Here is a 57,671-nt window from a genome sequence, read left to right as displayed (position 1 = left end):
AGTACACGCAGGATTCTATATTTTGCTCACGGTTTTCAATGATTTATATGTCGACGATTTCCTACTTCCGACGGGAAACCTGCGCGAAAGCAGGCGAGGAGCGAAACGCGCAGACATCATAATCGTCACGAAATGCCCGAGCGATTTATCGGAAGCCCAGCAAAACGTGATCCGTTACAAAATGCGGTTGAAATCGCACCAACAGTTGTTCTTCAGTTTTATCGATTACGACGATTCGGTGTGTTCCGATGTCCGAAATATATCGGTGGACGAACTTAAAAACCAAAAGAAATTGCTGGTCGCCGGAATCGCAAAACCAAAACCGTTCTTCGACTATCTGAATTCGGGAAGCGACGAGATTCTCGAATTTCCCGACCATCATCATTTCTCGGATTCCGACATTTTGGAAATCGCCAAAAAAGCAAATGGAAATCCTATCGTCACGACCGAAAAAGACTACGTTCGCCTGCAAAACAGCGGCCTCGAAAACGTATATTATCTTCCGATAAAATCGACTTTGACTTCCGGGGCCGACCAATTCGATAAAACAATCCTTGACTATGTGGGAAAAAGTACGACAGACCGTTGAATTCATAAAAAGCAAGATCGACATGTCGCCCGAATACGGCGTAATCCTGGGTTCGGGCCTCGGTGGATTTACCGACGACATCGCGATCGAATACACGCTTCCGTACCGCAAAATCCCGAATTTCCCGATATCGACCGTCGAAGGCCACAAAGGCGCACTCGTTTTCGGAACCATCGCGGGCAAGAAAGTCGTCGCAATGCAAGGCCGATTCCATTATTACGAAGGTTATTCGATGGCCGAGGTCACGTTTCCGGTGCGCGTGATGAAATATCTGGGCGTCAACAAACTCATCGTCTCGAACGCGTCGGGAGGCGTAAATCCAAATTACAAAGTTGGCGACATCGTACTTATTAACGACCATATAAACATGATGCCCGAGCATCCGTTGAGAGGAAAAAACGACGATCGCTTCGGGCCGAGATTCGTCAACATGGGCGAACCGTACTCCAAAAATCTGATCGCAAAAGCGAAACGAATCGCGTCGGAGCTCAACATCGAAGTCAAGGACGGAATCTACCTCGGATTGCAAGGCCCGACGTTTGAAACGCTTGCCGAATATCGCATGGTCAAAATCCTCGGAGCCGATTGCGTCGGGATGTCGACCGTTCCAGAGGTAATCGTGGCGCGCCACATGGAATTGGAAACGTTTGGGATTTCGGTGATCACCGACATCGGGCATGAAGATTCGATCGCCGAAGTGAATCACGAAGAAGTGTTGCTGGCGGCGAAAAAGGCGGAACCGATGGTTAGGAAGTTGATTGGGGAATTGATTGGGAGTTAGACGCGTTGCGCTTTTGAATCGCTTTGCTTTGGACACGCTTCGCTTTGGACACGCTTTGCTTTGGACACGCTTTGCTTTGGACTCGCTTCGCTTTGGACACGCTTTGCTTGGGACGCGCTGCGCTTTAGACTCGCTTCGCTTTGGACACGCTTCGCTTAGATTCAAATCTTCTATATTTGACGACCAATTCTTTAGAAAATTAAAATCCGTTTTCAATATGAAAGCGAGATTTTCTTAGGCCTAAACCAAATCCAAAGCGCAGCGTGTCCAAAAGTCCAACGCGTAGCGCTTCCTCAAGAAATCGTCTGCGCGATCACCCTATAAAAAACATTCGGGTCAAAAGGCTTCGTAATCACGTCATTCATCCCATAACTCAACAACATCTCGCGGTTTTCGTTGAGCGAGATCGCCGTTAGCGCTATGATGCGCGTATGCATATCGAACGTCCTGATCGTTTGGGTCGCGATGGTTCCGTTGATGCCGGGCAAGTGCACGTCCATCAAAACCAGATCGTAATAATTGTTCTTGACGGCTTCGATCGCGTCTTCGCCGTTGTCGATGATCTCGACGAGCATCTGTTTGTTTTCGCACATCTTGGCCGTGATCATCTGGTTGATCTTGTTGTCCTCGATGAGCAGCACTTTCTTGTTCACGAACACCGATTCGTCGTAGTCTTCGTCCTTTATGATTTCCTGCCCCGAACTGATCTTGAACGCCAAATCAAACGAAAACGTGGAACCTTGCCCGATTTTGCTCTCGAGTTTGATCTGTCCGCCGAGTATGTCGATGAGTTTCTTGACGATGTTCAATCCGAGTCCGGTTCCGCCGTACTTGCGGTTGATTTCTATCGAACCTTGTGAGAAACTGTCGAAAATCGATTCCTGTTTGTCTTCGGGAATTCCGATTCCCGTGTCGATGATCCTGAAATGGATGTTCGTCGTATCGTCGGTCACCGATTGTTGGCGCACGACGACTTTCACTTCGCCGTTTTTCGTGAACTTGAGCGCATTGTTGATCAGGTTCATGAAGATCTGTGACAATTTCGTCGGATCTCCGATCAAAATATCGGGAATGCGTTCGTCGATCTCGATCGTGTATTTGTTGTTGTTCGTGCCCGCGAGTTCCTTGAGTGAATTCTGGATATTCTCCAAAAGCAACTTGAGGTTGAAATTGATCTTCTCGGCCACGACAGTGCTCGATTCGATACGGTTGATCTCAAGGATTTCGTTGATGAAAGTGAGCAGGTAATTGCCCGAAAATTGAAGCGACGTCAAATAATTCAGCTGTGATTTCTTCGGGTTTTCCTCAAGCAAAAGGTGCGTGATGCCGTTGATCGCGTTCAAAGGCGTGCGCAATTCGTGGCTTACGGTCGACAGGAATTCGGCCCTGGCTTTTGACGCCTTTTCAGCCTTGTCCTTCGCGACCTGGAGTTCCTTGTTTTTTTCCTTGAGCAATACGTTCGATTGGTTTCGGATGATGTTGTTCTTGTAAAGCGATAAACTCAAAAGCGACAGGATCGAGATCAGTGCGATCGCCAAAATCGAGATCAACTTCGCGAATCGGCTCGCTTTTTCCTGCTGCTGGTTTTCCTTGTCGAGCTGTTCGATGGTCTTTAAACGCTCGCCTTCCTTGAATTTCGTGTAGTCGTCGGCGCCCAATTTTTCCTTGTTCAGATTGGCGATGCTGTCGCGCAGTTCGATGTGTTTCTTGAGGAAGCGATACGAATTCCTGATGTCCGAAATGTTCTCGTACGCCTTGCTCAACGCCATGTAGATCTTCGAACGCAACTCGTAATTGTTGTGCTGTTCGTTGAGCAGGATCGCGCGGTTCAAATAATTCAATGCGAGATTGTTGCGTTTTTGGTCGAGTTCGAGTTCGCCCATTTGGTACAGCGCTTCGGCCTTGATCTTATAGACGTCGAGCCTGTCGGGAATCGATATGATAAGCCCGAAAACATAGGCGGCTTCGGCGTTTTTGCGTTTCGCGCGATACACGATGCCGCGCTGAAGGTTCAACAATTGGATCGCGTCGGGAATCTTAAGTGTCTGATAAATGGTTTTCGCCTTCTCGAAATTGATTTCGGCCATGGAATAATTTTCTTTTTCCATGTAACACAAACCCAGATTATAGTAGGCGTACGCTTGTTCGGCCGATGGTTTCAACGTATTGAACAACGCGATCGCACGGCTCAATATCTCAGTCGCGTCGTTGAATTTCTTGATGTCGATGTAGAGATTTGCAAGCGCGAGGGAAGCACTTGCCTCGGCCTTTACGTCTTTGTTGCGACGCGCGTAGTCGATGGCTTTTTGGGTATAGTCGAGCGAATTGCGGTAGTTGTTGATGCGCGAATTGAACTGGGCGAGTTCGATGTAATAATCCGAACTGTCAACCGGTTTTTTTTGGGCATAACCGCTGGCAAAGCAAAAAAGCAATAATAGTAGCAATTTCCTCATTAACCTCTGTGTTTGTTCGGATTCAGGGTGTTAAATGTAGGAATTATTTCTTAATTAGTGCTATTAGGTCGATTAAGCGTGAGCAATATCCGATTTCGTTGTCATACCAACCCACGACTTTGACCATTTTGTCAATCACCGAGGTAAGTTGCGCATCAAAAGTGCACGAATTGCGATTTCCGATGATGTCCACCGACACGATCGGATCTTCAGTATACGCCAAAATTCCATTGAGTTCACCCTGGGCCGCTTTCCTGAATGCCGCGTTGAGTTCTTCGATCGACGTTTCGCATCGTACGTAACACGTGATGTCGGTCAACGAGCCATCGGGCACGGGAACGCGGATGCCGCCGCCACCGATTTTGCCGTCCATTTTCGGGAAGATTTTCGTCAACGCTTTCGCTGCGCCCGTCGTCGTCGGAACTATGGATTGGGAAGCTGCTCTCGCGCGACGCAAATCCTTGTGCGGTTCGTCGTGCAGACTCTGGTCGGTCGTGTAGGAGTGGACCGTCGTGATGTAGGCTTGTTCGATGCCGCAGAGTTCGTCGATAACCTTTATCATCGGAGCCGCGTTGTTCGTCGTGCAGCTCGCATTTGAAATTATGGTTTCCGATCCGTCGAGAATGTGTTCGTTTACGCCAAGCACGACCGTCTTGATCAGATCAGTTTCGCTCGGAGCCGACAAAATTACCTTTTTCGCGCCTTGCAAAACGTGTTGGTTTATCTCGTCGAACGTCTTGTATTTGCCCGTGGATTCGATGACGATATCAATATCCTGTGAATTCCAATCGAGGTTCTTGATTTCCTTTTCATGGAAGAATGTGTAATGTTTTCCATCGATGACAATCGAATGTTCGTCAAACGAAACCTCGCTGTTCAAAACACCGTGGATGCTGTCGTACTTGATCAGGTGCGCCATCGTTCGATTGTCGGCGATATCGTTTATCGCGACGACTTCGATGTCGGGATGATTCAAAAGCAATCGGAAGAGATTTCGCCCGATGCGACCGAAACCGTTTATGGCAATGCGGGTTTTACTCATTGGAATTGTTATTTTGAATTTTAAATTTTGAATTTTAAATTGGATGGAGTCACTCAACATTCAAAATTCAACATTCAAAACAAATCAAAGAATGTGTTTCGCTGCATGATACGAACTTCTAACCAGCGCGCCGCTTTCCACGTGCCTGAATCCCATTTCCTTCCCGATGCGTTCGTATTTCTCGAATTGCTCAGGCGTGATGAATTCTTTTACGGGCAAGTGTTTTTTAGACGGTTGCAGGTATTGTCCGAGTGTTACGATATCGACGTTGGCATCGCGCAGATCCTGCATCGTTTGGATGACTTCTTCTTCGAGTTCGCCCAAGCCGAGCATGATTCCTGATTTCGTCCGACGGATGCCTTGTTGTTTCAAATAACGCAAAACCTCAAGACTGCGGTCGTATTTCGCCTGGATTCGGACTTCGCGAGTGAGTCGGCGGACGGTTTCCATATTGTGTGAAACCACTTCAGGATTCGCGGACACGATGCGATCGATGTTACGCTCATTGCCCTGAAAATCGGGAATCAACGTTTCCAAAGTCGTTTCGGGATTCATGCGTCGGATCGCTTTCACGGTTTCGAGCCAAATGATCGAACCCATGTCTTTCAAGTCATCGCGATCGACTGAAGTCACGACGGCGTGCTTGATTTTCATGAGTTTTATCGAACGCGCCACTTTTTCAGGTTCGTCCCAATCGACGGTTTCAGGTCGGCCCGTCTTGACGCCACAAAATCCGCACGATCGCGTACAGACGTTCCCCAGAATCATGAACGTCGCCGTGCCTTCGCCCCAGCATTCGCCCATGTTGGGGCAACTTCCTGAAGTACAGATGGTGTTGAGTTTATATTTGTCGACGAGACCGCGCAATTCGGTATATTTTTGCCCGATCGGCAATTTTACCTTGAGCCATTTGGGTTTACCTACGGGCAGCGCGTTGTCAAGAACCGTTTCCATGTCGTTGATTTTTGAATGGCAAATTTACGGAGAAAGTTTGTTAAATAGTGCAAAGTGCTAAAGTGCTTGGTGCTGAAGTGCTAAAGAGCTGTAATGCTAAAGCTACCCGACCATTTGAGCATAACTTCCACACTTCAGCACCAAGCACTTCAGCACTTCAGCACTTAATAAAAAAAAGCTGCCCGAAGGCAGCTTTTGAATTTTAGTCCGCACAATTACTGCTTCACGATGCGATATGTTTTCACCGAATCCTGAGCGTTCACTTTCATCAGATAAGCGCCGGACGCCAAAGCTGAAACATCGACTTGTCCTGAATTCGCGTTCATCTGCTGTTTCAAAACCTGTTGACCCATGAGATTGAAAACGGTCACGTCGGCGATTTCACTGTCGTACTCCACGTTCAACCTGTCTTTGACCGGATTCGGATAGTACGAGAATTTAGAAGTATCGAACGACGGAGCGGCCAGAGAAGCGTCGTAGGCTGCGACCCTGAACGCGCCGGTCGTAGTTCCAAAGAAACCTGCATACGACCAAACGCCGACATATAGTGTCGCTCCGGGCGTAAGCGCGGTCAACACTACCTTCGAGAAAAGGTTTTCAGTATCTTCATTGTCGTCGTTACAGCCGATGGAAGTCAACGAGCCGCAAGCTCCGGTGTAAACTCCAATAACCGTATCCTCATTCTCAGAACCATCGGCCAAATCGGTTTCGATGGTAATCGATCCGCTCGCGGGAACCACAACCGAAAACCAGACGTCAGCGGCTGCCGACTCCTGACACTCAGGAATTTCAGCCGAATCCGTGGCATTGTCGTTCGTGAACTCGACGGCCGCGGCTTCGAAATTGTTACCCGGCGTAAGCGCGATCGCTCCGACGCAGTTGTCGTTTGCCGGCGGAACAGGTGGAGGCGTTTGCTCTTCTTTTACTACGATGTCGTCGATGAGGAGTTGCGCTCCGTCGGCACCGATATATTGGAAAGCCACTTTCACATTCGCATTGCCAACATACTGCGCGAGGTCGACTGAAACCGAAAACGGCTCATAGCTTGCGAATTCGGGAATAGATTCTTCGTCCCAAACGGTACTCCATGTTTGGCCGCCATCGGTCGAAACTTTTACGAAAACATCGTAATTGTCTTCAGGATCGACTGACCAGTAATAACTCAACGAAATGTTGAATTCGAGAAAAGCTGTTGGTAAAGTGGTAAGATCAAAACTCGGGCTGATAAGCCATTCGTCCTGTGCGCCAAGATCGTATTCGACGTTTGCCGATGCATCGCCTGTGATTGGCCCATCGGTGTAAATCGCCCAATTTTGAGCGGCGTTCGTATTAATGACGGTCCATCCGGTTGGAGGGAAAGTTCCGCCTTCAAAGTCTTCGGTCAAGACCTGGCTAAAACCTGCGATGGGTAGGAATGCCAGCGCAATAAGTAATTTTTTCATCATGTAAGTTGTTATTGTTTAATCGGTAAGTTAAGAAATAAAAGACAAAAGGCGTCTTAAAAATCTGACTTTTAACATTCCATGATAGAGGATTTACACTTTAGCGAAACGAGTTATTGTGCTGTTATTCAGTGAATTCCAAGTCGCGACCGTGTGTTTCGGGAATTGTCAGCGTTGAGTAGATCGCGAGTACGAAAACGATGCTTCCCACAATGATCGCTGACCACACGACACTCGCGTGCAACTTGAAAAAGTCGAACCCGAACAACATCACAGGCAATAAGCCGCGCACCATATTCGGAACCGTGGTCGTCGCCGTGCTGCGGATGTTGGTGCCGAACTGCTCAGCCGCGACCGTTACGAAAAGTGCCCAATATCCGGTGCCGAGACCAAGCCAGATGCAAAAGAAATAATAATGACTCTCAGATTTCGAGCCTCCGAAAAGCATGAATCCGATTCCGATCGCCGTAAAAACCATCATGTAAAAAATCGCCTTCTTGCGCGAATGCAACGCGTGCGAAATGAAACCGCTCGCGAAATCGCCGATCGAAATCCCGACGTACGTCCACATGATTGCCTTTCCCGGATTGATGCTTTCAATGCCGAAAGATGGTGCGAACTGATTGCCCATGACGGCCAAAATTCCGACGCAAAACCACGTGGGCAAACCGATCGCGATACATTTCAAGTATTTCACAAAACGCCTCGAATTCGTGAAAAGCGAAAGGAAATTTCCTTTTTTGATGTGCTCCTTGTGTTCGATCTGCTCGAACATGCCGCTTTCGAGTACGCCGATGCGCAGGAAAAGCAACAACAGACCGAGCCCGCCGCCGATGAAGTACGCCGTCGCCCAATCGCCTGAAAGTTCCACGGTGAAGTTCGCGACGACAGCGCCTAAAAGCCCGAATCCGGCGACCATTGAAGTTCCGATGGCACGCAGTTCTTTCGGCAGGCTTTCAGAAACCAGCGTGATTCCGGCTCCGAGTTCGCCCGCCAAACCGACGCCGGCTATGAAACGCAACGTCGCATAGAGCGCGACGATATTGTCGGACGGTAAATATGGAAGGAAACCACAGGCGATGTTCGCGAGAGAATATACGAGTATTGATCCAAACAACACTGAAAGCCGTCCTTTTCGATCGCCCAAGATTCCCCATAAGATTCCGCCGAGCAGCAGTCCCGTCATCTGGAAATTCAAGATCAACGTCCCGGCTTTGTCGGCATCGACGCCGAGCGATTCCAAGCTTGGGACGCGCACGATCCCGAAAAGCAACAGGTCATAAATATCAACGAAATAGCCGAGTGCGGCCACGATTACTGGAAAGCTGAACAAATGCCCGAGCTTTTGGGAAGTGGTGAATGATTGCATTTTTGGTTGGTTGGTTGATCAAAAGTAATGAAATAGTGCTTCGATAGTGCCTGAGTAAATGAGTGCCTGAGTGCCTGAGAGGTTTTCGTTTCGAAGAAATTGTCCGATCGGATTGACATTAGAGAGTTAGTTGATAAGTCGAGATCGACACGTCGGAGCAAAATTTCACGAAAGCAAATTATTTTAAATACCATTGCGTAATTTCAACTCAAGTGATTTCGTAGTTTTGCAGACAAATCGTCCTCAATTGTCGGCGTGTTCGAATCGAAAAAATAAGTGTTATCCCTAATTATTCGAACTCAGGCACTCAGGCACTCAGGCACTCATTCACTCAGGCACTTAAAAAATGGAAACAAAAGACAGCAACGGAAACATCCTCAACGACGGCGATTCGGTAACGGTCATCAAAGACCTGAAAGTTCGCGGTTCAAGCGACGTGATCAAACGCGGCACCAAAGTCAACAACATAAAACTTACCGATGATCCCGCTGAAATCGATTGCCGCGTGAATAAGACGGCGATGGTTTTGAGGACGGAATTCGTGAAGAAAGTTTAGATTTTAGATTTACAGATTTACAGATTTACAAATTTCAGATTTTCAGATTCACAGATTTCAGATTTACAGATTTACGGATGCAGGCCAGAAAGTTCTAGACCGAAAAGATGATCGAAATTTTGACCGGGATCTTTACAATTAAAATCGGCAATCTAAAATCTTCAATTTAGAAAACAAAAAAAAACAGGCCCAAAGGCCTGCCAAGTTAAATTCCATTCTTGTGTTTACTCGGGTTTAATCGTAATCGGAAGCGTATACAATACGCGCATCGGTTGCCCGTTCTTCACGCCCGGCGTCCATTTTTTGCGCAGGGATTTCAATACGCGCACTGCTTCTTTTTCGAGCGCGTAGCCGGGTTTGTTCTTCACGACGATATCGGTCATCGTGCCGTCTTTTTCGATTACGAACGACACGAAAATTCGGATCGCGGCTTCGTCGTTGGCCTCCGGTTTCTCAAAATTATTCCCGACGTAAGTGTAGAACGCCTGCATTCCGCCCGGGAACATCGGTTGGCGATCGAGGACTGCGGTTCCAACGGGACTGTTGTCAGGTATGTTTTCGGTTCCGGTTGACGTACCTCCGGGAGTTCCGCCGTCAGTCACGCCGCCGGTATCGGTTCCGCTTCCGGGAGTCGCAGCCGGTGTTGCCGGTGGGTTTTCGATAGGATCGGTATTCGCATCGATCGGCGGTGCGACTACGGGATCGGTTCTCCAATCGTCTATCGGTTCAGAGGTCGACGGTGGCGCATCGACTGGTGGTTTTGGTGCGATCGGTTCGATTGGCGGCTTCGGGTAATCAAGGTCGACCACTACGATCGAATCGTTTTCTATTGGCGAAAGCGAGTCGATGCCGGGTTTATTTCCGAACGAACTCAACAAGAATCCACCTCCTGAAACGCCTCCGATGAACAAAAGTGCGTACAACATGGCGAGAATCGTGGTTCGCCTGTTTTCGAGCCGTAACTGGTAAGCGCCGTAGGCTTTGTTTTTCCCTTCGAACACGAGATCAAGCCAACGCTTTTCAAAAATACTGGTTTGTGACATAATTAATTTATTTTAAAATGGTTAGGTAATTATGTTTCATTTTCGAAAACGATTGAGTGTTACTTTGATAACTGATTCGGTGAGCGAAAAATTGTGTTAATGTTAATTTTTTTTGGACGCGCTGCACATTGAATCTTTTTTGGATAAAAAAATAAACTGTTACCTGAACGCATTGTTTGAAAGATGAATAATGGAGGCAAAAAGTTGGGACGGTTTGTCAAAATGAGGTCGGTAGGAAAGCTACCATGAAATCGCCTTCGTTCCAATTTTGGTTACTGACCTACTTTTATTAATTAGCAACCGACAAAAAAAATGCAAAATGAGAATCCGAAACTTTTTTTTCACTGCGTTCGTCTCGGTGATTATCCTTTCATGTACGTTCACGACAAACAGCGAGAAGCCGCCTGTTTTCAACAAAGACACGACAGTCATTGAGAAATAATTCAACGAAATTGTGTCGTGTGAATCAGTCGACATGAAAGGCAAGGAAAGTAAATCAGGTAAAGAAACGATCTCATCGTTGGAATTCAGCGTTATCAACCCGAAAAATCTGCCCGAAGATCCACACACGGTAGGGGAACTCGCAAAATCAGTAGCTTCACTACTAAAAAAATCGTTGAAGGACGCGAACCAATACGATGTGTATCGAATTGTTTTCGTTTCGAGCGATGGGAATGATATCGTCGAGAAGGCGAAGACTTTGGTTCACGAATTCAGCGCTTAAGACTTGTAAAGTCGAGCCGACGAGATAGCGTACGTTTTTTGCTTGCGCAACGATTTAAATTATTTTTTTTCTTTCTCGAGTTGCTTGGCGAGAGCGACGTCGGCCTTTGTGGGACTGTGCAACAATGCGCGGATCACGACGTCCCGCAGGTTCTCGACTTCGGCATATTTTTTCAAGAACGGACTCAAATTTCCCATGTGTTGCATGGCCATTGCGGCAATTACCCAGCCTTTGTAATCGCCTTCCCAAGTGTTTAGGAATTCCATGAGTTTCGCCTGTAATTCTTTATCTGTCCCGAAAGTCGACAGGCATTGGATCGCGATTATCTGCTCGCTTCTTACCGGCGAATCGACAAATTTCCAGCATGTTTTCTTGACCGCGTCCTGATCGCATCGCGCGTACATATTTATCAAAACGTCGCCAGGCAATCCTTCAGGCGGGGCCGAAAGCAGCCGGAAAATATCGTCGGAAGCCGATGCACAATCGTTTTCCAGGACGGCGATCGCGCTCCAGGTTTTTAATAGGGAGTTCTCGTCCGATTTCAGTCGGTTCCTGAGTTCGACATTGAACGCCGGATCTTTCGCCGAACCGATCAAACGATAGGCGAGTACGCGTTTATTGGGGTTTTCCGAATCGAACAGGCGTCGGATATTGTCGGAATAAGATGGGCAATACGGCAGCGTTTTCAAACTGTCGGCCTGCAATTCAAAAAGCAAGGTGTTGATCCGGTAGAAATCCTTTTCGCCGAACGAGGCAGTTGTCGAAACGTATGCCAGTTCTGTTTCCAATGTTGGCGGGATTTTACATTCCTGCCCGATCAGATTGTTCTGAAAAGCCAAAATTGAAATAAAGAAAGAAAATCGCGTCATGGTTTCTGGTTTACCGTGTGCAAATTACGATAATCCGCATCTGATAAAAATTTTGGACACCGCATTTACGTTTCATTTTTCGCGCGAGCCCATGTTGAGCCAAAAAAGTGTCGACAACACCAACAAAATCACCGCGCATGAAAAATGACTTGACGCCGGAATATTGTGCGACGAAGCGCCGAGCATCAACCAAAAAAATCCCACGGCGAGAATTGCGATTCCTAAGATTATTGAAATGAATGATTTCACGGATTATATTATTATTTATTGGCCCGGCGACGAGCAGGAGTTTTGGCGGCTTTGACGATCTGCCAAAGCAAAAATGTGAATATTATTGTTAGAGCAAAATACCGTAAAACCAGTTGTTGGGTCGATTCGCAAGGCGGGCAAAAATCATCGGGTAAGCACGGTTCGCATTTCGGTTGGAGGAATTTATAACTAAAAATGATAAGCAACTCGACCGTCGCAATCGCGATGAATGATTTCAGTCTGTGCCAAATCCGATTCACGATAGCCAAAAGCGTAATTAAAACCAGCAAAATCGCCGCACACGACACATGGCTCGAAAGCGGAACGTTATGGGACGAGGCGCCCAACAGCAACCACATAAATGCAATTCCGATAACTAAAACGCCCAAAATTATTGAAATGAATATCTTCATCGATTGCTTTTCGCACGTTTAACTCGTATGCTGGCTCACGCGAACCACTTTTCCATTGTCGAATTCGATCACCAAAAATGTCATTGTCAAAAGCCAGGATCGACGGTTTCAATCCTAGGTCGTATTCCCATTCGTTTGAAGCAATCGGGTTGTCTTCTTCGCCCAAAATAAAAATGACTTGCTGCTTTGTTTTCCCGACCAATAATTTGCTGTCGATAAGGTTTTCCGACAATTCATACCGATGTCGGTCGTCATTTTTCCACCGCATCCTATCGAAATCCCGCGTCGGATGATAACTCACGCACCAAACGACAAACCAAATCGTTCCGATAATCGCCAACGGAGTCGCGCAAATCGTCGTGATCCAAACCGCAATTTTTCGTTTTCGCAAATCCACAATCGATTTCCCGATAAGCAATCTCACCAAAAAATACGTCGGAACCGCGAAAACAGCAACTATCAAAACGAACATCCAATCCATCGATCTAAATCTAATTGCAGCAAATAAATGGTGTCAGCCAACCAAAACCCAAATCAAAACCCAAACTTCCTTTCACCGAAATCGAATCCAAAGCGCACCGTGTCCCAAGCGCAACGTGTCCAAAGCGCAACGTGTCCAAAGCGCAGCGTCTCATTTCACCCAAAACGCAAATCAAACCCCAAATTTCTTCCACCGAAATCGAATCCCAAGCGCAGCGTGTCCCAAGCGAAGCGTGTCTAAAGCGCAGCGTGTCCCAACCGCAGTGTGTCCAAAAAACGCCTACCTCCGATTCTCAATAACCTCCGCCAACAACTTCTTCGCCCGCAACAACTTCACCTTCACGTTCGTCAAAGGTTCTTTGAGCTCGTCGGCGATTTCCTGATACGACAATTCCTGAAAGTATCGCAGTTGGATCACTTCCTGATAATGCGGCTTGAGCTGTTTGATGCATTGCAACAGGCTCGATAAATTTTGTTCGGTGATGAGTTTGTCCTCGGGCGACGGAGCGGTGTCGGCGACATCGTAGGCGAGTTCGTCATCTTCGTCGGTAATGTCCAGAAAAAGTGCTTTCCGGCGTTTGCGCAACATATCGATGTGCACGTTTTTCGCGATCGCGATGAGCCAGGTGTTGAATTGGAATTCGGGATTGTAGGCCGCGATCTTGTCGAACGCTTTCCCGAAGGTTTCTATCGTGATATCTTCGGCGTCGGTCTCATTCTCGGTGCGTTTGAGCATGAATCCGTACACCTCGTTCCAGTAATGGTCAAGCAAATACGTAAAGGCCGTCTGGTCTCCGGTTTTGGCCTTTTCTATGTATTCGCTTATTTCCAATGCACGGGTTTTGAGAAAACGTTGGTTATAAAGATATTCAATTGCGTGAAGATAAGCGCGATCTCGATGATCGGAAACCAATACATCGTGTCCTTTTCACGCAGTTTCCCCGCGGCCAATCCAAGCGTTATCCAAGTGAACAAATAACGGAATCCGATGATCGCGAGCACGTAAATCCACATGAACTGAAACGCCAAAAGTACAGTCGGAAGTACAAAGAACAGCACCTGGACCAAATAAAAAAGACCCAATTGCGTCCTGTCAAACGATTTGTAGTGCTTGGCCGTCGAAACATGTCGGCGTTTTTGGGAGAACCAGTCCTTGTAGGTCTTTTTTGGTTCCGAATACGTGAAACTCTCGGGCGAATAACAAATCGTCGTATTCGTATCCGTAGCGGCCTGGTTGATGAAAAGGTCATCGTCGCCCGAACGGATTTTCATGTGGTCGATGAAACCGTTCACATTAAAGAATTCCTCTTTCTTGTATGCGAGATTCCGTCCGACGCCCATATACGGATGCCCGGCCTTCGCCCATGAAAAATATTGCACGACGGTCAAAACCGTTTCGAATCGGATGAGTTTATTGAGGAAGGAATTCGGGATCTTGTCATACGCGCCGTAACCCAGAACGATGGTTTTGTCGGCCGAAAAACGAGACGTCATTTCCTTGATCCATTGGTCGGAAGCCGGTTTGCAATCGGCGTCGGTGAACAGCAGATATTCCTTCGTCGCGGCCTTGATGCCAAGTGTGAGCGCGAATTTCTTGTTGCCCCAAAATGCTTCGATGTTTTCGACTTTGACCAATCGGACGTTCGAATATTGCCTCTCGAATTCCTCGAAAACATCAAGCGTATGGTCGCTCGACGCGTCGTCGATCAATACGATCTCAAAATCGGGATAATCCTGCCGGGCGAGCAAAGGCACGAATTCGCGCACGTTTTCCTCTTCGTTTTTGGCGCAGACGATAACTGAAACCGGAATGCGTTTTGGGTTACTTTTTTGGGGTTTCGAAAACGCGAATTTCCCAAAAATCACGACGTAATAAAGGAATTGCACGAAAACGATGAACGCAAAAAGACAGAAAGTAATGAAGAGCATAGGCGGCGTTTTGACGTGCAAATTTAGGTTAAAAAGTGCAGAGTGCAAAGTGCAAAGAGCAGTTGCGAAGCAGAGAATTTAACTGCCCGAATTATCGCCGATGGCTGAAAAATGAACTGAAAAAGATGATTTTTTTTGGAGCGATTTGTTTTTGGAGCCTAATCCCGCTGTGCGCTGTAGCCCTTGTCCGCAAATCGTTTTTTACACTTGTTCGGCGAGCTTCCTTCGGTCGCTGCCAAACGGCGGTAAAAAATCGCTTCGCAAACGTCGGGGCTGCCGCTTCCATCGGGGCTAGGATTCGCGTTTCGTATGTCGATTTTAGGGTCGGAACACGAATTTTGACGATAGGAAGAAGTCGAATACGTCAACCGTTCGGAGTTTCGTCCATTTTTATTTTGCGGTCAATTCCAAATCACCAATTATTTCAAGCACGAACTCGCGGTTGTATTTTGGATCATAGTCGTAATAATAGGTTCCGTGCTCGGCGCTTTCAAGTTTGAGTTTAAATTTCGTAGTGCCGTATTTTTCATACGGAGCAACTTCCACGACTTTAAATGTTTTTCCGACGACCGCCGAATGTGCAAATGTTTTTCCTGTTGCGTTCGTTTGAGCTTTGTCTGCGCCTTTATTGCTAAATTTTTGAAGCGTCGGCGATAAAGACGTAAGCCTTACTTCTTTGTTCAACAACAATTCAGGATTTTGTGACTGAAATTGTGCTTGACAAAAATATGACGTCAACGTAAGCACAAACAAGAATGTAAATTTTTTCATAATGATGGTTTTTACAGTTTTTTAAACAATTTCCGATTGCATTTCTGCTGGTACGAATAACCCAAATGTAATCAATATCCCGACGACTTCGTTGATTTATAATCGGTAAGCAACCAAACCAGCAAAACCGCCAATCCGAACGCCGAATAAAAATACTTGGGTAAATCGCCCTCGATGCCGCCCAAATAATACGCGACGCCGAACAGCGCAAATGCGACCACGAGTTCGATCAGTCCATGAACCCGAAACGGAATCACCTTCCAAAATCCAAGCTCGAAATTCGTAAACAACGTCAATGCCAAATGGATTCCACCAAGTACGTACGTGAACAAAGCCGTTTTTTCAGGCGAACCAAAAAAGTAAGGGGAAATAAACAAGAACGCGACAACCGCGTAATCAACTGAACCATGCAACCTGGAATCGAATATTTTCATGACGTGGGATTTTGAATCGTATTCAAGATACGACAATTTCGCTCATTTTCGTCTTAATAATCCAGATTAGTGAAACTTCAGCACCTCAGAAACAAACAATCACCCACGGCAGACACGAACCCAATTAAACAAACACACAGCCACGGCAGACACGAACTCAAATCAACAAATCAACAAATCAACATCAAACAAACAATCGCCCACGGCAGACACGAACTCAAATCAACAAATCAACAAATCAACAAATCAACAAATCAACAATCAATCAAATCAACAATGAATCAATCAAACAACATTAACCTCCGCCTCAATCCAAATCCCAAACTTCTCCAAAACCGCATCCTGAACCATTTTCGAAACGGCCAAGATCTCGGCGCCCGTCGCGTTTCCGTAATTCACCAGGACCAAAGCCTGATTCTTATGAACGCCCGCATCGCCGAAACGTTTCCCTTTGAATCCGGCTTGTTCGATAAGCCAGCCCGCAGGAACTTTCACTTCGGTTTCGGATACTACATAATGCGGCATTTCCGGAAATTCGGCATGCGCCTTTTCGTAAAGCGATCTCGGCACGACGGGATTTTTAAAGAAACTGCCGCTGTTGCCGAGTTCGTTCGGGTCGGGCAGTTTGCTTTTCCGGATCGCGATCACGGCGTCGCTTACGTCTTTGATCGTCGGTTTTTCGATGTTTCGGTCGGCGAGATTCTTGATGATGTCGCCATAACCCGTATTGATTTTATGGTGTTTTTTCGTGAGTCGGAACACGACCGACGTGATGATGTATTTGTCTTTCTCAATATTCTTGAACACGCTTTCACGATACCCGAACTCACATTCGTCCTTCGTAAACGTGCGCATTTGCTGGGTTTCGATATTCATCGCGTCGCAACTCACGAACGTGTCCTTTATTTCGGCTCCATAAGCTCCGATGTTTTGGATCGGTGTCGTGCCCACGTTTCCGGGAATCAGCGACATGTTTTCGAGCCCGCCGAAATCCTGTGAGATCGCCCAAAGCACGAATTCATGCCAGCTCTCGCCCGCCTGGGATTCCACGAGAACATGATGTTCGTCTTCGCTGAGCACTTTTTTTCCTTTCAAATCGACGTGAATTACAAGCGCGTCAATGTCTTTCGTGAGCAACATATTACTGCCGCCGCCCAAAATGAATTTGTTCTCGAGCCGATGCGTTTCCAAAACATGCTTCAATTCCTCAAGCGAATGCACGGCCACGAATTGTCGGGCTTTGGCGTCGATGCCGAACGTGTTGAATTTTTTAAGCGAAAAATCGGGGATAAGCTGCATTATTCTGAAGTGGTTAAGGCGCGGTTCAGGAAATCGTTGACGGGTTTGATCAGTGCGAGTTTCGCCGACATTTTTTGCACGAAATTTTTGTTGGTCAATTCTTTATCGTCGATGCATTTGGTTACGATGAACGATTTTAATTTCAAATGATGTATCGCTTCGTGGTCTTTTTCAAAACCTTTCGGGGCTGTTTTCAGTGAATCTTCGGTATCGAAACCGTCGAACTCCGATTTGAAATTTTTATCGGCGAAAATTACATCCAAATCGTCGTGGAAGAATTCGATTTCCTTTCGGATCTTCTTTAAATCCGCGGCTTCGGGTTGCCATTTTCCACCCGCGATGAAACTCTTTCCGGGTTCGATGTGAATGTAATATCCTGCGAGGTTCGTGTTTTTCTGGCCCGGCGACATCCAAATTCCCATGTGCGATTTGTAGGGCGATTTGTCCTTGCTGAACCTGATGTCGCGATTGATGCGGAACTTGCAATCTTTCACTGCGAGCGATTCGAGTTTTTCATCGTAGGTCGACATGACTTTTATGAAATCCGACACCAACGCGTGATAATTTTCCTTGTATGTTTCGTACCGTTTCTTGTTGGCCAAAAACCAGTCGCGGTTGTTGTTTTTGCGCAAATCGTCCAGGAATTGCAGGCTTTCCTTTGCAATCATTTGATCTGGGTTTTAAGGTCTTGTTCGCTGATGAAGCCCGAATGCGTCCAGGTTTGCTTGCCGTCGACGTAAAGAAGAAGCGTCGGGAGCGCATCGATTTTCATTTCCTTCATGAGCGTCTTGTGTTCGTCGGCGTTGAGTTTTACGATTTTTATGTCTTTGTCTTCATCGGCCATTTTAGCCAAGTAAGGCGCCATTTTCTTGCACGGCTCGCACCACGGCGCGTAGAAATCGATCAATACTTTTTTGTCCGATTTGATCAGATCGCCATATTCCTGCGAACACATCCCGATGATTTTCTCGGATTCCTTTTCGCCCGATAATCCGGCCGCGTTCCATTTCACGATGCCGCCGTCGAGGTCGTAAATCTGCGTGAATCCCAAGTCGTGGAGTTTTCCTGCGGCGCGGTGCGAACGGCTTCCGGCCATGCAATACACGAAAACGGGTTTATTCTTGTCGAGTGATGCGACTTTCTTGTCGAACGCTTCTTTTTCATACCAATCGATGTTTGTCGCATTGTCGAGATGGCCGCCCTGGAATTCGTCGGGCGTGCGAACATCCAAAATTTGGGCATTCGGATTGTTCTTGATCTGTTGTGCGAAATCAGCGGGAGCAACGGTTTTGACTGCTGTAGGGGTCTGTCCTTGGCACGAAGCGAAAAGGAATGACCAAGCAAACAGCGCGAGGATTTGTGTTCTCATTTTCAATGTAAAAAGTAGCGCTAAAGTACGGCTTTTTATAGAAATGAAAATGTCGGGTAGGGAGAATGTGTTCGTAGTTGTTCCATTACAAAACCTGACTTTATGAGATACCTGTTTTGCCTATTTATGAGTTTTGCGCTGTATTCGTGCGCTCAGGATGATTCCGAAACGCCTTTTCAAAATACGGCCGATGAGGTTTTTTCGTTTGAAGTCGATTCCATAAATCTCGACATGATTGCGGCTCCTGACGGCAATTCGCTTTACGTCACTTATTCGGCCGACAACGGTTTAAATGAAAATCTCACGAGGTTCAATCTTCAATCGGGAAGCCAAACGACAGTTGTTCATCCCGATTTGTCCGAAGGCCGAAAACTCGTGATCCTGGGAGATTACGTATATTCGGTCGGCAATGTAATGTACCGCGCCAGCCTCGATTTAGCGCAAGTCGAAGTTTTCGGGCCCGGCATCGGCTCCATCGGTGCGAATAGCCCGGTAAGTGACGGAACGAATATTTTTTATGTATTCGGCTATGAATCATGGGCGACGTTTGACCTGACGACAGGCGAGCCGGATTTGCAAAATGACAACTGGAATTTGTGGAGAACTGGCTCGGCCTCGTGTTTTAGGCAGGAAAAAATTTACTTGTTCGGAGGTCACTCGGGCAACGCTAACGATGGTTTTGAAATATTCGATTCCATTTTTATATACGACACAAACGATAATTCCTGGAGCCAAAATACGTTACCATTCGCTGCATTCGAAACATTTTCCGCAAGTTACGGCGGACAGATTTTATTGGCCGGAAATAAATTTTCAGATGGAAGCGGCGCGTTCATCGGAATTTACGACACGCAATCGGCAACCTTTGTCGACACGCCAATTTCTTTGGATTTGCAAAATATTTCGATCAGGAGCATCGCTGCAATCGGCGATGATTTTTACGTCGCTTACGTCGAACTTGAAAACATCGGGGATGCGACGATGACGGTCAAAGTCGTGAAACTACAATTGCCTTGACTAGAGTGTGAACATTTTATAACTCTGGTGGGTTTGCTTCACGATTTCCTCAGTGCGTTGCGGATGCGTGTCCGATATGAACAATTGCCCGAACGCGTCGTTATTGACCATCTCTACGATCTTGGCCACGCGCGTCTCGTCGAGTTTGTCGAAAATATCATCGAATAACAGTATAGGTTTTTCGCCCGATTGCTTTCGGACGAATTCGAACTGCGCCAATTTCAATGCGATCAAAAACGACTTTTGCTGGCCTTGTGATCCGAATTTCTTGATCGGATGGCTGTCGATCTCAAACGACAGATCGTCTTTATGGATGCCGACCGACGTGTATTGCAACGCCCGATCGCGCTGAATGTGGTCGTTCAATAACGCGATCATGCCGTTTTGAGCGAGATGGCTGTGGTAGACGATCTGGACATTCTCGGCCGAATCGGTGATCGTTTGGTGATACTGGTTGAAGATCGGCACGAATTCATCGACAAAATCGCGGCGTTTCTCAAAGATCGGCTGGGCAAGCACGTCAAGTTGTTCGTCGTAGATCACGAGCGTATCGGGTTCGAACGTTCGGTTTGCGGCGAAATACTTTAGAAGCGCATTTCGTTGTGTAAGGATTTTCTGATATTGAATCAATTGTTGCAAATAGGTCGAATCGAGCTGTGAAATCACGCTGTCGATAAAACTTCTCCGGACTTCGCTGCCTTCCACGATCAAATCACGATCGGTAGGCGAGATGATGACCAGCGGTATGAATCCAATGTGATCCGAGAATTTCTCGTACACTTTCCCGTTGCGTTTCAGGATTTTCTTCTGGCCTTTCTTGAGGCTGCACACGATGGTTTCACTGCGTCCGGCCTTCTCGAACTCACCGTCGATCACGAAAAATTCCTCTCCGTGACGGATGTTCTGCATCGCCATCGGGTTGAAATAACTGCGTCCGTAGGCCAGGTGATAGACCGCGTCGAGCACGTTGGTTTTCCCGACTCCGTTTCGCCCGACGAAGCAATTGACCTTGCTGTCGAACTCAAAATGGGCGTCGTCGAAATTCTTGTAATTGAGCAGTGAAATCTTCTTGAGGTACATCGGCAAAAGCGGCGGGAACGCGGCAAATTAAAGAGGCTGCAAATTATTGAAAAAATACAAAGATTTCTCTTTTGGTTCTGAATAAAAATTTTATTTTTGCCCCGCATTAATTTACAGCTAAATGGCAACATATAATAAGAGAGGTTTTAAGGCTCCAAAAGAGAAAGAAGAAAAAGATCCGACGCTTGACGGCGCGTATATCGATGACGTAAACGTGGACGAAAAGGACAGTACGACTGCCGGCGTCTTCAACACGCTCGATGAAACGGCCAACAAAACCGAGGCTTGGGTTGAGAAAAACCAAAAAGCCATCTTTGGTGTAGTCGGTGCGATCGCTCTTGTAGTCGTGGGTTACGTTTGTTACCACAAATTCATCGCAGGGCCAAAAGAAGACACGGCTGCCGAGGCGATGTTCGTAGCGCAGCAAAACTTCCAGAAAGCGGTTGACGGCATCAAGCCTGATTCGCTTTTCGTGTTGGCGTTAAACGGATCTGAAGGTCAATACGGTTTCAAGGAAATCGCCGACAAATATTCAGGAACCGATGCCGGAAACCTTGCGAACTACTACGCCGGAATCTCGTATTTGAACACAGGAAAATACTCTGAAGCCATCGCGTCACTTGAGAAGTTCAAGTCAAAAGACGTCGTGCTTTCAACATTGGCGATCGGTGCGACCGGCGACGCGTTCTCGCAAAAGAACCAGCCGAAAGAAGCGCTTGAATATTACGTAAAAGCATCTGAAAGCAACAAAAACGAATTCACGACCCCGATGTATTTGATGAAAGCCGGTAAAACTGCTTTGGCAATGGGCAAGAAAGAAGACGCTTTGAAATATTTCCAGGACATCAAAGACAATTACGATGCATCTCCTGAGGCTTCTCAAGTAGACGCGCTCATCGGATTGGCCCAATAATATGGCGACAGCGAACAAGAATTTATCAAATTACGATAAGAACCAACTCCCGGATGCGAAAGACTTCACATTCGGGATTGTTGTTTCAGAGTGGAACGAGAAAGTAACCGAAGGCCTTTTCAATGGTGCCGAAACGACCTTGCTCGACCTGGGCGTAAAACCTGAGAACATCACGCGCTGGAACGTTCCCGGCAGCTTCGAACTCATTTACGGAGCCGCGCGCATGCAGCAAAAACTCGCGGTCGATGCGATCATCACGATCGGTTGTGTCATAAAAGGCGAGACCATGCACTTCGAATTCGTGTGCGAAGGTGTGACCCAAGGCATCAAAGACCTGAACGTCAAAGCTGAAATTCCGGTAATTTTCTGTGTCTTGACCGACAATAACGAACAGCAATCTCTCGAACGCTCGGGCGGCGCTCACGGCAACAAAGGAACCGAGGCGGCAGTTACGGCGATTCGTATGGCTGATTTGCGCCGACGTACTTCGGGGCAGAATTCTAAGATGGGATTTAAGTAGGTTAGTAACATAGATTCGGTAATCAGGTTTTTACGGAATGATTTCTTAGGAACGCAGATTAGGTGGAAAGGCGCTGATTTTTCGCGGATTTCTTTTAGTGTTCGATAAAAGCATTTTTTCCATTGGCCAGTCCAAATCGGTGTCATTTGCGTTGTTCAGCGTCATCTGCGTTCCAAAAAAATACATGCGTTTAAATCTTCGTGTCTTCGTGCCTTCGTGGCAAAAAAAATAGAGATCAACCGCGATCCGAGCTAAGCAATCGTCTGCTTTTTGCCACGAAGGCACGAAGACACGAAGTTGTTTGAGTTGGGACTTCAGGTTGATTGATGTTTGCACCTTTCGCCCTGAGTCCTGCACCTCACACCCCAAAATTGTGCAAAACTTTACCATTCCCTTCACGTACCATTCAACGATTTTTACGTTAATTGTGTATCTTTGAAACCACTCAAAAATCCCATGTCCAGTATCATCCAATTGCTTCCCGACCACGTCGCCAACCAGATTGCGGCAGGCGAAGTCGTACAACGGCCGGCCTCGGTCGTCAAGGAATTATTGGAGAACGCCGTCGACGCGAAATCGACCGACATCAAACTCATCCTCAAAGACGCAGGAAAAACACTCGTCCAGGTTATCGACAACGGCGCGGGCATGAATCCGCAGGACGCGCGTTTGTGTTTCCAACGCCACGCGACCTCGAAGATCCGCAACGCCGAAGATTTGTTCGCACTCAGCACGAAAGGTTTCCGCGGGGAAGCACTCGCGTCGATCGCAGCGATCGCGCACGTCGAGATGAAAACGCGTCAGGATTCAGAAGAATTGGGCACGCATTTGATCATCGAAGGCAGCAAATTCGTTTCCCAGGATGTCGCCGTTCTGCCAAAAGGAACCACATTTTCAGTCAAGAATCTATTTTTTAATATTCCGGCGCGACGCAATTTCCTTAAGTCCGACACGGTCGAATACCGCCATGTGATCGACGAATTCCAACGCGTCGCACTCGCTCATCCGAACATCAGTTTCGCGATGTATCACAACGGAAGCGAAATGTTCAACTTGCCCGCGTCGAACATCAGGCAACGCATCGTGAACGTTTTTGGCGGCCGCACGAACGAAAAATTAGTGCCGCTCGGCGAAGAAACCGACATCGTTTCGTTGCAGGGATTTGCAGGAAAACCCGAATTCGCCAAGAAAAATCGCGGCGAGCAATTCTTTTTCGTGAACGACCGATTCATCAAGAGCGGCTATCTGCACCACGCGGTCATGGCGGCTTACGAAGGCTTGCTCAAGGACGGTTGCCAGCCGTCGTATTTCATTTACCTTGAAGTTCCGCCGCACACGATCGATATCAACATCCATCCGACGAAGACCGAAATAAAATTCGACGACGAACACGCGCTGTATGCGATTTTGCGCGCGTCGGTGAAACACAGTTTGGGTCAGTTCAACGTGGCGCCGGTTCTCGATTTCGAACGCGATGCCGCTCTTGACACGCCTTACGAATTCAAGGATCGCGACGCCGTCGTGCCCGTGATCGAGGTTGACGCGGCGTTCAATCCGTTCGGGGAAGCGAAACCCGCGCGCGCGGCATCGTCGTACCATCATCACCAGCGCAAGACCGAATCGGCAGGTTGGGAAAGCCTGTACGTCGGATTAAAAAACGATGCGGAATCGAGTTTCAGTGGGTTGGCGCAACAAACGCTCACGGAAATCGCAGATATCCAATACGAGACTGAAGAAGTCGCGCCCTCGCTTTTCGAGGAATCTGAAATCCAACAAGAAAACCGAACCTACCAACTTCATAGGAAATACATCGTCAACCCAATCAAGTCGGGCATGGTGATCGTGGATCAGCAGCGCGCGCACCAACGCGTTTTGTACGAACAATTCCTCACGAACATGACGGTTCACCAGGCGTCGAGCCAGCAATTGCTGTTTCCGTTGAACATGTATTATTCGGCCCAGGAAATCAGCCTGATCCGGGAATTGCAGCCGTCACTTGAGAATACGGGCTTCGTGTTCAGCGAGATCAACCACGATCACGTCGTGATTTCGGGTCTGCCGATAAATGTCGCCGAGAGCGAAATCTCGATTGTGCTCGAACAATTACTCACCGATTTGCAGGACGGGATTCCGTCGAACAGTTTCAGCCAGAACGATTGCATTGCCAAATCGATGGCAAAAAGTCTTGCGGTAAAAACAGGGACGATCCTGTCAGGCAAAGAACAGGAAAACCTTGTGAACGGCTTGTTCGCGTGCAGGGAAGCCAACAATTCACCTTTCGGGAAACCGACTTTCATCACGTTGCGTGTGGAAGATATCGATAAAAAATTCGCGATATGATGCAGATTACGCCTGTTGTTAAGCAGTTGCTTATCATCAATATTTTGTTTTACATCGGCTCGCAGTTCGTGCCGCAAGCCTACGATTTCCTGGCGCTTTATTATTTCGACAACGAGCAGTTCGGCTATTGGCAATTGTTGACGCACATGTTCATGCACGCGCCTTATCCCAATGTGATGCACATCGCGTTCAATATGTTCGCGCTGTATTCGTTCGGATCGGCGCTCGAGCATTTTTGGGGCGGAAAGAAATTCATCTTTTTTTACATTACCTGTGGGCTTGGTGCGGCGATGTTGCAGCTCGGGATCAATTATATCGAGTTGCAGCAGACGTTACAGCCCGCGGCATACCTGAACTTATCGCACGCGGAACTCTATCAGATACTCAATGCGCCTTTGAACGAGACCGAATTCATGTCGACGATCCGTAATGTCATGTCATCGGGGCATCCGACGGCGAAATTGACTGAGGATGCGACGATTTCACTCATCCGCGCGGCAAGTGAAAGCCGTGGCATCATGGTCGGCGCGTCGGGTGCAATTTATGGATTGCTTGTCGCGTTTGCATTCATGTTCCCGAACGCTGAACTCATGATGATGTTTATTCCGATCCCGATCAAAGCCAAATATTTCGTTCCGGGCATGATCACGCTCGATCTGGTGCTCGGATTGTCGTCGAGCTACTACGGGAACGGCGGCGGAATCGCGCATTTTGCCCATGTCGGCGGTGCGATTTTCGGATTTATGTTGATGTGGTATTGGCGAAAGAATCAATTTAAGCACAACCGTTGGAATTAATGCTATGGCCGAAATCTGGAACGATCTAAAAAGTGAATATCGATTGGGTGGTCCTGAAATCAGGCTCATCATAATCAACGTGGCGATTTTTATCGTGTCCGCGCTATATTTCGCATTCGTTCCAAACTCGTATTTCCCCGATTGGTTGGCGCTTCGCCCGAGCAAAGTGCTTTATTTTCCGTGGACGCTGATCACGTATTCGTTCCTGCATGCGGGTTTTATGCATATTTTGAGCAACATGCTCGTGTTGAATTTTTCAGCTCGGTTGTTCCGAACGTATTTCAGTATAAAGCAATTCGTGGGCGTTTATTTCCTGGGTGCGATTTTCGCGGGCCTGGTCTTTGTCGGCAGCCATTACGCGTTCGGGAATCCCGATGGTCTAGTGGGCGCGTCGGCCGCTGTTATGGCCGTTCTGGTAGCCGTCACGACGTATAATCCGAAGATGGAAGTTCGGTTGTTGCTCATCGGAAACGTGAAATTATGGATGATTACAGGTGTTTTTCTTTTCTTTGACGTGATTTCGATTCCGTCGGCGAGCGTCGTGAGTCATTTGTCGCATCTATCGGGCGCGTTGTTCGGATTCGCATATATGAAACTGTTGCAATCCGGAACCGATTTGAGCCGTCCGATCACCGCAATTATCGATTGGTTCGTAAATTTATTCGGCCCTCGGAAAACGAAATTCAAGACCGTCCACAAGAATTACAACAAAAAACCACAACCCGCGCCATCGCGTATAGTAACAAAAGACAAGACACAACAACAAATCGATGAGATTCTCGACAAGATCAGCAAGTCCGGTTACGACAGCCTGACCAAAGACGAAAAGGATTTCCTGTTCCGCGCCGGAAAATAATATGAAGAAAACGTCCTGGTTCAACAAGGTTATTTGGTTCCTCAACATCGTGCTTACGGTGTTGACGGTGATCGCGTATGTCTTGCCGTTCCTTGCGCCCAAGCTGTTTCCTTTCCTGAGCGTGCTCACGTTATTCCTGCCGTTGTTCCTGATCTTGAACGCGTGTTTCTTCGTGTATTGGGCGATCCTGCTCAAGAAAAAAGTGATATTGCCCGCGTTGCTTCTGCTCGCCGGAATCACGTTCATCAATAAATTTTACAAGTTTTCGCCCACGAATTTACCCGATTCCGAAAAGGATTTCACGGTAATGAGTTACAACGTGCGCTTGTTCAACCTTTTTAAATGGCTTCCGAAAGACGACGTCGGAGGAACAATTGAAGATTTCATCAACGAGCAAAACCCGGACATCGTGTGTTTGCAGGAATATTCCAATTCGGCCAACGTCGAACTCAAGGTTTATCCATACAAATACATCATGACCGAAGGCAATCAGGTCAAGACCGGACAGGCGATTTTCTCAAAATTCCCAATTGTCGACAAAGGCGAACTCGAGCTTCCGAATTCGAACAACAACGTCGTATACGCCGATATCCGAATGGGGAAAGACACCGTGCGCGTGTACAGCATACATCTGCAGTCGATCAAGATCACGCCCGACGTCGACGAGATCAACAACGACCACATCAACAACATCGACGAGAAGAAACGCCAGGTTATCTTCAGGCGCATCACCGACGCGTTCAAACGCCAACAGCAACAGGCTGAGATCGTGATGGCGCACAAACGCGATTGCCATTATCCCGTGATCATTTGCGGCGACATGAACAACAGCGCGTTCTCATACGTGTATCGCGGTATCAAAGGGAAGTTAAATGACTGTTTCGAGGAAGCCGGAAGCGGTTTCGGACAGACGTACAAGTTCAAGTACTATCCGGCGCGCATCGATTATATTTTTGCCGACCCTAAATTCCAGGTAAAGGCATTTTCGAATTTCCCGCAGTTCGAGAATTCGGATCATTATCCGGTTTTGACGCGGTTGGAGATTAAGGAGTGATTTTTTGTTTACGGTTTAGCGTTTAGCGTTTCGTGCTAGCAGAGTCGCCAACACTGAACCCTAAACTCGAAACTAGATTTTCTGCCGCTTCAAATAATCCAAAGCGAATCGCCCTTCGTTGAACAACAAATCCAAAATGCTCAAGTTGTTCAAATACCCGTATTTGTCCCCGAAAACCTGAGTGTATTCCTCGAACTCGTACGTGTCTTTTTTGCCGTTCGCCAAATAGCGTAAGTCTTTGTATTGGGGAACTTCATGGAAATATTCTTCGGTTTTCTTGTAGTCGAAAGGCAGGCCGAGGCATTTGTAGACAATTTGTAACGCTTCCATATTCAAATCCATCAAAAACTGGTGCTTCTTGAAATAGATCGGCGCGATTTCATCCTCATAATATTCGAAGAAAGGCGAGGAGCGATATGCCGCTTCCAATGATTTGAAATGCAATTTCTGCCACGGAAACGCCTTTTCTATCCTGATGTCTTTCGTCTTCTGATGCGCGTCGCTCGAATGTTTTACGGGAATATTCAACAACTGTTTCCCGTTCGGGCTGTAAATGTACATGCGGTTGCGGTTGGTCTGCTTTTGGAAGTTGTCTCCAGTTTCAAAAGTAACGGAATCCGCTTGTGCGATGGACGCGAACTGGGAGATTGATGGGAAATAGGTTGGGTAGAGGAGAATGTCCATTACGGTTGATGCGTTGATTTGTTGATGGGTTGATTTGATGATGTTTTCGACATACGAGAAAGTTGCGTATTTCGCAGTGAGTTCAGTTTATTTGACAAGCCAAGTAAAGATTTTCGCAAGTCCAAATATTGACTTTCTTCCAAAAAATTTAACTCGAACGCCAGAATCAATTGATTTACGATTTCTACAGTAGATCCGAAAGCGATATTTGTAAAATGCGCTTGATCCTTATAAGAGCTTCTAGCGCTACCTTCGGCAATGTTCGAACAAATGGAAACCGCCGCTCGGCGCAGTTGTGCGGAAAGTCCGAATTTTTCGGAACTGGGGAACGAGGCAGTCAGTTGATAAATAGTCTTCGTAATTTCTTTGGCATCGTTCCAGACGATCAATTTTTCAAATGAATATAAATACATAAATCCGGCGTGTATAAAATTAATTTTGGCTTATAATAACGTATTTCGAATCAACGCATCAACAAATCAACGCATCAACTTTTTGCTTTCTTTTTCACAAAAAACCCCGCCACAAAATACAACCCCAAAGCAATCAAAAAGAACTTAAAGTACGAATACGGTTCACCATCGCCGCCCACGGTCGTGAACATGCGTTCCCAACGGATTTTATCCAAACCGCTCGCGCTGCCATCAAGGCTCATCCAGATAAACACAGGTTTTCCGACGATATGGTTTTCAGGCACGAATCCCCAATATCGGCTATCTTCAGACTTGTGGCGGTTGTCGCCCATCATCCAATAGTAATTTTGTTTGAACGTATACGAGGTCGCGACCTGTCCGTTCACTTTGATCTGGTCGCCGCTCACGTCGAGTTTGTTGCCTTCGTATTCGGTGATGATCTTCTTGTAGAACGGCAGCGAAGCCAATGTCAAGGCAACCGTTTTTCCTTCCTGAGGCACGTAGATCGGCCCGAAATTATCAAGCGACCAATTCGTCGTATTCTTCGGGAACATTTCGGTAACGCCCGATTTCGCTTTCGGTAAGATGATTCGGACGAGTGAATCGATGTCGGCTTTCTTCGCACGCAATTCCTCGGCGCCTTTCATCGTCAGGTTCACGCGCGTATGATAATCCCAAACTTCGTTGAGCGCAATATTGAACTCGCGCAGGATTTGATCGGGAATTCCGTTCTGGTCGGTCTTGATTCGGAACATGCCATTTCCCAAAGGCTCGAAACCCGTAAGATATTTGCGCATCGCCTCGCCTTGTTCCTGGGTCGGTTGGCTGATCTCGAAAGTACGGTCATATTCGGTCGAACCCGCGGCGCGAACCAAGTCAAGCGAAACACCTTTTTTGGAATATGCGTCATAGATATATTGCGGCTTTGCGCGTTCGGGCAACACAAGTTCTTTTCCGTTTATGAATACGAAACCTTCGCGAACCGATAAGCTGTCTCCGGGAATCCCGACGCAGCGTTTCACATAATTCGATTTCTTATCGATCGGCTTCCAAACGCGAGGCGTCGAAGCGTCAAAAAACTTCACTACCGTATCGACAGGCCAGTTGAATACGACGATGTCATTGCGCTCGACGTCTTCGAATCCGGGCAATCGGAAACTCGGCAACTGCGGCCATTTCGCATACGATCGTTTGTCGAGGAACGGAATCGAATCGCTCAATTTCGGCGTCAACGGAACGCTGTCGTGCACCATCGGCAACGCGACTGCCGTCATTGGCGTGCGCGCTCCGTAATGGAATTTGCTCACGAACAGGAAATCACCCACGAGCAATGATTTTTCAAGCGATGATGTCGGAATCGTAAAAGGCTGCATCACGTACGTATGCACGAGCGTTGCAACCACGATCGCAAACAAAAGCGAACTCACGGTATCTCCGACTTTCGTACGCGCCATCAAGCTGCGATCGGGAATGTGGTTGAGTGTCTGAGTATAGTTTACGTAATAAATATAAAATCCGAAAGTGAAGATCCCCAACAGCGTATCAGCGGTTGAATTCTTTCCGAAGCTACGCAGGGTTTCCACCCAAACGACAGGGAACATGATAAGGTTTACGATCGGAACGAACAGCAGAATCGTCCACCAGGTCGGGCGGTTAATGATTTTCATCAAGACGACGGCGTTGTAAACCGGAATCGCGGCTTCCCAACGTTTGCGTCCCGCGGCTTCATATAATTTCCACGTTCCCGCGAAATGCACAACCTGCACGATCAGGAAGAAAATAAACCATTGCAATACTGTCATGATGTTTGATTTTATGCGTAAGTCGCGTGCTGTCGCGCCGCGTTACAGTTTAACTTTTATTTACAGATCGAGCACGTCCTTCATCGTGAAGACACCGGTTTTCCCAAAAAGCCATTCGGCGGCGATCACGGCTCCGTAGGCGAAACCTTCGCGGCTGTGCGCCGTATGCGTGATTTCGATGCGATCCACGCCCGAATCGTAAAAAACCGTGTGCGTTCCGGGAACGTTCTCGATGCGTTTGGCGTCGATCAAAATTTCGTCCGACTTCGCGTTTTCAAGCGCCCAACTCGAATAATCCGAATGTTCGATGATATTTTTCGCAAGTGAAATCGCAGTCCCGCTTGGAGCGTCGAGTTTCTGCGTGTGATGCACTTCTTCCATGCAGACCTTGTATTCGGGGAATTTCGCCATCATCTTCGCAAGGTATTCGTTGAGATTGAAAAACAGGTTCACGCCCAAACTGAAGTTCGAACCGTAAATGAACGCGCCTTTCTTATTCTCGCACAACTCGGCCATCTTGTGATACTGTTCGAGCCAACCCGTCGTTCCTGAAACCACGGGAATTCCGCCGTTCAGGCAGGCCGAAATGTTTCCGACGGCGGCATCGGGAATGCTGAAGTCAATCGCGACGTCGGCGGTTTCAAGACCTTCGTACGAATCGGAGCTACGTTTTCGGATCACGATCTCATGACCGCGTTCCAAAGCGATGCGTTCAATGACCTGGCCCATTTTGCCGTATCCCAAAAGTGCGATTTTCATCTAAAACGTGTAATTTAAAGTGACTCCGATAGTCGGTTTTGAATTGATGTCGTTCTGATACACGTCGGGCGCAAGCGACAAATCATCGCTCACATTGAACTGCTTGAGATGCGCATCGATGTTCGCGTCGACGATGTTCAGGATATAAAACGCGGCGACGAACAAGATCGAATACTCGCGGTTCTTCTTATAGAAACGCTGCGCACTGATCAATCGTTCGTCGTCGAGGTAATCGTATTGGTCGTCGTCGTAGCCCGCGAGTCGGCGTTTGTAGGCGTCGCGGTAACTCTTGTATTTGGTGTTCGCGTCGGCGTAAAAGTAAACGCTGGTTCCCATGGCCGCATACACGAGCGGCACTTTCCAATAACGCTTGTTGTAGACCTGGCCCAATCCCGGAAGCACGGCCGAATAGAACGCAGCTTTCGCGGGACGCAAAGGATCCAAAGGCTCTTTGCGCACCGTATCGGCGACCGCAAGTGCCGTGATCTTGTACGCCTTTCTTGGTTTGGGCGCATCCGGATCTTCTTTTCCCTTAGGTTTTTCCTGTGCCAAAACGCAAGCGGGCAACAAAAGCAAAAGCGCTATGAGTTTCAAAAGTCTCACGAACCTTGGATAAGTTTGATGATGCGGTTGAAATCCTCTTCCGAATGGAACGGGATCGTGATCTTTCCTTTTCCGTTCGAAGCGACTTTCACATCGACCTTCGTGCCGAAATAGGTTGCGATGGATTTCTTCTGGTCGGCGTCGACCGAAAAACCTGACGATTTTGGCTTCGCGCTCTTCGGAAGCAGACTTTCCTGGTAATTCTTGACGAGCGCTTCCGTCTCGCGCACTGAAAGATTCTGGCTTACGATTTTCTGGTAAATATCGGTTTGGACATCCTGATCTTCGATGTTGATGATCGCGCGTCCGTGGCCCATCGAAATGAAACCGTCGCGGATTCCCGTCTGGATGATCGGATCGAGTTTGAGCAAACGCAGATAATTCGCGATCGTCGAGCGTTTTTTCCCGACGCGGTCACTCATCTGCTCCTGCGTCAGATTGATTTCGTCGATCAAACGTTGGTACGACAATGCGATTTCAATCGGATCCAAATCGTGGCGTTGGATGTTCTCGACAAGCGCCATCGTAAGCGATTCGTTGTCGTTCGCGATGCGGATATAAGCGGGAACCGTCGTGAGTTTCGCAATTTTCGACGCACGCAAACGGCGTTCCCCTGAAATGAGTTGGTATTTGTTGAAGTCGGTCTTGCGAACCGTAATCGGTTGGATCACACCCAATTCGCGGATCGAAACCGCGAGTTCTTGGAGCGATTCCTCGTTGAAGTTCGAACGCGGCTGGAACGGGTTGATCTCGATCGCATCGATGTCGAGTTCGATGATATTCCCGACAACTTTATCGGCTCCTTTGTCATCGACTGATTGTATATCGTGTTCAGGATCTTTGAGCAAAGCCGATAATCCTCTTCCCAACGCCTGTTTTTTTATTGCTTGTGCCATGTACTCCTAGCTATTTTTTTTGATTATTTCCTGAGCCAAATGCAGGTAATTCGTCGCGCCTTTGCTCGTCGCGTCGTAATTGATGATGCTTTCCCCGTAACTCGGCGCCTCGCTCAGTTTCACGTTGCGTTGGATGATCGTCTCGAACACCATGTCGGCGAAATGTTTCTGCACTTCCTCGACGACCTGGTTGCTCAGACGCAAGCGCGAATCGTACATCGTGAGCAAAAGCCCTTCGATGTCGAGGTTGGCGTTGTGTATTTTTTGTACGCTCTTGATCGTGTTGAGCAATTTGCCCAAACCTTCGAGCGCGAAATATTCGCATTGTATCGGAATCACGACCGAATCGGCAGCCGTAAGCGCGTTCAACGTAAGCAATCCCAACGAGGGCGCGCAGTCGATCAGGATATAATCGTAATCGTCCTTGATTTCCTCAAGCGCCTGTTTGAGCATGTACTCGCGGTTTTCCTTGTCGACGAGTTCAATTTCGATCGCCACCAAGTCGATATGGGCCGGAATCACGCTTACGTTCGGGGCCGTGGTCGTCACGATCGCCTCTTTTGCCGTCACGCTGTGTTCGAGCAATTGATACGTTCCCGCAGTCACGTTCTCGATGTCAAGCCCGAGCCCCGAGCTCGCGTTGGCCTGCGGATCGGCGTCAATAAGCAACACTTTTTTCTCGAGAACGCCCAGCGAAGCAGCCAAGTTCACCGAAGTCGTCGTTTTTCCCACACCGCCCTTTTGATTGGCGATGGCTATGATTTTACCCATGAATCAGTTTGAAATTTGAGCGGTAAAAATACAATTATTTGCGGGGAATTCAAGGGTTATTTGTTAACATTGGTTAAATGTTAGAGGTGCGAGGTACAGGGTGCAAGGTGCAGGGTTTTTAGGAGCCGGGAACCTGCTGCCTGCTTCAAGTTCGCCTCGATTCGGGCATTTGCAAACTGCCACACAGGCGCTTCCTTTGGTCGCACTGTGAGCCAGGCAAATGCAACCTCATTCTCAGCAAAGCTTTTCGCTCGCATCAGGGCTAGGGTTCGGGTTTCAAAGTGCGGATATTTCCTAATTGTGGCTTTTCGTCCAATCCACGATCGCATCGAGCACCTTTTTCTCCGAATCGGGTTGGTTCATCCCGACATCGTGGCCTTTTCCCTCCATGACGATGAACTTGGAATCGACCTTGTCGCGCTGCAGGATTTCATAAAGATATCGCGCTTGGCTGATCGGCACGAGTTCGTCCTTGTCGCCGTGGATCACGAGCGTCGGAACGTTCTTCACAAACGCGTACGGGCTGATTTTCTTGAGTTTTTCGAGGTTTTCGGGTTTGTTCTCGAGCGTCGTTTCGGCGAGCAGTTGAACGGGTAACACCAAGTTGAACCGGCGCGCGTAGTCGAGCATTTCAGGATCGTCGAGTCGCGTGGGAGCGCTCATCGCGGTTACTGATTTAACGGGTTTGTCGGTCGTGTACGAATACATCAACGCCAAGTGCGCACCCGCGCTGATTCCGCTTATGTGATAACCTTCGTTCGCAAAACCGTGGTCTTTTGAAGCCGCTTTCACCTTTTCGACGGCGGCCGCGATGTCGGCAATCAGGTCTTTCCCGTGCACGTTTGGAGAAACCGGTCGGTAATCCACATTCGCCACGACAAGGCCGCGGTCACGCAGATCCATCGCGTGTTTCTCGGTGTATTCGTTTCCGCCCATGACCCAGGCGCCGCCGTGTATTAGAATGAGGACGGGCGTGTTCTTGTCGACTTTCGCGGGAAGGAACAAATCGAACGTCTGCTTCTTATTTTCTCCGTACGGAATGTGCTTTATGTCAAGCTGGGCTTGTAAATTCGTGGCGATTGCAAGTAGGAATGCAATCAAAAGTGTCTTTTTCATCTTCATTTTCATAAATAAAATCGGGTTAGGATTATCCTTTTTTGGCTTTGACCATCGCTTCGAGCATGTCCCACATTTCATCAGGGACGGCTTCTAGCAAATTGAATTGTCCCGCGCCTTTGAGCCATTCGCCACCGTCGATCGTAATGACTTCGCCGTTTACGTAAGCTGAAAAGTCTGAGACCAAATACGCCGCCAAATTCGCCAATTCCTGGTGATCGCCAACGCGTTTTAACGGAACTTTCTTAGCAAGGTCGAATTTTTCCTTCAAATCACCCGGAAGCAATCGGTCCCATGCGCCTTTGGTCGGGAACGGTCCGGGAGCGATCGCGTTTGATCGGATGCCGTATTTTGCCCATTCCACGGCCAGACTTCGCGTCATCGCCAACACGCCGGCTTTCGCAGTCGCGCTCGGCACGACATAAGCCGAACCCGTCCAAGCGTACGTCGTCACGATATTTAAAATATTCGCTGATTCTTGTTTGCTGTCGATCCAATGTTTCCCGAACGCGAGCGTACAGTTTTTCGAACCTTTGAGCACGATGTCGATGATAGTATCGAACGCATTCGCCGACAATCGTTCCGTTGGCGAGATGAAATTCCCGGCCGCGTTGTTGAGCAGCACATCAACTTTCCCGAATTCGTCCAAAACGGTTTTGAGCATGAGTTCGACTTGCTCGTAATGGCGTACGTCGCAGGCAACGGGTAGGCATTTTCCGCCCGTCGCAGCCTCGAGTTCCGACGCGGTCGCACGCAGTTTTTCGATATCGCGGGACGTGATCGCGACGTTCGCTCCGAGTTCGAGGAAATATTGGGTCATTGATTTACCGAGCCCGCTTCCGCCGCCGGTTACAACTATGGTTTTGCCTTTTAACGCGTCGTCGCGCAGCATTTTTGCAGAAAATAGTGACATGAATTTATGTTTTTCTAAAAGTACTCAAAGTCCGATTAACGCTTACCATTTACGTAGACATTTTGTAAAAAGGCGCAAAACGTCCTAATTGTAATACAAATTTGGTAAATACTGTAAGATTAAAATCTCAAAATGAGAATATTTTTGTGTTTTGAGATAGTAACCTTTATAAAACCCCATTTCTTATGAAAAAAATTACTTTCGCGCTCATCGCACTTCTTGCTGGCCTTTCGGGTCGGGCGCAATTCAATCAGGACTTTGAAGCAGGCCTCGGTGCCTGGACAACGATCAACTCAGGCGACGACAGTACTTGGACATTGCTCGACCTTGAGGCGACGGCATTTCTGGCACATTCGGGAACGAATGTCGTATCTCTCGACGCGACTGTCAATGCGCAAAGCGATTATTTGATCTCGCCTGCGATTACCGTTACGGCCGATCTGAACGATTACTTGTATTTCTGGGCGCGCAACCGCGGAATTTCGGCAACCGCCGACATCGACGTTCTCGTTTCCACGACAGGAACGAACCTGGTCGATTTCAACACGACTTTGGAAACTGAAGTCAATCCGCCCGCCGGACTCAATTTCTTTAGGTATGGTGTCGATTTGAGTGCGTACGTCGGACAGACGATCTACGTTGCGCTCCATGCCTCGGCCGATGTCGCGGTCACTGTCGATATCGACGACATCATAAACACGGCCTTGCCGACATGCGAACCGCCCAGTGGTTTTATCGCGTCAGACGTCACCGCGAATGCTGCGGTCTTGAGCTGGCTCGATGCGGGATTGGACAACAATGTTCAAATTGAATACGGGCCGTCCGGATTTGCACTCGGAACCGGAACCGTCGTGAATTTGACCGATACGTTATTGTATTCGTTGGGATTGACCGCGAATGTGGACCTCGACGTTTACATCAGAACTGATTGCGGCGACGGGAATTTCAGCGATTGGGTGCAGATCGACCTGAACGCGAATGTCGATCTTGACAACGACGAATGCGAGGACGCGATCGCCGTGAATGTCGGTGTCGATTTCCAATCGGGATCGATTTTATCGACGAGTATCGGCGCCTCGACATCGAGCCAGGAAAATCCGTCGTGCGCGACGTTGATCGCCAATGACGTTTGGTTTACGACTGTCGTTCCCGCAAGCGGAAGTCTCGTCGTACAAACTGGTTTAGCGTTGGGCTCGCTCAATCTCGATACGGTAATTGCAGTTTTCACCGGAACTTGCGGCAATCTCACGCAGGTTGCGTGCAACGATAACGTGAATTTACTGAACCTGTTTTCAAGCGTTTCGGTTTCAGGATTGACGCCGGGCGAAACGGTTTATGTCGCCGTGTACCAAAACGGCCTGCTTGGGGTTCTTAACGGAAGTTTCCTGTTGTCTGTCTACAATGGTTCGCTCGCTGCCGATGATTTCAACGCCGAAAAACTTACCTATTTCCCGAATCCGGTAACGAGCGTGTTGAACCTGAGAAATCCTGAGAACATCCGATCGGTGAAAATCTACAACGAATTGGGCCAGACGGTTGAAGAAGTCGGGGTCGACAATACGACGTCTGAGATCAGCATGTCGTCATTGGCACGCGGCCTTTATTTCGTCGACGTCACGACCGAAACTGGAATCGAACGCCTCAAAATCATGAAACAATAAAAAAAGCGCTTCGAAAAGCGCTTGGTTGGAGTTGGATTTGGCCACGGATTCACGAATGCGGCACGAAAGGTTTGTGCGATTCAGGAATTCGTGGCTAAATTTTTATTCAATAACTCGCGGCTTAGATCGCCTCCTGTGTAAGGAAATTCGCCGCGGGATTTTATTTCAATAGTTTGCTGCTAAAGCTGCGTCCGTTTTCATCGATTCCTTTCAACACGAAAATTCCATTCGGCAATGTCGAAACATCGGCTTCCGAACCTGAAAATGGGATGTCAAGTTTTTTACCGTCGACTCCGAACGCCTCAAGTTTTGACAAGTTCTGCGTGAACGTGATTCTGTCGGTCGCAGGATTCGGATAAAATCCAATGGCTTTTTCGTCGGCGAAAGCAGTAACCGCGAGTGGGCTTTGTCCGGTTCCTTGGACATATACCGTCAATGGGAAATTCCCGTCCTGACCTACGAATTGTGCACTCGGAACTGAAATCTTGAACGAATGCGCGCCGGCCGCCAAATTCCCGACCGAAATCTCACGCAATGGAATCACGTTTCCGGGACACCAATTGTTCCAGGCCGTCCACCACGATGTGCTTTGAGGCGTCGACCCATAAATGCCGTTGCCTTGGGTGTTGTACATCCTGAATGGCTCGCACGAGATTCCGCCGGGTTTGTATGAAAGCATTCCGACCTCGTCAAAATAGATAAGATGGAAACGTCTCACGTATTCCTCTCCGCCGGTGCCTGCGCCGTGATTCGAGGTGATAAAGTAAATTTTGGCATTCTGGACATCGTTCGCAAGCGTGAAGTTCAACGTTCTTTGTGTGGTTCCGATGGCATCGGTCGCGCCCGTCTGATAGTTGTTGAAATTCGCCTGAATCGCGAGCGGCAAAACGAAAGTAGGCTCGGTTGGTGCCGATGTGCTTCCCGTGGTCACGAAATCAAGTGACCCGAAAAACACATCATTGCGTCCGGCGCAACCCACGACTTGCTCCTGCGCGGCATACGGAACTCCGAATACCTGCAGTTCAACCCAAAAATCATAGTTCTCATTGAGGAATTCGTCTTTGAGGATTTTTGCGAAATTGTCTATTACGAAAGTGTACGGAACTTCGTCAGGCATGACATTCTTGTTCATGAAAGGCGTGATGAATCGTCCCATCTCGATGCGCTGCACCTGGCTTGTCGTGTAACTCGGCTGGCCTTTGGGAACCATCGCAAGATTGATGTTACCGATGCGGTCATAGTTGTCGCAAGCGGCTTTGATGGTTACGTTCAGCGTAAGTGTCGTCCCGATCTGGGCGAGTTCTTCAGGTGTGAGTTTTCGTGTGAACAGATCGTTGCGAAGTCTTGTCACGCCTTCAGGAGTCGGTTCTGAAACCAAACCCGCGTAGCCGTCGTAAAACAGCACTTCGTCATAAATGTTGAGGGTTTGAGCGGGCAATTGGGCATTTTCCTGAGCAGTCAGCGAAAAGTAACACAAAGCCAGCAATGTAGTTGAGAGTAGTTTTTTAGTCATGTTGAAAGATTTTTTCAAAAATAGCGAATGTGTTGAATAAAATGTCCTGAAAATCGCTTTTGATTGTAAATTTTTTTACGTTCGAAATAATTTGATGCTTTTTTAATGATTGTTAAAAAAAAAAAGGCACGGTTCAGGAATTGACCACATGATTGAAAAAATCCGAATCAGGGAAATAATTTTTCGGATGTCGGACCCGATAATCCGCCACCGACAAGGCATAAAAAAAAGCGCCTAAAAGACGCTTCTATTTTTTGTTCAGTCGTTCGAATCCGTAAAAGGATAGGCTTGCTCGCTCCAGGTTTCCCCATCATCGTATGAAAATTTCGTGGTCATGGTATGGGCGGTGATCGTATTGAACTTATAATGCCATTCCGTGAGCGCATTCCCAGTGACGTTAAAGACGTGCATCTCCTTCGCCGATTCGTTGCTCCATTCCCATTCTCCATCCGAATTCAGCGTCATGCCGTTTGCCGTGTAGGTCGACTGATACGTTCCATCTGAATTGAAACGGATGTCGGTCGTGGTGTTGTCGGGTGAATACCACCATTTGTCCAATAAGTTGGCATTTCCGGTGGCAGCTCCTCCATCGTCGCTGCTGCAGGAAACTAAGGAAGCGCTCGTGATAAAAACTAAGGCAAGAAGTGTTAAGACTTTTTTCATTTTCTATTTTGTTAAGGTTTTCTCAAAAATATAAGAAAAATCCAAATTTATGACAAATCACACCTTTTTTTCCAATTCAAAAGATGAAAACGGATTATGTTTCCAAGAGTATTTGGAGAATCTTGATCGCCGCTTCGCTGATTTTCGTGCCCGGTCCAAAAACGGCGACAGCGCCCGAATCGAACAGGAATTGGTAATCCTGAGCGGGAATTACGCCTCCGACAATTACCATGATATCATCGCGTCCGTATTTTTTAAGTTCTTCGACGACTTGCGGCACGAGCGTTTTGTGTCCGGCCGCAAGCGATGAAACGCCCAGAATGTGCACGTCGTTTTCAACGGCTTGTTTCGCGGCTTCGGCAGGCGTTTGGAAAAGCGGCCCGATGTCGACGTCGAAACCGACATCGGCATAACCCGTGGCCACTACTTTTGCGCCGCGATCGTGTCCGTCCTGACCCATTTTCGCGATCATGATGCGCGGACGTCGGCCGTCCTGTTTGGCGAATTCGTTGGCCAATTGTTTGGCTTTCTCGAAACTCTCGTCGTTTTTGATTTCCTTGCTGTACACGCCGCTGAATGATTTGATTTGTGCTTTATATCGTCCGAAAACAAGTTCGAGCGCGTCGCTGATCTCGCCCAAAGTCGCGCGGTTTCTCGCCGCTTCGACTGCTAGTTCGAGTAGGTTCTCATTGCCGGTTTTTGCCGATTCGGTTAAATTGCCGAGACAGGTTTTGACTTTCGCGTTGTCGCGTTCGGCCTTGATCTTTTCGAGTTGTTCGACCTGTTGTTTGCGCACGAGCTGGTTGTCTACGTCGAGGATATGTAACGGATCTTCTTTGGCCAAACGGTATTTGTTTACCCCAACGATAATGTCCTGACCCGAATCGATGCGCGCCTGTTTCCTCGCCGCGGCTTCTTCGATACGCAATTTAGGAATTCCGGCTTCGATGGCTTTCGTCATGCCGCCGAGTTCTTCGACTTCTTCGATGAGCGCCCAGGCTTTTCGTGCGATTTCGGCCGTCAGACTTTCCACATAATAACTGCCCGCCCAAGGATCGACGGTTTTCGTGATCTTGGTTTCTTCCTGTAAGAACAGTTGCGTGTTTCGGGCGATGCGCGCCGAGAAATCGGTAGGCAACGCGATGGCTTCGTCGAGCGCGTTCGTATGTAGCGACTGGGTTCCGCCGAATGCCGCCGCCGCCGCTTCGATCGCGGTTCTAGCGACGTTATTGAACGGATCCTGTTCGGTCAGACTCCAGCCTGACGTTTGGCAATGCGTTCTCAAAGCCAATGATTTTTCATCTTTAGGATTGAACTGTTTGAGCAATTTCGCCCACAACATTCGACCCGCGCGCATCTTCGCGATTTCCATGAAATGATTCATGCCGATCGCCCAAAAGAACGAAAGGCGAGGAGCGAACCCGTCGATTTTCATGCCCGCGGCCAGTCCGGTTCGGATGTAATCGAGTCCGTCGGCCAGCGTGTAAGCGAGTTCGATGTCGGCGGTTGCGCCCGCTTCCTGCATATGGTAACCCGAAATAGAGATTGAGTTGAACTTGGGCATTTTCTCGCTCGTGAACGCGAAAATGTCGGCGATTATCTTCATCGATGGCGCTGGCGGATAAATGTACGTGTTGCGCACCATGAATTCCTTGAGGATGTCGTTTTGGATCGTGCCCGACAATTGCTCGGGTTTCACGCCCGATTCTTCGGCGGCGACGATGTAGAACGCCATGATGGGCAAAACAGCTCCGTTCATCGTCATTGAAACCGACATTTCGTCAAGCGGAATCTGGTCGAACAGCACTTTCATATCCTCGACCGAATCGATCGCGACTCCGGCTTTCCCGACATCGCCCACGACGCGTTCGTGATCCGAATCGTAACCGCGGTGCGTCGCCAGATCGAATGCGACCGAAAGTCCTTTTTGTCCCGCGGCGAGATTGCGTCGGTAAAAGGCGTTGCTTTCCTCGGCGGTCGAGAATCCCGCGTATTGGCGGATCGTCCATGGTCGGCGCACGTACATCGTCGAATACGGGCCGCGTAAATTCGGCGCGAAACCGGCCGCGAATTCTAGGTGTTCGAGTTCTGAGATATCCGATTCTGAATACCGTGATTTTAATGGAATTCCTTCGGCCGTAACGAAGTCCGAAACGGGATCAGCTTGCTTTTTGCCGGGATTTCCGCCTATCGAAATGTGTTTTAGATCTTTGCGCTTCATGACTTTTGAATTTCTGTGCGAACGTTTCCTTCTGAAAAGAAAAGCAAGCAGATAAAGTGGCTGCGGACATTTTTTCCGTTGCGTTTGCCCGGCGTCCATTTTGGGGAATTGGCGATGACTTTTATGATTTCCTGCGACATTGAAATGCCCAGATTTCCTGATGTTTTCACGTCCGACGTCGATCCGTCCTTTTCGACAATGAACATGACGCGCATGTTTCCTTTGAAGTTCGATTTGTCGGGAATGTCTGCGTTGTCTAAAATATACTTTTCGAAAGTCGCGATTCCGCCTGTAAATTCCGGGCTTTGTTCGAGCTCCTTCCAAAAATAGGCGTTATCGTCGATATGGGGTTGGTCAGATACGAAACCGTCAGGCGAAACCAATTCCTTCACGATCGGAACGGAGACGAATGTGCTGCATCGGACAGTTTTTCCGTTTGATTTTGCGGGTTTCCATTTTGGTGAAATCGATGCGAGCAATTTGTTCTGTGCCGCTGAAAACGGTTTGTCGAAACTATTGGCGACGACGTTGGAAACGCTTCCGTCCTTTTCGACGACGAACGCCATGTCCATGATTTCGGGAGCATTTTTGTGTTTGGCTTCAAATCTTGACCGTACGTCCGACAGGAATTGTAATTCATCTCCGGCGTAAGCTGGCGCCGTTTGGGTCTGCGCGACTTCGTAAATTGTATCGTCGGTTTGCGCGAGGCCTTGAAACGAAATCGCAAAGATGAAAAATGTGAAATGTAAAAATCTGTTTCCCATGCTATTTCTTGTCGAGTATTTCCGACACATGCGGTTTGGATTCCAATGGTTTTACGGCATTCGATCGTATCGTGATCGGCAACATGAACGCGCATCGGACTTCTTTCCCGTTCATTTTTCCGGGATTCCATTTCGGGCTTTCCTTGAGCACGCGAATGGTTTCGGCGGCGCTTCCGGCCCCGATGTCACGCACGATCTTGATGTCGCCAAGCGAACCGTCTTTTTCGACGATGAAACTCGCGAGAATTTTGCCGCCCGCGTTGTTGTCGACGACTTTTAAGTTACTTGCCAAATATCGGTAAAACGCATCCATACCGCCCGGAAATTCGGGTTTCTGGTCGATTCCGGCGGAATTGTAGATGAGATCTTCGGACGGACCTTTCGTTTGTGGCGTTTGGGCTGAAACCATGCATGTCGTGAAAACAAAAAGAAGCAGTGTGATTTGTTTCATAAGTTTTCTGAGTTTGTCGTTTCGGTTTCCAATCTTTCCTGTTCGCTTTTTTCAGCCAAACGTTTTTCGACGATCGGCGTGATCAACGTCTTTCGTGGCTTCTGTTTCACGAACGGATACAATTCCAGATCGTGTTTCATGCGGTCGTTCTTGTTCGGATGCTTGTTCGTCCCGATCAGGATTTCCTTGCCCGAATCGAACAACGCCTGTTCTTTCTGGTCGCTTTCACGGATTTTCTTTTGGATCGCGCCGTCCTTCAATTGCGATATGAAACCGCCGTTCGATTCCAATTCCTTGAACAATTCGAGTGCCTTTTCTGACAATTGTTGGGTGAGCGATTCGATGTAATAACTTCCGTCGGCGGCATTCAACACCACGTCGAGATAACTTTCGTGCTTCAATATCAACAACTGGTTGCGCGAAATGCGTTCACCGAATTCGTTGCTCTTGTGATACAGCGAATCATACGGCAAATTCGCGACGGCGTTCGCACCTCCGAGCACCGCACTCATGCATTCGGTTGTGGTGCGCAACATGTTCACATTGTAATCGTATATGGTTTTGTTGCGTTTCGTGGGCGTCGCGATGATATGGAAGCCTGGTTTGATGCCGTATTCGTTCGCGACGGTTTCAAGCAAAATCCGCAGCGCGCGCAATTTAGCGATCTCGAAAAAGTAATTCGGCCCGATCGAAACTTCGACTAAAACAGTCTTGTCGATTGACATCCTGTTGAAATATTCGTTTGCGTGGCAAAGCGCATACGCCAATTGCTGCACGATGTTCGCGCCCGCATTCTGGTATAGCCGCGCATCGACTGAAAACACCGACACGTTTTTAACTTCTTTCGAGATCGACGACAGCGCTTCAAAATTGTCTCTTCCCGCGTACCAATTTCCGTCCTTGGCGAAATGTCCGACAGGATCGATGCCGCAAAAAACGTCGAAAGCTCTACCCGAAACCGCCGCGTCGAGCTTTTTAACGAAATCGATTGAAAGAAAATTCAAATCGAAATACAGCGTTTTTGCGTCGGGCGGAATGCCTTCGATGAGTTTTACGACGTCGGTTTTTTCATCGGAAATCCCGAACCTCAAACTTTCGGCGCCGCGATTTATGGAGTCGTTCGCGCGCCAGATGGATTTTTCAACATCGAAAACGAAAATGTCCTGCGTGATTGAAAAGGCGGTTTCGTTCCCATTCGGAGCCGTCAAAATCGCCTCGTCCGAATGATAAAACGGTTTTACCTTGATGCCTTCAGGCGATTCCCAAACGAGCGTCTCGTTGTAGTCGGCGCCTTTGAGTTCGTACTGTATAAGCTGTTTCCACTGCTTTGAGGAAACGCCGTCGAAATCCTGGAATAACGGTTGTGAAGTGTCGTGCACGTGAAGGTTGTTAGATTACAAATATAAATGAAATGCGCCGATTTAAGCGCCGGATTTTCTAAAAGCGACTGGCGTTTTTCCTTTTTTCCTGAGAAAAATCCGATTGAAATACGTGAGGCTTTCGAAGCCCGAATCGGCGGCGATCTCGCGTACGGTCTTATCGGAATCGGTAAGCAGCAAACACGCGTTCGCGATGCGGATCTCGTTCACGTAATCGGAAAATCCGGTTTTCATCATGCGCTTGAAAAATTTGCAGAACGCGCTTTTTGAAAGTGAAACCAACGACGCCGCTTGTTCGAGCGAGATATTCCCGGCTGATTTTTCCTGTATGAATCGGCACACTTTGTTGATACGGTGCGCGCTTTCAGAACTTCGGCTTGCCGAGTAAACGCCTGATGAAAGCGGTTGGCTCGCTTCACCTGAAAGCGCTTCCAGAATATCGAGCAACGCCACGATTCGATCCAAGCCTTTCTTGTGCGGCAACATTTTGATCGCGTTCGCAATCTCGAAATGAGCGGTCGGGAAGAAGCTGCCGCAGTTCGATCGCTGCAGGACCTGAAGAATCGCAGCACATTCGTTGAGCGTCGAGAACTTGTCGATGAATTCCTGCGAAAACTGGATTACGATGGCCGATGATTCGCCGGCCCCGAAAGATTCGTTCGACCAAGTATGTGGCAGTTCGGGACCGATAAGCACCAGATCACCCGTGCTGAAATTCTCGTGAGAATCGCCGACGACGCGTTTGCCATGACCTTTGGTGATCAATGTCAATTCGTATTCAGGATGGTAGTGCCATTTGAATTGGAAAAACGGAACCGTAAATCCATACGCGACGAACGAATCTTTTCCTTTCAGCGTTTCGATATTTTCTAATGCGGCTTTCATACAATATGGAAAATGAATGGTATTTGAAAATTAAATTTAGTCAATATAGTGTTACATTTTTCATTTTAGTGTCGGAATATAAAATCGGTTTGCCCTAGTTTTACAATTCAACATCCAATAATGAATCAGTACGATCCGGCGCTGCTCGACCGGCCTTATGAAATGACAAACGAGCAGATCGAGTTTTTTGAAAAGAACCGATACATCAAATTAAAACACGTTCTTGACCGACAGACTTTGGATCATTTCAACAAAGTGATTTCAGACCAGGTCGATAAGATGAATACCGTTGAAATTCCGATTGGCGATCGAGACACTTACGGGAAAGCGTTTCTTCAACTATTTAATCTATGGCTTGAGAACGGCGATGTTAAGCATCTGGTTTTCAGTAAACGTATCGGAAAGATTGCGGCCGACCTTATGAAAGTTCGCGGTTCGCGATTATATCATGATCAAGCGCTTTTCAAGGAAAGTGGTGGCGGCATAACGCCTTGGCACGCAGACCAATACTATTGGCCGTTGGATTCCGACAAGACAGTGACCGCGTGGATTCCGTTGCAGGCGACGCCTCTCGAAATGGGGCCGCTCGAATTCAGTGCGGGAAGCCATGTGATCGTGGAAGGTCGCGAGTTGGCCATAGGCGATGAATCTGAAAATACGATCACGCAACGATTGCGCGTAACCGATTTCAAACACGTGATCGAACCGTTCGACGCCGGAGAAATCAGCTTTCATTCGGGCTGGATTTTTCATCGCGCCGGAGCGAACACGACAAACGAAACAAGAAAAGTCATGACGATAATCTATATGGATATCGACATGAGATTGAAACATCCCGAGAACAAAAACCAGGAACACGATTGGAAAACATGGTGTCCCGGAGCCCAAATCGGTGACGTGATAAATACCACAATAAATCCGGTTTTATATCCTTGATATGCAAGTTAAATTTTGCTGTACGCATTGGGGTTATGAAAACAAAAGTCCGGTTGATTTTTTGAAGACCATCGCTGGCGAAGGTTTTTCAGGGGCCGAAATCAACCTGGCTTCCGGGTTATTCAATGACATCCCGTTCAGGCGGACACTCGATTCGCTTCGAGGCGGGAATGACTTTACGTTGATTGCCCAACAGGTCCTGGAAACGAAGCTCGAATCTGTGGATGGGTACATCGAAAGAATGCTCGACCGCTTGCACTTCCTGTCAAGATTCGCGCCCGACTTCATCAATTCCCATACGGGAAAAGACCATTATTCTTTTGACGATAATTGCAGGATAATAGAAGCGTCTGAAGATTTTGCGGTGAAATCGGGAATTCCTGTCCTGCATGAAACTCATCGCTCGCGTTTCACGTTCCATTTGCCGACGCTGCTTCCGTATCTCGAAAAATATCCGAACCTCAAACTCACTGCCGACTTTTCGCATTGGTGCAATGTGTCTGAAACCATGCTTGACGACCAACACGAATCGCTCGCCAAGGTTTTTGGGCACGTGAAACACATCCATGCACGCGTTGGTTGGGAACAATCGGCCCAGGTAAATGATCCGTTCGCGCCCGAATGGGAAACGCACCTAAACATTTTCACCGATTGGTGGAAAAGAATCGTGAGGCAACAATCAAAAAACGAAAACCAGATCACGATCACGCCTGAGGCCGGACCATTTCCATACATGCCGCAACTGCCGTATTCGAAAACAGACGTCGGCAGCCAATGGCAAATCAATCTCGCGATGAAAAATCATTTGGAGCGCGTCTTCGCGAACGATTTGAACTCGCCGCGCGCAGTTTGAGAAAAGAACCGTAAATTTCCAATCCGATTCGGACATCAACAAAAATGAAAAAACTCCTAATGGCATTCGCGTTCGTCGCGACTGCCGCAACCGCCCAGACCGATCCCTACAAAAAGACCAACTTCTTGCCCGAAAGGCTCGAAATCCTGCCGTTCAATTCGGTAAAACCTGATGGCTGGATCAAAACTCAGATCGAGGAAAACCTTGAGGGATTCACGGGAAATCTCGACAAACTCGCGCCTGAGTTGATTGTCGAGGACGATATTTACGTGAAAAATCGCCTGAGTAAAAAAGTCAAGAGCAAAGACGTCGGCGCCGTCGGAGGTGAAGGCGATTGGCAGGTGCAATTCCTTTGGTGGAACAGCGAAACCCAAAGCAATTGGCGCGATGGCTACATTAGAAGTGCGATCTTGACGAACGACGCGCAACATCTCGCGAAAATCCAAACCTATGTAAACCGGATCCTCGCAAGTCAGGACGCCGACGGATATCTCGGCATTTACGACGAAGAACTTCGGTACAAATTCGACAATGAAAACGGAGAGTTATGGGCAAAAGCCACGTTGCTGCGCGGATTGCTCGCCTGGTATGAATACAATCGGGATGAAAAGGTGTTGACTGCGGTGAAGCGCGCTGTGCAGAATACGATGGACAACTATCCCGTGAACGCGTCGCATCCGTTCTATTCCAAAAACGAGAACGTGGGCGGATTGTCGCACGGGCTCGTATTTACCGACGTGCTCGAGGAATTGTTCAGGCTCACGAGAGATCACGTCTATTTGAATTACACGCTTTTCCTGTACAAGGATTTCTCAGAGAACAAACTCAACGAGGACGCGCAGTATGCAAAACTCATCGATAAGGACAAAATGTTAAACGGACACGGCGTGCATACGTACGAACATTTGCGCAGTCTCGCCGCCGCGTATCGCATTTCAGGAAACGAGGAATTGCTTAAGGCGCTCGGAAATTTCGAAGACAAGATAAAACTCGAGACTACCGCGACGGGCGGGCCCGTGGGCGATGAATGGATCGGTTCCAAAAAAGCCGACGCCACGACACGCGGTTACGAATATTGTTCGCTCCAGGAACTTATGCACAGTTATGAAAGCCTGCTCGCCAAAAGCGGGAATTTCCAATACGGCGATCGCGTCGAAAAAATATTCTTCAACGCGGCCCAAGGAGCGCGCCATCCTGAGCAAAGTTGCATCGCCTATCTAAAAAGTGACAATTCATACGAAATGACGGGCGGTTTGAACGGAGATGAATCCGACGCCGAGCAGACGCGTTACCGATATTCGCCCGTGCACAAGGAAGCGGCCGTTTGTTGCGTCCCGAATGCGGGAAGAATCGCGCCGTATTACACGCAATATATGTGGATGAAAGGGAAGAACTCGTTGGTGGCGACGTTGCTCGGTCCGTCACGCGTTGAGGTTATCGTCGATGGGAAACCGGTTTCGGTAAATGAGATAACGAACTATCCGTACGGAAATACGATCACGTTCGAAGTCACCGCGAACAGCAAGTTCGATCTCAAGATCCGCAAGCCGGAATGGGCGAAGAATTTTACGCTGAATGTTCCGTATACGATGGATCGCGGCTTTATCTCCATTTCAAAAACATGGAAAGGAACCGAGAAAATCACGCTTGAATTCACGCCCGAAGTGGAAGTCGCCCAAGACATAAATGGGGAAAATTATTTTAAATACGGCGCGTTGGTGTTGGCACATTCGATACAGGGCAAACCTGATGTGACGAAGAAGTACAAACTGGAAGGTTTTTCAGATATCGAATACAGTTCGGTGAAACCGGTTGTGTATTCGTTTAGTAAGCCGTCCGAAATTAAAGCCTTGGGCGATTTGAAATTTGAAACGAAATTGGTCAATTCGAAGACGAAAAAATTGGAGAAGGTTGTTTTGCAGCCTGTGGGCAGGACGATTTTAAGACAGGTTACTTTTAAGGGAAGTTAATTGGGAAAATAGGAGTGGAAAGTGTACTGGGGGAATTTTTGGATTTTTTAGATTTAACCCTTAAAGGGTTTCAAACCCTTTAAGGGTTGCCCAAAAATCAAAATATATCCGCAAAAAAGCCTTCACGCATCAATTCGGAACATACGTACTCGTATCCTTCTTTTCTCCCTCGTATTCAATAATGTAAATGTCCTCACTGTCGCGCTTCATATAGTATTTCTCGCGCGCATATTTCTCGACCTGATCGGGATTCTTCAGCAACTTGATGTTCGTCGAGTCCTTTTTGATCTCGTTCCGATAATATTCCTTGTTCGTGTTCAATTCGTCGATCTCGGCATCCAATCGCTTGTGGACGAGCCACGAATAATTGTCGAGGAACAACATCCAAACCGCAAAGAAAAGCAACACCAACACATAGCGGTTGCCAAGAAAGCGCAGCCACGGGCGTTTTTCCATTTTCTCTTTAAGCGGGTTTTTCATTTGGAAAGTATGTTAAGGCATCAGCCGGAAATCGCTCCTAAAATAACAATAAATAATAACAATACTAGCTAAAGAATACGCTGGTGGATCACCGCGCGCACCACATCGATCGCGACCGTATTGTATTTGTCGTTCGGAATGATGATATCGGCGTGCGCCTTCGTAGGCTCGATGAACTGTTCGTGCATCGGCTTGAGCGTTTTCTGGTAGCGTTGCAGCACTTCTTCCATATCGCGGCCGCGTTCGGCGATGTCGCGTTTCAACCGTCGGATCAATCTTTCGTCCGAATCGGCATGCACATAAACCTTAATGTCGAACATCTCACGCAATTCCGCATTCGCCAAAATCAAAATGCCTTCCACGATCATCACTTTTCGAGGATGCGTCAAAATCGTATCGTCGGTGCGGTTGTGCGTCACGAAAGAATACACGGGCTGTTCGATATTTTCTCCGGCCTTGAGCGCCTTCAGATGCTTCACGAGCAATTCGAAGTCGATCGCGCGCGGATGGTCGAAATTGATCAAGGCGCGCTCGTCATAAGACAAACCGTTGTTCTCGCGGTAATACGAATCCTGCGAAATGATCCCGACTTCCTCAAGCGGAATCTCATTCATGATCTGGCGCACGACAGTCGTTTTTCCGCTGCCCGTACCTCCGGCAATACCAATAATGAGCATAAAAGTGATTTTGTTCGGCGCAAAGATAAACACAAATTATCATTGCCGATGTTGTTTTTTGGGCAGCTTATCCGGCTGTTCACTTCCAGTCCTCGTCGCGTTGGGATTTGTCCTCGACCCATAATGGGCTTCCGTTGGTCGCCGTTCTTGGCCGGGACAAATTTCCAAACGCGTCTGTGGGCTGTGCGCTTCCATCCGGGCTGCGGCTCGAAATCCTTAGAAATGAGTGCTTAAAATCGACAAACCGACGGAAAAAACCGTTTAAAAATTAAGATAATTATAGTAGGAGAAATTATAACAAAAAAATTTGCAAAGTTCAGGTCATAGTGGAATCATTGCCCCGAACTTTAAAAAACTAACCATGAAAAAATTCAGTATTACATTAGCGAGCGCCCTTGTTTTGGGACTTTCTTTCACATCTTGCGGTAGCGATGACAACGGTGGCGGCGGAAGCGTTACTGCTGAGAAACTTGCCGGAAAATGGGAATTCAGCAAAGAGAAATTCAGCATCAACGGAACAGCGTTTCCTGAGCAGGATTATTCAGACAACGAAGCCGGATGTTCTAAAGATTACATCACGTTCACTGCCGCAGGAACGTATGAAGAAGGCGATTACTGGAGCACCGAGTGCGAACTTGACACTTGGGACGGTACGTACACTATTTCAGGAAAAGACATCATTGTCGATGGAGAAACTTTCAACGTACAAACGCTTTCAGGATCAACTTTGAAAATGAAAACCACTTACACTGAAGAAGACGTTACTTACACAGGAGTCGTTACTTTGAAAAAAGTAAACTAATCATCTGATTGGAAAAATAAAGACCGGCCTCGTGCCGGTTTTTTTATGCCTTTTTATTTCATGTCGCGCACCAAACTCCACGTGAAATAACCAACGGCGGCCGTCGCAAGGCAAATGCACGCCCATAAAAACCACGACTTCTGCCAAATCGGGACATTATCATCATCGCTTTTCAAATCCGATGGTTTCTCGAAATGCCGTATCGACACGATCATCGTTTGCGGCAAATCGGTTTTCATGTTGTCGCTGTACATTATTTTCGGGAAGTCGTAATCGGGCGCCGATCGGTCGGGCATTCCGGTTGAAATCGTATAGCTTTCACCTTTCTCCAGTTCGGCCACCATATAACGTCGTTGTTGTGAAAAACCAACTTTAGTAATTTCCAAAGGCGGACTGTCGCGGTTTTCGATCTCAATGAAAAATTCCTTCGCCATGAAGTCAAACGTATGATCGATCATATTCGGGAAGATCACGAAGTTGTCCAGCGTTTCCTCATATGTGACCATTTTGCGTTTCTGTTTGCGCTGTCCCAAAACGTAAACGCGCGCGTTGCGTTCAAAGTGTTTCGGGCTCGCGACGTCAAGCGAAATCCGATTTATCGCCTCGGGTTTCAAAAACGATACGTGAATCGATGTCTTTTTGTACCCGGGAAGTTCCTCGATTTTAATCGTCGCGCCTTTGATCGTATCCCATGCGACATGATTCGGGCAAGGAATCGATCTGTTCACGCCGACTTCAAGCACATTTACGGGAAGTGTTTTCGTATCGTCGAACTCGAATTTCAAGAATTTGTAGGATGTCAATGGCAGCGCGATCGTCAGATAATCGGCGAAAGAAACCTCGCTTCTCACATCGGTGAACGTCTTTTGATTGATGATGCCGTACCAGTTCTTTCCATCGTCGCTTCCTGAAAGGCTGAACTTTTTGGTGACTTCGATGTTGGCGATCCTAAGCGAAACATCGGTGATCTGAGCCATCGGATTTTCCACGACCAAAACCGTATTCTTCTTCGCAACCGATTGCTTCGATGCGATCTTGAACGCCTTGAAATCGTAGCAAACGCGGTCGTCCGGGGTCTGACGCAGCAATTTCGCATACGGAATTTCCTGGTTCTTTGAATTGTAGATCCTGAAATCGCTGTAATTCCCGTTCGAATATGACGTGATTTCGTGAGGTATCGGAATTTTATACATGCCGTCGGCGGCAACGGGCAGCAAACGCCCTGTCGTATTCTGGGCGAACGACGTCGCGGCGATCAGCAAAAAGAGTTTATGCAGGATTTTCATCTTTCTTGGAATTTGGGTCATCAAGCACGAGCACTTTGAGTTTTTGGTACACGAATGAAATCACGAGAATCACGACGCCGAGTAAGATAAACGCGATGATTTTTCCCGTTTCGGACGCATTCCTGATGTCGTAGACGAACAATTTCACGATCGTAATCCCGAGTAATACCAGCGATACGATGCGCAACATCCGCGCTTTTCTCTTGATCCCGACGATAAGGAACGCAAATGCAAGCACGCCCCAAAGTATCGGGAAACCTGATTTTATGACCTGCGTCCGAACGTTTGCGATCACCTCCTCGGCCGTGGCGAATTTAATTCCGTCGATGTCGTTTCCGTAAATCGCGATGAAAATCTCATTATAATCGGCGGCCGTGACAGGCGTGTTCGAAAATAAGTACGTGTGCAGCAGCAGTTCGGAGCTCGAAACGAAAATCACGAGGAACGCGCAAATCCACAGGGCCGCGGGTTCGGTGAAAAAACTTTTCGCGTCGTCCTTGTTCGTGCGATACAATCCGATCCCGAAACCGATGAGGATCGCGAGCCACAAATAGTGAAGGAAAAACGCGAGTCGGCTGTAATCGCCCGATGCGATGTATTCCAAATGTTCCCTGAACGGGAAACGCGAAAACCAAAACACGAGCATCGCGATGTTCAGGCAAGCCAAGATATTCGCGAATTGTTGCAAAACGACTCCCGATTTTTTAGAAAACCAAACGAACAACCCGAAACTCGCGAGCAAATGCCAAGTGATCGGGAGCGCCGCCGCCGAATTTTCGTTCGCGATGTATTTATACGATTGGTAAGCTGTTTCAAACAATCCCGACAAATACCCGATCGCGAAGCAAACGATAAGCGTGTAGGTTCGGTACTGCGTCGGATTGAAGATAAACCCGAACTGCGACACGTTTTCTTCTTCTGATAGCAACAACCAAGTCACGGCGCCCATGGTCAGCATCGCGAAAATACTCGTGATGAAAATCGGGTTAAGCACGATCATCTCGATCGGTTTGTCGCTCAAGTATCCGTTGTTCCAGTCCATGACCAGACTCACGAGCATCAAAAAATGCACGACAGCCGATGCGAATCGATAACTCACGAATCCTGATTTTTGTCCGAGCCACATGAGCAAAACCGCTTCGGCCGCCCAAAATAACGTGATGTTGTTTCCTTTGAATTGGATCGGGACGGCGAGCGTGATGAACGTCAACGTCAATCCTATCAGCAAATAAACCGTCGTTTTGTCGGCTCCGAATTTCTTGTACAAGACCGTCGCGTATATCAAATTCAAAATCGATAGCGCAGCCGTGAACAAACCTTTGAGTTCGGGATGCCAATCGTTCAATACGATCATTCCGACGCCATAAAATAGAAACGTATTGATCGAGATCACCGAGAGTTCACTGATGCTGAACGCGCCTTTTTGTCGAATATTATTGATGATATTTATCGCAATGAACGTCAGGTAAAACGCGAACGCAAATCCAAGCGCGCCGGCGTAATGCGGTTTTTCGATGATCAAATCGCCTTTGAGCCAACCCGCGAAAAGCAACATCGTGAACGCGAACGCGATGATGTTGACGGGCAGCCATTTTCGGTGATACGCCATCGCCAAAATTCCGATGTCGAGAATCAGGATATACGTGAACAAGACCACGTAATTTCCTTCGCCCGTGCTCACCATGAACGGAACAGCGAAGCCTCCGATGAGCGACAGTATCGCCAACTCCATGCGGTTATAAGAAAGCGAAACGAACGCGCTGAAAGCCGTTATCCCGACCATAATCCCAAACGCGACCGATTGCGAGAACAATTTATAATCGTGGAAAGCGATGCCGATCGTAAAGTAGAAAATCGAAATCGCGCCCGCTACCAAAACTGAACTGAACGGCGCGTAATTTTTCCTGAGTCTGTGTGCGACGCCCATGACCAGAGCGCCCGCCAATATTCCAATCCCGACGCGTGCCGGCTCGTTTATCCAATCCTTGTCGATCGCATATTTTACGAAATAGCTGATGCCGAGTACCAAAATGAGTATGCCGATCTTGTTGATTAGGTTTTCCCCGATGAACTTCTCGAGGTCGGGATTTTTCTCCTTGAAACGTTCCCACCAATCCTTTTCGGGCACATACGGTTTTGGCGCCGGAGTTGGCTGAGCGGGTCTATCCATTGCGAAAGCGGCGACGCGTTCGGGAGTCGATACGGTTTCTTTCTCGGGGATTTTTTCTTGTTCGACCTCGATTTTCGGCTCCGGTTTGGGGATTTCAGGAACGATGACGGCTTTCGGTTCTGGTGTCGGTTCAGGTCTTGTGACTGGAGTTTCGACGGGTTTCGGCGTGATTTTCTCGACGTCTTGCGGTTTTTCACCCGAATGTGATTTGAGATAATCCATCGTACGCTGCATTTCGCGCAAGCGTTCTTCAAGACGCGTGATCTTATTGCCCAAGCTGCTGTTGCCGAACAAGACGATCGCAACAACTACGATCAATAAAAAAATCTCCATAAATGTTTGGTGAGGATGTTCGGGTAAATATAGGGAAAAAGTGCCTGAGTAAATGAGTGCGTCGGTACGCATGAAGTTTTTGCGCAGTTCCGAAAAATTTGTAAAAGAATGTCGAATGTCGATCAACGAAAGTCGACCAATGAAATATCAGGGAATCAAATACCAATAAACGCCGAAAAAGTGAAACGCGCTTCCGCCCAAAACGAACAAATGCCAAATCGCGTGACTGTACGGCATGCGCGCCTTCGCGTAAAAATAAATCCCGACCATATAGCAAAGTCCGCCGGCCAGAATCATCCACAACATCCCGCTTGGCACAGTGCTGAGTAACGGTTTTATGACGATTATTGCGAGCCAGCCCATCATCACATATAGCGCCAGCGACAATTTTTCAGACTTTCTCAAACGCGAGAACTTGAACACGAAACCCAAGACCGCGAACGCCCAGCTAAGCCCGAAAAGCGTCCAGCCCCAAGCGCCTTTAAGTCCCAGAAGCGCGACAGGCGTGTACGTTCCCGCAATCAAAAGGTAAATGCACAAGTGGTCGATGCGCTGGAACATGCGCTTCCATCTCAATTTCCACATCGCATGGTAGATCGTCGAGGCCGAATACAACAAAACGAGACTCGTCCCAAAGATCGCCGACGCCAAAATCTCCATCTTTCCACCGTGCAAAGCCGCGACTACGATCAAAACGATGGCGGCCACGACCGACAATACCGCTCCGGTCCCGTGCGTGATCACATTCCAGAATTCTTCGCGACGGCGATTGGGTTTCAACATGACGAACATTTTCGCTAAGGTAAGGCAACATCAAGGTTCAAAGTTTTAAGGAAATTATAAAGATTTGGATTTTTTGGGCGTTGCGCCGGCGGGAAAGTTTCCGTAAACATGACGAACCGTTTCGCCGTCGCCAGGCTGTCCGCTGTGAGCTTTTTCAAAAACCGCGTTTTTGCAGACCACGGCAACGGGCTTCCTTTGGTCGCCGTCACCGCGGGCAAAAAATGCGGTTTTTGCGCAAAGGCTCGCCGCTTCCATCCTTAACGCGGGTGAAAACTAAAAGGAAATTCTTTTAACAAGAAAGGACGGAAAAATGTAAACGCGGTCGAGAAATTAGAAGGAACTTTAAAATCTTCGAATCCCATAGATTTTACCCTTGTAAAACGAATAAAGTAAACTCGAAAATCTATCCTTTCAAAGTCGCCGCATCGAAAACCCTACAATAATTCCCGCCTCCGATTTTCGCGATCTCATCCTCGCTGAAACCTGTCGCGAGCATCGCTTCGACGACCGTATAATAGAATCCGGTTTTTTGATCTTGCCACGCTTCGTTGGTTCGTTCACCGACGCGTTTGCCACCTTCGCCTTTCGGTTTGGCGTCATTTTTATTGCCGGGTTTGTCGTTTCCGGGTTTTTGACCGCCTGCCTGAGGTTTCGGTCCGCCGAACGTATCGCTCGGACTTCGGTAAGGCATCGTAAGCTTGGTGTCGGTGCCGATACAGACGTGCTCGATTCCCACGACGTCGACCATCGCTTTTATGTTTTCGGCGTATTCCAAAGGCGTGTTGGCCAAATGCGTCCAAACCCCGATCACGCCGCCCGTGTCGGCCACGATTTTTGCCTGTTCCTTACTGATCAATCTCGGGCGCATCATTTTCGACATGAATTCGTCTTTGCCCAATCGCGTATCGAGCCCTGTGTGCGAAACCAACACCGGTTTTTTGGAGACTTTCAGTGCGGCGTTTACCATCTCGTTGGTGCCGTGGGACAAATCGACCAGAATGCCAAGTTCGTTGCATTTTCTGATCGTATCGGCGCCCAATTTCGTGAGTCCGCCCCATTTTGGAGGATTCGTGAAAACGTCGCCCAAAGGAACCGATGCGTCGTTATCGTGCAATAATCCAAGGTGACGCAATCCTCTTTGGTAAGCGACATCGAGCCTGTCAAGATTTCCCTCTAGAAAGTGGGCTCCTTCAACTGACTGGATAACCGTCGGGATCTTGTTCTCATGTGCCGTGCGCAAATCCGCAAGATTTAATGCGCGTTTCATGTCGTTGCCTGCCAAAACCGCATCCATGGCGGTAAGTCCGTTGAGGAAACGCTCATAAGCTTCTCCCGGATTTTTGAGTTGCTGGTAATCGACCGCGAATGTCATGCAGATCGCCGACAATCCCGATTTTTTGATGTCGGCCGCAAGGTCGACTTTTGGGCCCGGCAGTTCAGTTGCTTTCAACGGCACGTCGACGTGATTGTGCGCATCGATTCCGATGGTCTTAGCTACGATTGCGGCTATGCGCGGATCTATTTCTGAAGTTGTCCACGAAAATACGGGATCGAATAGTACGAAAGTTCCGGCGGCGGTTATTTGCGCGAGGAATTTTCGTCTCGGATAATTTGAGAAGGTCGCCATGAATGTTTGTTTGGCGAAAGATAAGTGAGGTTTTGGAGGTTTGAAATAGGGTTGGGGAATTTTAGGAAATTTTTAGGGGTGGTTTGGATGGGTTGGATCGTGTGGAATCAATGCGGCGTAAGTCCTTTAGGATGGTTTTTTGAGGATTAGGCTGGCGGGTTACTTAGGTGGCGTCGTTTTAAGGATTTTGGGGAACGATTATTTTTGATTTGTGGTGGGATTACGCTGGCGCTTGATCCTGGATAGGGGAGTTATTTAAAAGAATCCGCTTCGCGGCCAGCGGTGAGGTATTTGGTTTTTGCGGGATTACGCTGGCGTGTGATCCTGGGTTGGGAATCGTTTGAAAGGGTGATGTGCGGTGTACGGAATATTTTGGATTTGTGGCAGGATTACGCTGGCGCGTGATTTTAGATAGGGGAGTTGTTTAAAAGAATCCGTTTCGCGGCCAGCGACCAGATATTTGGTTTTTGCAGGATTACGCTGTCGCGTGATCCTGAGTTGGGAGTTGATGCTAAAAGAATCCTTTCCGCGGCCTGCGGCCGCGGGGTCTTTTTTGTTTTGTGCAAAAAGTGCTCGAGCGAGCTCGGCACTTTTTGCACAAAACAAAAAATCCCTCCGCATTGCATGCGGAAGGATTCTTTTGTCGGGGTGGCAGGATTCGAACCTGCGACCTCCTGGTCCCAAACCAGGCGCGATGACCGGGCTACGCTACACCCCGAAACTCAGCTATTGCCGAATCAGGGTGCAAATATAAAACTAATTTCAATGCGTGCAAGTGAAATGTTGAACTTTCGCCGGAAAAAAATAACGTGGTATCGCAACCTCGTTGTTCTCAATAGATAAACCTAAGCGTACACGGATTTCCAATGCGACGGCAGGACGCGTTCCCGGTTCAACCGCCGCGTAAAAGTCGCACA

At 48.0% G+C, this 57,671-nt stretch carries 55 protein-coding genes, 1 tRNA gene and 1 pseudogene (1 of these 57 only partly in view); 17 read left to right on the top strand and 40 right to left on the bottom strand.

Translation table 11 applies throughout. The features are described from left to right. Together lpxK and EOO50_RS07510 are read left to right on the top strand one after the other, a co-directional pair. Positions 1-589, top strand: partial view of a tetraacyldisaccharide 4'-kinase gene (lpxK, locus tag EOO50_RS07515; protein WP_290838995.1) — the 3' portion only. It extends 434 nt beyond the left edge of the window; 589 of the gene's 1,023 nt are visible here — the last part of the coding sequence; its start codon lies off the left edge, out of view; the stop codon is at positions 587-589. Further along, entirely contained in the window at positions 561-1,370 is an 810-nt protein-coding gene (locus EOO50_RS07510; protein ID WP_290838993.1) for a purine-nucleoside phosphorylase, read from the top strand. Before lpxK ends, EOO50_RS07510 begins: the two co-directional genes overlap by 29 nt. A gap of 293 nt (positions 1,371-1,663) precedes the next feature. Here the strand turns inward: EOO50_RS07510 and EOO50_RS07505 are convergent, their stop codons facing one another. The 5 genes from EOO50_RS07505 to EOO50_RS07485 form a co-directional block, all read right to left on the bottom strand. Beyond that, on the bottom strand, positions 1,664-3,823 hold the full coding sequence (locus EOO50_RS07505) for an ATP-binding protein (protein WP_290838992.1): 2,160 nt from the start codon (positions 3,821-3,823) through the stop codon (positions 1,664-1,666). A gap of 43 nt (positions 3,824-3,866) precedes the next feature. Next, positions 3,867-4,865, bottom strand: a complete 999-nt coding sequence (gene gap / locus EOO50_RS07500) for a type I glyceraldehyde-3-phosphate dehydrogenase (protein ID WP_290838991.1) — start codon at positions 4,863-4,865, stop codon at positions 3,867-3,869. A gap of 84 nt (positions 4,866-4,949) precedes the next feature. After that, complete coding sequence (gene lipA / locus EOO50_RS07495; protein ID WP_290838990.1) at positions 4,950-5,819, bottom strand: lipoyl synthase; 870 nt, start codon at positions 5,817-5,819, stop codon at positions 4,950-4,952. Positions 5,820-6,034: 215 nt separating this feature from the next. Further along, positions 6,035-7,264, bottom strand: coding sequence for a choice-of-anchor J domain-containing protein (locus EOO50_RS07490; protein ID WP_290838989.1), 1,230 nt, complete (start codon positions 7,262-7,264; stop codon positions 6,035-6,037). 121 nt (positions 7,265-7,385) lie between these two features. Beyond that, positions 7,386-8,630, bottom strand: coding sequence for an MFS transporter (locus EOO50_RS07485; protein WP_290838988.1), 1,245 nt, complete (start codon positions 8,628-8,630; stop codon positions 7,386-7,388). A gap of 355 nt (positions 8,631-8,985) precedes the next feature. Here EOO50_RS07485 and EOO50_RS07480 point away from each other — a divergent pair. Beyond that, positions 8,986-9,186: pseudogene (locus EOO50_RS07480) on the top strand (zinc ribbon domain-containing protein YjdM); the annotation flags it as partial. 224 nt (positions 9,187-9,410) lie between these two features. On the opposite strand, the gene EOO50_RS07475 reads toward EOO50_RS07480, so the two are convergent. Beyond that, entirely contained in the window at positions 9,411-10,229 is an 819-nt protein-coding gene (locus EOO50_RS07475; RefSeq protein ID WP_290838985.1) for an energy transducer TonB, read from the bottom strand. Positions 10,230-10,548: 319 nt separating this feature from the next. On the opposite strand from EOO50_RS07475, the gene EOO50_RS07470 reads away from it, so the two are divergent. After that, on the top strand, positions 10,549-10,671 hold the full coding sequence (locus tag EOO50_RS07470) for a hypothetical protein (protein WP_290838984.1): 123 nt from the start codon (positions 10,549-10,551) through the stop codon (positions 10,669-10,671). Between the two features lie 33 nt (positions 10,672-10,704). Further along, positions 10,705-10,953: a hypothetical protein gene (locus tag EOO50_RS07465; RefSeq protein WP_290838983.1), complete on the top strand. Its 249-nt coding sequence runs from the start codon at positions 10,705-10,707 to the stop codon at positions 10,951-10,953. Positions 10,954-11,012: 59 nt separating this feature from the next. Here EOO50_RS07465 and EOO50_RS07460 read toward each other — a convergent pair whose 3' ends face one another. The 10 genes from EOO50_RS07460 to EOO50_RS07415 form a co-directional block, all read right to left on the bottom strand. Beyond that, positions 11,013-11,822, bottom strand: coding sequence for a hypothetical protein (locus tag EOO50_RS07460; protein ID WP_290838981.1), 810 nt, complete (start codon positions 11,820-11,822; stop codon positions 11,013-11,015). 72 nt (positions 11,823-11,894) lie between these two features. Further along, on the bottom strand, positions 11,895-12,071 hold the full coding sequence (locus tag EOO50_RS07455; RefSeq protein WP_290838980.1) for a hypothetical protein: 177 nt from the start codon (positions 12,069-12,071) through the stop codon (positions 11,895-11,897). Between the two features lie 327 nt (positions 12,072-12,398). Beyond that, positions 12,399-12,965 carry a hypothetical protein gene (locus EOO50_RS07450; RefSeq protein WP_290838979.1) on the bottom strand — a complete coding sequence of 189 codons (567 nt, stop codon included), beginning with the start codon at positions 12,963-12,965 and terminating at the stop codon, positions 12,399-12,401. Between the two features lie 279 nt (positions 12,966-13,244). Beyond that, a complete protein-coding gene (locus tag EOO50_RS07445; RefSeq protein WP_290838977.1) occupies positions 13,245-13,796 on the bottom strand; it encodes a sigma-70 family RNA polymerase sigma factor in 552 nt (183 codons plus the stop codon). After that, positions 13,787-14,893, bottom strand: coding sequence for a glycosyltransferase (locus EOO50_RS07440; protein ID WP_290838976.1), 1,107 nt, complete (start codon positions 14,891-14,893; stop codon positions 13,787-13,789). The genes EOO50_RS07445 and EOO50_RS07440 overlap by 10 nt, the downstream gene beginning before the upstream one ends. Before the next feature lie 390 nt (positions 14,894-15,283). After that, positions 15,284-15,664 (bottom strand): hypothetical protein, encoded by a 381-nt coding sequence (locus EOO50_RS07435; RefSeq protein WP_290838974.1) that lies wholly within the window; start codon positions 15,662-15,664, stop codon positions 15,284-15,286. A gap of 71 nt (positions 15,665-15,735) precedes the next feature. Then, a complete protein-coding gene (locus EOO50_RS07430; RefSeq protein ID WP_290838973.1) occupies positions 15,736-16,098 on the bottom strand; it encodes a hypothetical protein in 363 nt (120 codons plus the stop codon). Positions 16,099-16,383: 285 nt separating this feature from the next. Further along, the gene (gene murB / locus EOO50_RS07425; RefSeq protein ID WP_290838972.1) at positions 16,384-17,397 is read right to left on the bottom strand and encodes a UDP-N-acetylmuramate dehydrogenase; all 1,014 of its coding nucleotides are present in this window, start codon (positions 17,395-17,397) and stop codon (positions 16,384-16,386) included. Next, entirely contained in the window at positions 17,397-18,065 is a 669-nt protein-coding gene (locus EOO50_RS07420) for a DUF2461 domain-containing protein (protein ID WP_290838971.1), read from the bottom strand. The genes murB and EOO50_RS07420 overlap by 1 nt, the downstream gene beginning before the upstream one ends. Beyond that, on the bottom strand, positions 18,062-18,766 hold the full coding sequence (locus tag EOO50_RS07415) for a thioredoxin domain-containing protein (protein ID WP_290838970.1): 705 nt from the start codon (positions 18,764-18,766) through the stop codon (positions 18,062-18,064). The genes EOO50_RS07420 and EOO50_RS07415 overlap by 4 nt, the downstream gene beginning before the upstream one ends. Before the next feature lie 102 nt (positions 18,767-18,868). On the opposite strand from EOO50_RS07415, the gene EOO50_RS07410 reads away from it, so the two are divergent. Beyond that, positions 18,869-19,783: a kelch repeat-containing protein gene (locus EOO50_RS07410; RefSeq protein WP_290838968.1), complete on the top strand. Its 915-nt coding sequence runs from the start codon at positions 18,869-18,871 to the stop codon at positions 19,781-19,783. Here the strand turns inward: EOO50_RS07410 and recF are convergent, their stop codons facing one another. Further along, positions 19,784-20,863: a DNA replication and repair protein RecF gene (recF, locus tag EOO50_RS07405; protein WP_290838967.1), complete on the bottom strand. Its 1,080-nt coding sequence runs from the start codon at positions 20,861-20,863 to the stop codon at positions 19,784-19,786. It lies immediately after the preceding gene. A 121-nt stretch (positions 20,864-20,984) separates the two neighbouring features. Between recF and EOO50_RS07400 the strand changes: the two genes are divergently transcribed. From EOO50_RS07400 to EOO50_RS07375, 6 genes are all read left to right on the top strand, one after another. Next, a complete protein-coding gene (locus tag EOO50_RS07400; protein ID WP_290838966.1) occupies positions 20,985-21,776 on the top strand; it encodes a tetratricopeptide repeat protein in 792 nt (263 codons plus the stop codon). A 1-nt stretch (position 21,777) separates the two neighbouring features. Further along, positions 21,778-22,296 carry a 6,7-dimethyl-8-ribityllumazine synthase gene (gene ribH, locus EOO50_RS07395; RefSeq protein ID WP_290838965.1) on the top strand — a complete coding sequence of 173 codons (519 nt, stop codon included), beginning with the start codon at positions 21,778-21,780 and terminating at the stop codon, positions 22,294-22,296. Between the two features lie 456 nt (positions 22,297-22,752). Further along, on the top strand, positions 22,753-24,636 hold the full coding sequence (mutL, locus tag EOO50_RS07390; RefSeq protein WP_290838964.1) for a DNA mismatch repair endonuclease MutL: 1,884 nt from the start codon (positions 22,753-22,755) through the stop codon (positions 24,634-24,636). Then, positions 24,633-25,433 carry a rhomboid family intramembrane serine protease gene (locus EOO50_RS07385; RefSeq protein WP_290838962.1) on the top strand — a complete coding sequence of 267 codons (801 nt, stop codon included), beginning with the start codon at positions 24,633-24,635 and terminating at the stop codon, positions 25,431-25,433. The genes mutL and EOO50_RS07385 overlap by 4 nt, the downstream gene beginning before the upstream one ends. A 4-nt stretch (positions 25,434-25,437) precedes the next feature. Continuing rightward, positions 25,438-26,289, top strand: a complete 852-nt coding sequence (locus tag EOO50_RS07380; RefSeq protein WP_290838961.1) for a rhomboid family intramembrane serine protease — start codon at positions 25,438-25,440, stop codon at positions 26,287-26,289. A gap of 1 nt (position 26,290) precedes the next feature. Beyond that, a complete protein-coding gene (locus EOO50_RS07375) occupies positions 26,291-27,343 on the top strand; it encodes an endonuclease/exonuclease/phosphatase family protein (RefSeq protein WP_290838959.1) in 1,053 nt (350 codons plus the stop codon). Between the two features lie 72 nt (positions 27,344-27,415). On the opposite strand, the gene EOO50_RS07370 is transcribed toward EOO50_RS07375, so the two are convergent. From EOO50_RS07370 to EOO50_RS07330, 9 genes are all read right to left on the bottom strand, one after another. Next, on the bottom strand, positions 27,416-28,027 hold the full coding sequence (locus tag EOO50_RS07370) for a WbqC family protein (protein WP_290838958.1): 612 nt from the start codon (positions 28,025-28,027) through the stop codon (positions 27,416-27,418). Next, positions 28,027-28,416 carry a four helix bundle protein gene (locus tag EOO50_RS07365; protein ID WP_363331727.1) on the bottom strand — a complete coding sequence of 130 codons (390 nt, stop codon included), beginning with the start codon at positions 28,414-28,416 and terminating at the stop codon, positions 28,027-28,029. Before EOO50_RS07365 ends, EOO50_RS07370 begins: the two co-directional genes overlap by 1 nt. A gap of 98 nt (positions 28,417-28,514) precedes the next feature. Next, complete coding sequence (gene lepB / locus EOO50_RS07360; RefSeq protein WP_290838956.1) at positions 28,515-30,242, bottom strand: signal peptidase I; 1,728 nt, start codon at positions 30,240-30,242, stop codon at positions 28,515-28,517. 60 nt (positions 30,243-30,302) lie between these two features. After that, positions 30,303-31,001, bottom strand: coding sequence for a 4-hydroxy-tetrahydrodipicolinate reductase (dapB, locus tag EOO50_RS07355; protein ID WP_290838954.1), 699 nt, complete (start codon positions 30,999-31,001; stop codon positions 30,303-30,305). Next, a complete protein-coding gene (locus tag EOO50_RS07350; protein ID WP_290838953.1) occupies positions 31,002-31,604 on the bottom strand; it encodes a DUF5683 domain-containing protein in 603 nt (200 codons plus the stop codon). Next, positions 31,601-32,500: a ParB/RepB/Spo0J family partition protein gene (locus EOO50_RS07345; RefSeq protein ID WP_290838952.1), complete on the bottom strand. Its 900-nt coding sequence runs from the start codon at positions 32,498-32,500 to the stop codon at positions 31,601-31,603. Before EOO50_RS07345 ends, EOO50_RS07350 begins: the two co-directional genes overlap by 4 nt. Positions 32,501-32,506: 6 nt before the next feature. Beyond that, a complete protein-coding gene (locus EOO50_RS07340; protein WP_290838950.1) occupies positions 32,507-33,271 on the bottom strand; it encodes an AAA family ATPase in 765 nt (254 codons plus the stop codon). Positions 33,272-33,565: 294 nt separating this feature from the next. Beyond that, the gene (locus EOO50_RS07335; protein WP_290838949.1) at positions 33,566-34,387 is read right to left on the bottom strand and encodes a prolyl oligopeptidase family serine peptidase; all 822 of its coding nucleotides are present in this window, start codon (positions 34,385-34,387) and stop codon (positions 33,566-33,568) included. Between the two features lie 31 nt (positions 34,388-34,418). Next, positions 34,419-35,300 (bottom strand): SDR family oxidoreductase, encoded by an 882-nt coding sequence (locus EOO50_RS07330; RefSeq protein ID WP_290838948.1) that lies wholly within the window; start codon positions 35,298-35,300, stop codon positions 34,419-34,421. 185 nt (positions 35,301-35,485) lie between these two features. Between EOO50_RS07330 and EOO50_RS07325 the strand changes: the two genes are divergently transcribed. Continuing rightward, the gene (locus tag EOO50_RS07325; RefSeq protein ID WP_290838947.1) at positions 35,486-36,961 is read left to right on the top strand and encodes a choice-of-anchor J domain-containing protein; all 1,476 of its coding nucleotides are present in this window, start codon (positions 35,486-35,488) and stop codon (positions 36,959-36,961) included. Positions 36,962-37,121: 160 nt separating this feature from the next. Here the strand turns inward: EOO50_RS07325 and EOO50_RS07320 are convergent, their stop codons facing one another. The 7 genes from EOO50_RS07320 to EOO50_RS07290 all read right to left on the bottom strand — a co-directional run bounded on the left by EOO50_RS07320 (position 37,122) and on the right by EOO50_RS07290 (position 44,837). Further along, entirely contained in the window at positions 37,122-38,474 is a 1,353-nt protein-coding gene (locus tag EOO50_RS07320) for a peptide-N-glycosidase F-related protein (protein WP_290838946.1), read from the bottom strand. Between the two features lie 258 nt (positions 38,475-38,732). Next, entirely contained in the window at positions 38,733-39,137 is a 405-nt protein-coding gene (locus EOO50_RS07315) for a hypothetical protein (RefSeq protein WP_290838944.1), read from the bottom strand. 94 nt (positions 39,138-39,231) lie between these two features. Continuing rightward, positions 39,232-41,358, bottom strand: coding sequence for a methylmalonyl-CoA mutase (gene scpA / locus EOO50_RS07310; RefSeq protein WP_290838943.1), 2,127 nt, complete (start codon positions 41,356-41,358; stop codon positions 39,232-39,234). After that, complete coding sequence (locus EOO50_RS07305; protein ID WP_290838942.1) at positions 41,355-42,122, bottom strand: energy transducer TonB; 768 nt, start codon at positions 42,120-42,122, stop codon at positions 41,355-41,357. Before EOO50_RS07305 ends, scpA begins: the two co-directional genes overlap by 4 nt. A 1-nt stretch (position 42,123) precedes the next feature. Then, complete coding sequence (locus EOO50_RS07300) at positions 42,124-42,573, bottom strand: energy transducer TonB (protein WP_290838941.1); 450 nt, start codon at positions 42,571-42,573, stop codon at positions 42,124-42,126. Next, positions 42,570-43,952 (bottom strand): methylmalonyl-CoA mutase subunit beta, encoded by a 1,383-nt coding sequence (locus EOO50_RS07295; protein ID WP_290838939.1) that lies wholly within the window; start codon positions 43,950-43,952, stop codon positions 42,570-42,572. The genes EOO50_RS07300 and EOO50_RS07295 overlap by 4 nt, the downstream gene beginning before the upstream one ends. 42 nt (positions 43,953-43,994) lie before the next feature. Continuing rightward, the gene (locus EOO50_RS07290) at positions 43,995-44,837 is read right to left on the bottom strand and encodes an AraC family transcriptional regulator (RefSeq protein ID WP_290838938.1); all 843 of its coding nucleotides are present in this window, start codon (positions 44,835-44,837) and stop codon (positions 43,995-43,997) included. 120 nt (positions 44,838-44,957) lie between these two features. On the opposite strand from EOO50_RS07290, the gene EOO50_RS07285 reads away from it, so the two are divergent. The 3 genes from EOO50_RS07285 to EOO50_RS07275 all read left to right on the top strand — a co-directional run bounded on the left by EOO50_RS07285 (position 44,958) and on the right by EOO50_RS07275 (position 48,596). After that, positions 44,958-45,773 carry a phytanoyl-CoA dioxygenase family protein gene (locus tag EOO50_RS07285; protein WP_290838936.1) on the top strand — a complete coding sequence of 272 codons (816 nt, stop codon included), beginning with the start codon at positions 44,958-44,960 and terminating at the stop codon, positions 45,771-45,773. Between the two features lie 61 nt (positions 45,774-45,834). Next, a complete protein-coding gene (locus EOO50_RS07280; RefSeq protein ID WP_290838935.1) occupies positions 45,835-46,626 on the top strand; it encodes a sugar phosphate isomerase/epimerase in 792 nt (263 codons plus the stop codon). Between the two features lie 44 nt (positions 46,627-46,670). Continuing rightward, positions 46,671-48,596 (top strand): beta-L-arabinofuranosidase domain-containing protein, encoded by a 1,926-nt coding sequence (locus EOO50_RS07275; protein WP_290838934.1) that lies wholly within the window; start codon positions 46,671-46,673, stop codon positions 48,594-48,596. A 129-nt stretch (positions 48,597-48,725) separates the two neighbouring features. On the opposite strand, the gene EOO50_RS07270 is transcribed toward EOO50_RS07275, so the two are convergent. Both EOO50_RS07270 and udk read right to left on the bottom strand, forming a co-directional pair. Then, entirely contained in the window at positions 48,726-49,076 is a 351-nt protein-coding gene (locus tag EOO50_RS07270; protein WP_290838933.1) for a septum formation initiator family protein, read from the bottom strand. A gap of 68 nt (positions 49,077-49,144) precedes the next feature. Continuing rightward, entirely contained in the window at positions 49,145-49,753 is a 609-nt protein-coding gene (udk, locus tag EOO50_RS07265) for a uridine kinase (protein ID WP_290838932.1), read from the bottom strand. Between the two features lie 361 nt (positions 49,754-50,114). On the opposite strand from udk, the gene EOO50_RS07260 reads away from it, so the two are divergent. Beyond that, positions 50,115-50,555, top strand: a complete 441-nt coding sequence (locus EOO50_RS07260) for a hypothetical protein (RefSeq protein WP_290838931.1) — start codon at positions 50,115-50,117, stop codon at positions 50,553-50,555. Between the two features lie 53 nt (positions 50,556-50,608). Here the strand turns inward: EOO50_RS07260 and EOO50_RS07255 are convergent, their stop codons facing one another. From EOO50_RS07255 to EOO50_RS07235, 5 genes are all read right to left on the bottom strand, one after another. Continuing rightward, positions 50,609-51,841, bottom strand: a complete 1,233-nt coding sequence (locus tag EOO50_RS07255; RefSeq protein ID WP_290838930.1) for a hypothetical protein — start codon at positions 51,839-51,841, stop codon at positions 50,609-50,611. Continuing rightward, complete coding sequence (locus tag EOO50_RS07250; RefSeq protein ID WP_290838928.1) at positions 51,825-54,344, bottom strand: DUF2339 domain-containing protein; 2,520 nt, start codon at positions 54,342-54,344, stop codon at positions 51,825-51,827. The genes EOO50_RS07255 and EOO50_RS07250 overlap by 17 nt, the downstream gene beginning before the upstream one ends. A gap of 147 nt (positions 54,345-54,491) precedes the next feature. Beyond that, a complete protein-coding gene (locus tag EOO50_RS07245; RefSeq protein ID WP_290838927.1) occupies positions 54,492-55,127 on the bottom strand; it encodes a hemolysin III family protein in 636 nt (211 codons plus the stop codon). Positions 55,128-55,530: 403 nt separating this feature from the next. Continuing rightward, positions 55,531-56,754 (bottom strand): membrane dipeptidase, encoded by a 1,224-nt coding sequence (locus tag EOO50_RS07240; protein ID WP_290838926.1) that lies wholly within the window; start codon positions 56,752-56,754, stop codon positions 55,531-55,533. A gap of 643 nt (positions 56,755-57,397) precedes the next feature. After that, positions 57,398-57,472: transfer RNA gene (locus EOO50_RS07235), tRNA-Pro, on the bottom strand. Positions 57,473-57,671: the final 199 nt, after the last annotated feature.

It is taken from the genome of Flavobacterium sp. (assembly GCF_004211145.1).
Lineage (GTDB): Bacteria > Bacteroidota > Bacteroidia > Flavobacteriales > Flavobacteriaceae > Flavobacterium.
This window is presented reverse-complemented; position numbering and strand designations above follow the sequence as displayed.

Bases quoted from the DNA above. Each gene is read 5' to 3' on its own strand.
- EOO50_RS07460 (WP_290838981.1), bottom strand. From the start codon at position 11,822: ATGACGCGATTTTCTTTCTTTATTTCAATTTTGGCTTTTCAGAACAAT.
- EOO50_RS07320 (WP_290838946.1), bottom strand. From the start codon at position 38,474: ATGACTAAAAAACTACTCTCAACTACATTGCTGGCTTTGTGTTACTTT.
- EOO50_RS07450 (WP_290838979.1), bottom strand. From the start codon at position 12,965: ATGGATTGGATGTTCGTTTTGATAGTTGCTGTTTTCGCGGTTCCGACG.
- EOO50_RS07315 (WP_290838944.1), bottom strand. From the start codon at position 39,137: ATGAAAAAAGTCTTAACACTTCTTGCCTTAGTTTTTATCACGAGCGCT.
- EOO50_RS07430 (WP_290838973.1), bottom strand. From the start codon at position 16,098: ATGAAAATATTCGATTCCAGGTTGCATGGTTCAGTTGATTACGCGGTT.
- EOO50_RS07240 (WP_290838926.1), bottom strand. From the start codon at position 56,754: ATGGCGACCTTCTCAAATTATCCGAGACGAAAATTCCTCGCGCAAATA.
- EOO50_RS07400 (WP_290838966.1), top strand. From the start codon at position 20,985: ATGGCAACATATAATAAGAGAGGTTTTAAGGCTCCAAAAGAGAAAGAA.
- gap (WP_290838991.1), bottom strand. From the start codon at position 4,865: ATGAGTAAAACCCGCATTGCCATAAACGGTTTCGGTCGCATCGGGCGA.
- EOO50_RS07300 (WP_290838941.1), bottom strand. From the start codon at position 42,573: ATGAAACAAATCACACTGCTTCTTTTTGTTTTCACGACATGCATGGTT.
- recF (WP_290838967.1), bottom strand. From the start codon at position 20,863: ATGTACCTCAAGAAGATTTCACTGCTCAATTACAAGAATTTCGACGAC.
- EOO50_RS07305 (WP_290838942.1), bottom strand. From the start codon at position 42,122: ATGGGAAACAGATTTTTACATTTCACATTTTTCATCTTTGCGATTTCG.
- EOO50_RS07385 (WP_290838962.1), top strand. From the start codon at position 24,633: ATGATGCAGATTACGCCTGTTGTTAAGCAGTTGCTTATCATCAATATT.
- EOO50_RS07505 (WP_290838992.1), bottom strand. From the start codon at position 3,823: ATGAGGAAATTGCTACTATTATTGCTTTTTTGCTTTGCCAGCGGTTAT.
- EOO50_RS07275 (WP_290838934.1), top strand. From the start codon at position 46,671: ATGAAAAAACTCCTAATGGCATTCGCGTTCGTCGCGACTGCCGCAACC.
- EOO50_RS07370 (WP_290838958.1), bottom strand. From the start codon at position 28,027: ATGGACATTCTCCTCTACCCAACCTATTTCCCATCAATCTCCCAGTTC.
- EOO50_RS07375 (WP_290838959.1), top strand. From the start codon at position 26,291: ATGAAGAAAACGTCCTGGTTCAACAAGGTTATTTGGTTCCTCAACATC.
- EOO50_RS07490 (WP_290838989.1), bottom strand. From the start codon at position 7,264: ATGATGAAAAAATTACTTATTGCGCTGGCATTCCTACCCATCGCAGGT.
- lepB (WP_290838956.1), bottom strand. From the start codon at position 30,242: ATGACAGTATTGCAATGGTTTATTTTCTTCCTGATCGTGCAGGTTGTG.
- EOO50_RS07415 (WP_290838970.1), bottom strand. From the start codon at position 18,766: ATGAGAACACAAATCCTCGCGCTGTTTGCTTGGTCATTCCTTTTCGCT.
- EOO50_RS07345 (WP_290838952.1), bottom strand. From the start codon at position 32,500: ATGGCACAAGCAATAAAAAAACAGGCGTTGGGAAGAGGATTATCGGCT.
- mutL (WP_290838964.1), top strand. From the start codon at position 22,753: ATGTCCAGTATCATCCAATTGCTTCCCGACCACGTCGCCAACCAGATT.
- EOO50_RS07260 (WP_290838931.1), top strand. From the start codon at position 50,115: ATGAAAAAATTCAGTATTACATTAGCGAGCGCCCTTGTTTTGGGACTT.
- lipA (WP_290838990.1), bottom strand. From the start codon at position 5,819: ATGGAAACGGTTCTTGACAACGCGCTGCCCGTAGGTAAACCCAAATGG.
- EOO50_RS07485 (WP_290838988.1), bottom strand. From the start codon at position 8,630: ATGCAATCATTCACCACTTCCCAAAAGCTCGGGCATTTGTTCAGCTTT.
- scpA (WP_290838943.1), bottom strand. From the start codon at position 41,358: ATGAAGCGCAAAGATCTAAAACACATTTCGATAGGCGGAAATCCCGGC.
- udk (WP_290838932.1), bottom strand. From the start codon at position 49,753: ATGCTCATTATTGGTATTGCCGGAGGTACGGGCAGCGGAAAAACGACT.
- murB (WP_290838972.1), bottom strand. From the start codon at position 17,397: ATGCAGCTTATCCCCGATTTTTCGCTTAAAAAATTCAACACGTTCGGC.
- EOO50_RS07475 (WP_290838985.1), bottom strand. From the start codon at position 10,229: ATGTCACAAACCAGTATTTTTGAAAAGCGTTGGCTTGATCTCGTGTTC.
- EOO50_RS07510 (WP_290838993.1), top strand. From the start codon at position 561: ATGTGGGAAAAAGTACGACAGACCGTTGAATTCATAAAAAGCAAGATC.
- EOO50_RS07380 (WP_290838961.1), top strand. From the start codon at position 25,438: ATGGCCGAAATCTGGAACGATCTAAAAAGTGAATATCGATTGGGTGGT.
- EOO50_RS07410 (WP_290838968.1), top strand. From the start codon at position 18,869: ATGAGATACCTGTTTTGCCTATTTATGAGTTTTGCGCTGTATTCGTGC.
- EOO50_RS07435 (WP_290838974.1), bottom strand. From the start codon at position 15,664: ATGAAAAAATTTACATTCTTGTTTGTGCTTACGTTGACGTCATATTTT.
- EOO50_RS07335 (WP_290838949.1), bottom strand. From the start codon at position 34,387: ATGAAAAAGACACTTTTGATTGCATTCCTACTTGCAATCGCCACGAAT.
- EOO50_RS07340 (WP_290838950.1), bottom strand. From the start codon at position 33,271: ATGGGTAAAATCATAGCCATCGCCAATCAAAAGGGCGGTGTGGGAAAA.
- EOO50_RS07470 (WP_290838984.1), top strand. From the start codon at position 10,549: ATGAGAATCCGAAACTTTTTTTTCACTGCGTTCGTCTCGGTGATTATC.
- EOO50_RS07250 (WP_290838928.1), bottom strand. From the start codon at position 54,344: ATGGAGATTTTTTTATTGATCGTAGTTGTTGCGATCGTCTTGTTCGGC.
- EOO50_RS07255 (WP_290838930.1), bottom strand. From the start codon at position 51,841: ATGAAAATCCTGCATAAACTCTTTTTGCTGATCGCCGCGACGTCGTTC.
- EOO50_RS07325 (WP_290838947.1), top strand. From the start codon at position 35,486: ATGAAAAAAATTACTTTCGCGCTCATCGCACTTCTTGCTGGCCTTTCG.
- ribH (WP_290838965.1), top strand. From the start codon at position 21,778: ATGGCGACAGCGAACAAGAATTTATCAAATTACGATAAGAACCAACTC.
- EOO50_RS07245 (WP_290838927.1), bottom strand. From the start codon at position 55,127: ATGTTGAAACCCAATCGCCGTCGCGAAGAATTCTGGAATGTGATCACG.
- EOO50_RS07440 (WP_290838976.1), bottom strand. From the start codon at position 14,893: ATGCTCTTCATTACTTTCTGTCTTTTTGCGTTCATCGTTTTCGTGCAA.
- EOO50_RS07270 (WP_290838933.1), bottom strand. From the start codon at position 49,076: ATGAAAAACCCGCTTAAAGAGAAAATGGAAAAACGCCCGTGGCTGCGC.
- EOO50_RS07290 (WP_290838938.1), bottom strand. From the start codon at position 44,837: ATGAAAGCCGCATTAGAAAATATCGAAACGCTGAAAGGAAAAGATTCG.
- EOO50_RS07465 (WP_290838983.1), top strand. From the start codon at position 10,705: ATGAAAGGCAAGGAAAGTAAATCAGGTAAAGAAACGATCTCATCGTTG.
- EOO50_RS07330 (WP_290838948.1), bottom strand. From the start codon at position 35,300: ATGTCACTATTTTCTGCAAAAATGCTGCGCGACGACGCGTTAAAAGGC.
- EOO50_RS07420 (WP_290838971.1), bottom strand. From the start codon at position 18,065: ATGATTGCAAAGGAAAGCCTGCAATTCCTGGACGATTTGCGCAAAAAC.
- EOO50_RS07285 (WP_290838936.1), top strand. From the start codon at position 44,958: ATGAATCAGTACGATCCGGCGCTGCTCGACCGGCCTTATGAAATGACA.
- dapB (WP_290838954.1), bottom strand. From the start codon at position 31,001: ATGAAAATCGCACTTTTGGGATACGGCAAAATGGGCCAGGTCATTGAA.